Genomic DNA, 54706 nt, shown 5'->3' with positions numbered 1-54706 from the left:
GGGCTTGGCCTCGCTGATCTTCGCGGTGCCCAGGCGCTCCACTTCGTCGATGCGGATGATCGAATGCAGGGGCACGAAGCTGCGGATGACGCCGTCGAATTGCGCCTTGAGCTTCTCTTCGCTGGGGTCCACCACCACCTGGGTACGCTCGCCGAAGACGAACTCCTCGATCTCCAGGAAACCCCACAGATCGCTTTGGTAGATCTGCTTGGCATACATCTCGTACACCTGGCCCTGGTTGAGGAAGACCACCTTGTAGATCGGGTTCTCGCGCTTGCTCATGAACGAAGGATGACAGCTTTGCAAAAAGGGCACGCATCATAGCATAGACAGCCACCCCTCAAGTGCCGCCGCTGGTAGCGACCGGCGTCGAGGCTTATAATGCGCGGTCATTTTTTAACCAGCTCAAGACAGAGTCCATGGCCAAGAAACTTTTCATCCAGACCCACGGCTGCCAGATGAACGAGTACGACAGCTCGCGCATGGCCGATCTGCTGGGTGAACACCAGGCCCTGGAAATCACCGAGAGGGCCGAAGAGGCCGACGTCATCCTGCTCAACACCTGCTCGATCCGTGAAAAAGCCCAGGAGAAGGTGTTCTCCGAGCTGGGCGCCTGGCGCACGCTGAAGCAGCAGAACCCCAACCTGGTGATCGGCGTCGGCGGCTGCGTGGCCAGCCAGGAAGGCGCGGCGATCCGCGAGCGCGCGCCATACGTCGACGTGGTGTTCGGCCCACAGACCCTGCACCGCCTGCCGGAGATGATCGACGCCGCGCGCACCACCCGCAAACCACAGGTGGACGTGTCCTTCCCGGAAATCGAGAAGTTTGACCGCCTGCCCGAGCCGCGTGTCGACGGCCCTACCGCTTTCGTTTCGGTGATGGAGGGCTGCAGCAAGTACTGCACCTTCTGCGTGGTGCCCTACACCCGTGGCGAGGAAGTCAGCCGACCGTTCGACGACGTGCTGGCCGAAGTGATCCACCTGGCCGAGAACGGCGTGAAGGAAGTCACCCTGCTGGGCCAGAACGTCAACGGCTATCGCGGCCCGACCTTTGATGGCCGCGTCGCTGACTTCGCCGAGCTGATCCGCGTGGTGGCCGAGGTCGATGGCATCGAACGCATCCGCTACACCACCTCGCACCCGCTGGAATTCTCCGACTCGCTGATCGCGGCCCACGCCGAAGTGCCGCAACTGGTGAAGTTCGTCCACCTGCCGGTGCAGGCCGGCTCCGACCGTATCCTCGCGGCGATGAAGCGCAACCACACCGCACTGGAGTTCAAGTCGCGCATCCGAAAGCTGAGGGCGGCGGTGCCTGACATCTGCATCAGCTCGGACTTCATCATCGGCTTCCCCGGCGAGACCGAGAAGGATTTCGAGCAGACCCTGAAGCTGGTGGAAGACGTCGGCTTCGACTATTCCTTCTCTTTCATCTACAGCTCGCGCCCGGGCACCCCCGCCGCCGACCTCGCGGACGACACCCCGGACGAAGTGAAGAAGCAACGCCTGCTGACCCTCAACAGCCGCCTGAACCACCAGGGCTTCGAGATCAGCCGACGGATGGTTGGCACCGTCCAGCGCATCCTCGTCACCGACTACGCCAAGCGCGACCCCGGCCAGCTCCAGGGCCGCACCGAGAACAACCGCGTGGTCAATTTCCGCTGCGACAATCCGCGTCTGATCGGCCAGTTCGTCGACGTGGAAATCTACGAGGCGCTGCCCAATTCCCTGCGCGCCACGCTGGTGGAAGCACGTCACTGACAACCATCCGATGAACCCCCTATTGGCGACTGAACTTTCGTACTCGCTCGCCTGGGGTTATTCTTCGACCATCCCTTTTTGAGCACGGCGACTTAGACAACACCTTGAACGCCCCCCTGGATATCCATCGTTTCCTGCTCGAGCCCTTCGAGGCCCGCAGCTTCGCCAACCTGTGCGGCCAGTTCGATGAACACCTGCACCAGATCGAGAAGCGCCTCGGCATCGAGATCCGCAACCGCGGCAACCAGTTCGAACTGGTCGGTGAGCCCGAGCGCACCCAAGCGGCCGAAAACCTGCTGCAGCGCCTCTACCGTGAAGTGCAGAACGGCACCGAGCTGACTCCCGACATGGTCCACCTGTTCCTGCAGGAGTCCGGCCTGGAAGAACTGTTCGTCGAGCCCGTCGCCCCGCTGGTGACCCTCAAGACCCGCAAGGCGCACATCCGCCCGCGCGGCGCCAACCAGCAGCGCTATGTGAAGGCCATCCTCGACCACGACATCAACTTCGGCATTGGCCCGGCCGGTACCGGCAAGACCTACCTCGCCGTGGCCTGCGCGGTGGACGCCCTGGAGCGCGAGCAGATCCGCCGCATCCTGCTGGTGCGCCCAGCGGTGGAAGCGGGCGAGAAGCTCGGCTTCCTGCCCGGCGACCTGTCGCAGAAGATCGACCCGTACCTGCGCCCGCTGTACGACGCGCTGTATGAAATGCTCGGTTTCGAGACCGTGGCCAAGCTGATCGAGCGCCAGGTGATCGAAGTCGCGCCGCTGGCCTATATGCGCGGCCGCACGCTGAGCAACAGCTTCATCATCCTCGACGAAAGCCAGAACACCACGATGGAACAGATGAAGATGTTCCTCACCCGGATCGGCTTCGGCTCCACCGCGGTGATCACCGGCGACGTTACCCAGATCGACCTGCCCAAAGGCACCCGTTCGGGCCTGAAGCACGTGATGGAAGTGCTGCGCGACGTCCCCGGCATCAGCTTCACCCACTTCAAGTCCAAGGACGTGGTGCGCCACCCGCTGGTGCAGCGCATCGTCGATGCCTACGACCTCTACGAGAACCGTCTGCACGGCAACGCCGAAGGCCAGGACAACAAGCATGCTTGAACTGGACCTGCAGGTCGCTTGCGAAGCGATCGGCCTACCGAGCGAAGCGCAGTTCCGTCAATGGTGCGAACTGGCCCTGCGCCAGCGCCAGAATGATTCGGAACTGACCATCCGCCTGGTGGACGAAGCCGAAGGGCGCGAACTGAACCGCACCTGGCGACACAAGGACTACGCCACCAACGTACTGTCCTTCCCTGCCGATGTTCCCGATGAGTTGCTGGATATCCCGCTGCTCGGCGACCTGGTGATCTGCGCTGGCGTGGTCACCCGCGAGGCCGCCGAACAGGGCAAGTCCGCCGAGGCCCACTGGGCCCACCTGGTCATCCATGGCTGCCTCCACCTGCTCGGCTACGATCACATCGATGATGCCGAAGCCGAGGAGATGGAAAGCCTGGAACGGGAATTGCTGGCCGAACTGGGTCATCCGGACCCTTACGCGGCCGATGAAGAATGAAAGCCACTGAGCAGGAAAGATGAGCGAAGACCGATCGAGCAATGGGCACAAGTCGTGGTTGGACAAGATCACCCAGGCTTTTGCCCATGAGCCGAGAAACCGCCAGGAGCTGCTTGAGCTGCTGCGCGAAGCCCACGACAACAAGCTGCTGGACAGCGAAGCGTTGTCCATCGTCGAAGGCGCGATCCAGGTAGCCGACCTCCAGGTCCGCGACATCATGATCCCGCGTTCGCAGATGATCTCCATCAAGTCGACGCACAAACCCGCCGACTTCCTCCCGGCCATCATCGAAGCCGCGCACTCGCGCTACCCGGTGATCGGCGAGAGCCTGGACGACATCATGGGCGTCCTGCTGGCCAAGGATCTGCTGCCGCTGATCCTTCACGACCAGAACCACGCCTTCGACATCAAGGACCTGCTGCGCCCGGCCACCTTCGTGCCCGAGTCCAAGCGCCTGAACGTGCTGCTGCGCGAGTTCCGCGCCAACCGCAACCACATGGCCATCGTCATCGACGAATACGGCGGCGTGGCTGGCCTGGTGACCATCGAGGACGTGCTGGAGCAGATCGTCGGCGACATCGAGGACGAGCACGATGTCGAGGAAGACAGCTACATCAAGCCGCTGCCCAGCGGTGACTTCATCGTCAAGGCGCTGACCCCCGTGGAAGCCTTCAACGACTTCTTCGGTTCCGAATTCTCCGACGATGAGTTCGACACCGTCGGCGGCGTAGTAATGAGCGCCTTCGGCCACCTGCCCAAGCGCAACGAAACCACCGAACTGGGCGGCTTCCGCTTCCGCGTGCTCAACGCGGACAGCCGCCGGCTGCACCTGCTGCGCCTGACACCGCTACAGGACTAAAGGTAGATACCGGTAGGAGCGAGCTTGTGACCCACAGGGATGTGGGGAATGCCGTTATCCGTAGGGAACGGATTCGGCCTCGCGAACCAACTCCGCTGCGGCGGCCGTTCGCGAGCAAGCTCGCTCCTACAATCAACCCCGACCTTTCCTGCAGCATCCCGCCGCAGTCAGCTCATGGCTTTTGGCTTGCATCCCCATAGCCTACCGTTCGTCTCTCCATTACTCTTGCGCATCGCTTAACCGCAACAAGGATTCCCGATGCGCTGGATCACTCGCCCCGGCCTGCCAGGCCACTTGCTCGCCCTGGCCGCTGGCGCGCTCACTCCTCTGTTCCTGGCTCCGTTCGGCTACTGGCCGCTGGCAGTGCTATCCCTCGCCCTGTTCTACCTCGGCCTGCGTGGCACTACTCCGGGTTCGGCACTTTGGCGCGGCTGGTGGTACGGCTTCGGCGCCTTCATCGCCGGCACCAGCTGGATCTACTTCAGCATTCACAACTTCGGTGGCGCCTCCGGGCCGCTGGCCGGCTTCCTGGTGGCTGGCTTCAGTGCCGGCGTCGCCTTCTTCTTCGCCCTGCCTGCCTGGGTCTGGGCGCGCTTCTTCCGTCGCAACAACGCCCCGGTCAGCGATGCCCTGGCTTTCGCTGCACTGTGGATGGTGCTGGAACTGTTCCGCAGCTGGTTCCTTACCGGCTTCCCCTGGCTTTACGCCGGCTACAGCCAGCTGGAAGGCCCGCTGGCCGGCCTCGCCCCGCTGGGTGGCGTGTGGCTGGTGTCCTTCGCCATCGCCCTGAGCGGCGCGCTGATCATCAACATCCCCGCCCTGACCCAACGTCCTGCGCGCCTGGTCACCGGCCTGATCCTGCTCATCGCCCCCTGGGCCGTCGGCCTGGGCTACAAGGGCCACGCCTGGACCACCCCGGCCGGCGCACCGCTGAAAGTCGCAGCGCTGCAGGGCAACATCGCTCAGGAAATGAAGTGGGACCCCAAGGCCATCACCCACCAACTGGAGCTGTACCGCGACCTGACCGCCGAGCAGAACGGTTTCGACCTGATCGTGTGGCCGGAAACCGCCGTCCCGGTGCTCAAGGATCAGGCCACCGGCTACCTGGAGATGATCAACGGCGTGGCCACCGCCAAGAAAGCTGCGCTGATTACCGGCGTACCGATGCGCGAGAAGACCGCCGAGGGCATTCGCTACTACAACGGCATCACCGTGGTCGGCGAAGGCAGCGGCAACTACCTCAAGCAGAAGCTGGTGCCCTTCGGTGAATACGTCCCGCTGCAGGACCTGTTGCGCGGCCTGATCAGCTTCTTCGACCTGCCGATGTCCGACTTCGCCCGCGGTCCGGCCGACCAGCCGCTGCTCAAGGCCAAGGGCTACTCCGTGGCGCCGTACATCTGCTACGAAGTGGTCTACCCGGAATTCGCCGCCGAACTCGCGGCGCAAAGCCAGTTGCTGCTGACCATCAGCAACGACGCCTGGTTCGGCACCTCCATCGGCCCGCTGCAGCATCTGCAGATGGCGCAGATGCGTGCCCTGGAAGCTGGCCGCTGGATGGTCCGCGCCACCAACAACGGCGTGACCGCGTTGATCGACCCGTACGGCAAGCTGGCGGTGCAGATCCCGCAGTTCCAGCAAGGTGTGCTACACGGCGAAGTGGTGCCGATGCAGGGCCTCACGCCCTACCTGAAGTGGCGCGTCTGGCCGCTGGCAGTCCTCAGTGGCGTGCTACTGGTGTGGGCACTGGTACGCCGCCGTACGCACCCGGAAGAACGCCGACTGTTCGGCTGATCCCAACGAAAAGGGCCTCATTGCGAGGCCCTTTTCATGAGGAGAGTCGGGTTCGCAAGCAAGCTCGCTCCGACAAGAGTGGAACCTCGCCTGTAGGAGCGAGCTTGCTCGCGAACCGCATCACGCAGACCCTATCAGTAGAACAACCGATAACCGACCAACCCGATTGCCTCGTTCAGCAACTGCCCGCTCTGCCAGATCGCCCGCCCCTCCGGCAACCAACCCCCCATCGGCACGGCATCGTCCGTCCCGATGTACCCCGAAGGCGCCGGCACCACTTCCAGCCCAGCCTTCTCGAAGCTCCAGATCGAGCGCTGCATATGAATCGCGCTGGTCACCAACACCACTCGCTTGATACCCGCCTCGCGCAGCATGTCGGCGCTGAACCGCGCATTTTCCCAGGTCGTGCGGCTGCGCCCCTCTTCCCAGCGCACCGGCACGCCATAATCATCCTGCAGGCTCTGCGCCATGATCCGCGCCTCGGAAGGCGGCGTACCGTAATGCAACCCGCCAGAGGTCAGCACCGGCAAGCCACTGGCCTTCGCCAGGCGAGCGGCATAGCGAATGCGTTCACGGGCCATCAGGCCGGGCTGGTCCTCATCCCAGGCACGATCACCGCGCACCCGGCCAGCACCCAGTACCACGATGGCGTCGGCGCGTTGCGCAAGCCCCGCCCACTCTGCCTGCTTCAGCGGATCCTGCTGCTCCAGCTGGCGCGCGCCCCACTCCACGGTCACCGGCAGGCTCATCAGCAGCAGGCCGAGGAATCCGGAAAAGAAGCAGAAAACCGAGAAACGCGGATAGCGGCGGCGCAGCACGAAGCCCAGGAGCAGCAACAGAAGCAGCAGTCCCGGCGGCATGAAAATCTGTTTGAGGATGAAGCGGATCGGCATTGGCGACTCCTTGTCGAGGCGCCAAGCCTAACGGATCGAGGGGATATCAGCGTCCTTTCGCATTGCGGAACAACTGCGAACCGCAGGACGTGCAGGGCAGCACACCCTGATGGCGACTCCAGGCCACCGGCGAGCCGCACAGCGCGCATTGCAACTGCTGCGGGCGCGGCACCAGGCGCGGCCGACTGGGAGGTATGGGATGGCGGGCCGGCCGTGGCGCGCGGTTCGGTGCGCGCTCCAGCAGCGCAAGCTCCTCCGCCGCCGCATGCCAGCCGCGAAGCCAGTTCACATCCTGGTCGAGATAAGCCCTGATCAACTCCAACTCGGCACTACTCAGGCCGCGCAACTCCAGCTCCATGGGGCATTCGTCACGTAATCGCTCAGCAGTATCGGCCTCATCCAGGGCCAGTGCGAGCCGTTGCAACAACCGTTCATAGAGACCGGAACCCAAAGCACTTGCGCGATGCAACTCAGCCATCAGCCACCTCAAGACAGGCGGAAACCTCCCGCCCTCAGGCAAAGCTTAGCGGCCCACCCCGCGCCACACCGAGCGTGCGACAAACGGCGCGGGCTACCGGCTCGGGTGGGGGTCATGTATGCTACGAGGCTTTCTGTAGTCCCCCGGCCTGGGTCTTCCCAAGGGTCGGTGAAGCGGAGGGTCACTCGACCTCCTCGGCTGCACAATTCTTTTCCGTACAGGTTCAAATCGCGCCATGCACGAGCAATATCAGCCTCTCGAGATCGAATCCCAGGCCCAGAACTTCTGGAACGAACACAGCTCCTTCCGCGTCGACGAAGTCGCGACCAAGGAGAAGTTCTATTGCCTGTCGATGTTCCCGTATCCGAGCGGCAAGCTACACATGGGGCATGTGCGCAATTACACCATCGGTGACGTGATCAGCCGCTACCACCGCATGCAGGGCAAGAACGTCCTGCAGCCGATGGGCTGGGACGCCTTCGGCATGCCGGCGGAAAACGCCGCGATGAAGAACAATGTCGCGCCGGCGGCCTGGACCTACGACAACATCGCCTACATGAAATCCCAGCTCAACAGCCTGGGCCTGGCGATCGACTGGTCCCGCGAAGTCACCACCTGCAAGCCGGACTACTACCGCTGGGAACAGTGGCTGTTCACCCGCCTGTTCGAGAAGGGCGTGATCTACCGCAAGAACGGCACCGTGAACTGGGACCCGGCGGACCAGACCGTACTGGCCAACGAGCAGGTCATCGACGGCCGTGGCTGGCGTTCGGGCGCGCTGATCGAGAAGCGCGAAATCCCGATGTACTACTTCAAGATCACCGCTTACGCCGAAGAGCTGCTGTCCAGCCTCGACGACCTGCCGGGCTGGCCGGAACAGGTCAAGACCATGCAGCGCAACTGGATCGGTAAATCCCGCGGCATGGAAATCGCCTTCCCCTATGACCAGGCTTCCATCGGCGAAGCCGGCCAGATGAAGGTCTTCACCACCCGTCCGGACACCCTGATGGGCGCCACCTACGTCGCCGTGGCCGCCGAGCATCCGCTGGCCACCCTGGCCGCCGAGCGTGATTCGTCGCTGCAGGCGTTCATCGACGAGTGCAAGCGCGGCGGCGTGGCCGAAGCCGACATCGCCACCCAGGAGAAGAAAGGCGTTGCCACTTCCCTGTTCGTCGAGCACCCGCTGACCGGCGCCAAGTTGCCGGTGTGGATCGCCAACTACGTCCTGATGACCTACGGCGAAGGTGCCGTGATGGCCGTGCCGGGCCACGACGAGCGTGACTTCGAGTTCGCCAACAAGTACGCCCTGCCGATCCGGCAAGTGATCGCCCAGGCCAGTGCGGACAACGACTTCGAGCCCACCGTCTGGAAAGAGTGGTACGGCCTGAAGGATGACAGCGTCGTTACCGTCAATTCCGGCAAATACGATGGTCTGGGCTATCAGGCTGCGTTCGACGCCATCGGCGCCGACCTCGCCGCCAAGAGCCTCGGCCAGCAGCGCACCCAGTTCCGCCTGCGCGACTGGGGCATCAGCCGCCAGCGTTACTGGGGCTGCCCGATCCCGATCATCCACTGCGACACCTGTGGCGACGTGCCGGTCCCGGCCGACCAGCTGCCGGTGGTCCTGCCTGAAGACGTCGTGCCGGATGGCGCCGGTTCGCCGCTGGCCAAACTGCCGTCGTTCTACGAGTGCAAGTGCCCGAAATGCGGCCAGCCGGCCAAGCGCGAAACCGACACCATGGACACCTTCGTCGAGTCGTCCTGGTACTTCGCCCGCTACGCCTGCCCGCAGTTCGAAGACGGCATGCTGGACAAAAAGGCCGCCAACTACTGGCTGCCGGTCGACCAGTACATCGGCGGCATCGAGCACGCCATCCTCCATCTGCTCTACGCGCGCTTCTTCCACAAGCTGATGCGCGACGAAGGCCTGATCGACTCCGACGAGCCGTTCAAGAACCTGCTGACCCAGGGCATGGTGGTCGCCGAAACTTACTACCGCGTCGCCGCCAACGGTGGCAAGGAATGGTTCAACCCGGCGGACGTGGAAGTCGAGCGTGATGCCAAGGCCAAGGTCATCGGCGCACGCCTGAAGACCGACGGCCTGCCGGTGGAAATCGGCGGCACCGAGAAGATGTCCAAGTCCAAGAACAACGGCGTGGACCCACAGGCAATGATCGACGCCTACGGCGCCGACACCTGCCGCTTGTTCATGATGTTCGCCTCGCCGCCAGACATGAGCTGCGAATGGTCCGACTCCGGCATTGAAGGCGCCAACCGCTTCCTGCGCCGCGTCTGGCGTCTTGCCCAGACCCACGTCAACGCAGGCCCTGCCGCTGCCGTCGACAAATCCGCCCTGGACGATGCGCAGAAGACCATTCACCGCGCCATCCACCTGGCCATCCGCCAGGCCAGTCAGGACGTCGGCCAGCACCACAAATTCAACACCGCCATCGCCGCCGTGATGACCCTGATGAACGTGCTGGAAAAGGCCCCGACCGAATCCGCCTCCGACCGCGCCCTGCTGCAGGAAGGCCTGGAAACCGTCACCCTGCTGCTCGCCCCGATCACCCCGCACATCTGCCATGTGATCTGGCAGGAGCTGGGCAAGGACGGCGCCGTGATCGACGCCAGTTGGCCGCAGGTCGACGAAGCCGCCCTGGTGCAGGACAGCCTGCAACTGGTGGTACAGGTCAACGGCAAGCTGCGCGGCCACATCGAAATGCCCGCCAGCGCCAGCCGTGAAGACGTCGAAGCGGCAGCGCGCACCAACGAGAATGTGCTGCGCTTCACTGATGGCCTGACCATCCGCAAGGTCATCGTGGTGCCGGGCAAGCTGGTCAATATCGTCGCCAACTAAAGCAAAGCTGGAAAAGACCTATTCGCCCGTGGCACCTTCGCCACGGGCATATCGGATCAACAGGAGTGAGGGAAGCTTGATGAAACGTATCCTGACCAGCCTCGCGCTGATCGGCCTGGCCAGCGTGCTGAGCGCCTGCGGTTTCCAACTGCGCGGCCTGGGCGATACGAACTTTGCGCTCAAGGAAATCGACGTGAGCGCGCGCAACGCCTATGGCGACACCGTCACACAACTCAAGCAGGTGCTTGAAGGCAGTGGCGTGAAAGTCGTCTCCCGTGCGCCGTACCACCTGATTCTCGCTCGCGAAGACGTGACCAGCCGTACCGTCAGCTACACCAGCTCCGCACGCAGCGCGGAAAACGAGCTGACCAATACCCTCAGCTACGAGATCCGTGGTACCGATAACCTGCTGCTGGTTGCCAACCAGGTCCAGGTGCGCAAGGTCTATGTGCAGGACGAGAACAACCTGATCGGTTCCGACCAGGAAGCCCAGCAGATTCGCAGCGAAATGCGCCGTGACCTGGTCCAGCAGATGGTTACCCGCCTGCAGCTGATCACCCCGGTCCAGCTCGAGGAGCTGCAAGCCAAGGCGGAAGCCAAGGCCAAGGCCGAAGCGGATGCGATGAAGGCCGCGGACGAGGCTGCCAAGTCTCAGCCGCAGCAATCGCCGATCGAATTCCCGAAAGCGCAGTAAGCGACAAGGGGCCGGCCAACCGGCCCCTTCTTCATTATGAAGCTCAATCCCGGACAACTCGCCAAGCACCTGCAAGGCAATCTCGCGCCCGTCTACGTGGTCAGCGGCGACGAACCGTTGCTCTGCCAGGAAGCCTGCGACGCGATCCGTACCGCCTGCCGTCAGCGTGATTTCGGCGAGCGCCAGGTCTTCAACGCCGAAGCCAACTTCGACTGGGGCCAGCTGCTGGAAGCCGGTGCCAGCCTCTCGCTGTTCGCCGAAAAGCGCTTGATCGAGCTGCGTCTTCCTTCCGGCAAGCCCGGCGACAAGGGTGGCGCCATCCTTCAGGAATACCTGCAGCGTCCGCCGGAAGACACCGTCCTGCTGGTCAGCCTGCCCAAGCTCGACGGCAGCACGCAGAAGACCAAATGGGCCAAGGCACTGATTGACGGTGAAGCTGCGCAGTTCATCCAGATCTGGCCCATTGACGCACACCAGCTACCGCAATGGATTCGCCAGCGCCTGTCCCAGGCAGGCCTCGCTGCCAGCCAGGAAGCGGTGGACCTGATCGCCGCACGTGTCGAGGGCAACCTGCTGGCCGCCGCCCAGGAAATCGAGAAGCTCAAGCTGCTCGCCGATGGCCAGCAGATCGACGCCGACACCGTGCAGGCCGCCGTGGCCGACAGCGCTCGCTTTGATGTCTTCGGCCTGATCGACGCCGCCCTGAACGGCGAAGCCGCCCACTGCCTACGCATGCTGGAAGGCCTGCGTGGCGAAGGCGTAGAACCGCCGGTGATCCTCTGGGCCCTGGCCCGGGAGATCCGCGTGCTCGCCAGCCTCGCCCAGCAGTTCAGCCAGGGCGTACCGCTGGACAAGGCCTTCAGCCAGTGCCGCCCGCCGATCTGGGATAAGCGCCGCCCGCTGATGAGCAAAGCCCTGCAACGGCACACCGCGCCACGCTGGAACCAGATGCTGCAGGACGCCCAACTGATCGACGCCCAGATCAAGGGCCAGGCACCCGGCAACGTCTGGAACAGCCTCGCCCGCCTTGCTCTGCTGGTCGCTGGTCAGCGAATCAGCCTGCCCTCGGCCTGATCCCGCCGCGATACCCAGCGATGGGTATCGCTTTGCCCCATCCTACAAACGTTCGCCCCGCGATGGATTTCGGATGAATCCGCTACCGCTGGCACATTGCAGGCAGGCCACGTCCGCGATCACGCCCCTGTTAACGACACCTCCGCGCTATCGGCAGGAGCGAGCTTGCTCGCGAACCGCATACGGCCTCACTCCCACTCGCGCACCTGCCGCACCTCCACACCCCCCAGCCGCCCCGGCGGAATCTTCGCGGCGATACGCTCGGCTTCCTCCAGGCTCTGCGCCTCGATCAGGTAGAAGCCGCCCAGCTGCTCTCGTGTCTCGGCAAACGGCCCATCGGTAACGATGAGCTTTTCACCCTGCCCGCGCAGAGTACGCCCGGTCGGCGTCGGCAGCAGTGCATTGGCCGCAATGTAGTGGCCGCTGCGCCGCAGCTGCTCGCTGTATGTCATGCACTCGTCGACGATGCCGCGTAGCTCCGCCTCAGGCATTTCCGCCACCTTGCGTTCGTCGAAATAGATCATGCAGAGAAACTTCATCACCGTTTCCTCGTTCTTGTCTGTTATGCCAGAAAGGTCCGCCGCCCCAGATTAGCCCCGAATGACGCAGTGCGACCTTGGTCTGCCCGCCGGTGGCCAGCGGCATGGACAAGCGTGCCAGATAGGCGGAAGATGCCCGCGCCGGCACTGAGCCGGCGCTCGGGAAGCAAACCGCACGAGGAAAGACAGATGGCGAAGAAATCCAAACGGCCGAACAAGGCCAAGTCCCTGGTCGCACAACCGCTGTTCCGCAGCCGCCAGGAACAACCACTCAAAGGCAAAGGCAGCTACCGCCGCGAAGCCTCCCGAAATTGGGAGGCTTCTTCGCTTCTGGTGGCCTGAAAACCTCAGAAAACCTGAACCACCCCGCCCTCTCGCTTTCAACCGGACAGCCACGCACCTGGAGGTCCAACCATGAAAGCCGCGCTTATCATCGCCATACTCGCCCTCCCCTTCAGCCTGTCCGCCCATGCGTTCTGCTCCGAACAGGAAGCCGAAGCCAAGGGCAAGCAAGTCGCCGCCAAGGTCACCGAAGTCACTCGCAGCGATCCCCAGCGCGCCCAGAAGCTCAACGAAAAGCTCGCGAAAATGAACAAGGCCCGCTCCAGCGAACAGCGTCCGGACGACTGTGCCGCCTACGACGACATGCTCAAGGAGCTGGACCAGAACGCTCCCAAGGTCGATCAGGAAACCGCCAGCAAGCCCCGGCAATAGCCGCTGCACCAACCCACCTGCGAACATCCTGTGCTCGTTGGCGTAGGAGCGGACTCCGTCCGCGATGGCCCAGCCCCATCGCGACGGCTTCCCGGCGGATCGCGGATACATCCGCTCCTGCAAGGGCTATCCGGTGCACCGCCCGACAAGCGTCCCTTCACCATGGGAATTTTCACCCGCCCACGCCATCGAATCTCCACACCCGCCGCTTCTGCCCAACGCAGACGCGTCACAGTGGCCATGCTAAGGTGGCCCCTCGCCTGCCAGTTCCCGAGGAGAGCAATGCGCAAGCCTGTTTCATCTGTTGTCGGCCAACGCTGTCTGCTCGCCGCCGTTCTGTCCCTGGCCAGCTTTGGTCTGCTGACTTCCTGCACCGAGCCGCCGGCCAAAATCTCCGAAGCCGAACACGCGCAACCGGCGCAGAGCTTCGCCCAATGGCGTGACGGCTTCCGCACGCAGGCGCTCGCCGCTGGCATCAGCGCGCAGACGTTCGACCGGGCTTTCCAAGGGATCGAACCAGACGAGTCGGTGGTCACCGCCGACCGCAGCCAACCCGAGTTCAGCCGCCCCATCTGGCAGTATCTGGAGAGCGCCGTCTCCCCCGCGCGAGTGCACAACGGCCAAGGCCGGACGCTGGAAAACGCCGAAGTGCTGCAACGCATCGAAATCACCTATGGTGTCGACCGCGAAGCCGTGGTGGCGATCTGGGGCATGGAAAGCAACTTCGGCCAGCAGATGGGCAGCAAGAACGTCATCCGCTCCCTCGCTACCCTGGCCTACGAAGGCCGTCGCCCGGACTTTGGCCGCGACCAACTGCTCGCGGCGCTGCGAATCATTCAGCACGGCGACGTGCCAGCCAGCAACATGATCGGCTCCTGGGCCGGCGCCATGGGCCAGACCCAGTTCATCCCGACCACCTACAACCAATACGCCGTGGATTTCGACGGCGATGGCCGGCGCGACATCTGGGGTTCCTCCTCCGATGCCCTGGCCTCCACTGCCAACTACCTGAAGACTTCCGGCTGGCAACGTGGCCAGACCTGGGGTTTCGAGGTGCGCCTACCGCAGGGCTTCGACTACTCGCTCGCGGAGATGAGCATCCGCAAACCCATGGCCGAATGGCTGCGCCAAGGCGTACGGCCGGCCAGCGGCACCTTGCCCAGTGACCCACAGGCGAGTGTCTCCCTGGTTCTGCCGGCGGGCTACCGCGGCCCGGCGTTCCTGGTGACGGACAACTTCCGCGCCATCCTCAAGTACAACAACTCCACCTCCTACGCCCTGGCTGTGGGCCTGCTGGCCGACAGCTTCAAGGGCGGCGGCCAGTTGGCCGGACGCTGGCCAGTGCAAGACGCCCAGTTGAGCCGCAGTGAACGCATTGAGCTGCAACAGACCCTGACCGATCGCGGCCTTGCCCCCGGCGCGGTTGACGGCATCATCGGCGCCAATACGCGCAAGGCCATTCGCGCCTTCCAGCAGACCATCGACCAGCCAGCCGACGGATACCCCACCCCGGCACTGCTACGGCAATTGCGTAACGCGAACTGACGAAGAGAACGAAAAAGGCGCCCGAAGGACGCCTTTTTCTTTGCCGTACCCAGCGCCGAATGACGCGCCAGATGTTAACTGCCTATCACTGGTAATACAGGCTGATGTAACCGAAGGTGGAAATCTTGCCCGGCGTTACCGGGGCTACCTTCGCGTAGTACTGCGCGTAATACGGCAGATCCGCCGACGTGGTGGTTACCGCGATACCGGTGTCGTTGTTCATATTGATCGGCGTGAAGCTTCGGTCCAGTACCCGAATCTGCGCATTGGTGCCGCCGGCGACAGTGTTGATCAACGCGCCAGTGCTCTCATCGACGTTGGCGAACTTCTCCCAGACGACATTGACCGCACCGGGACAATCGGTCAGGGACACTACGAACTTGGTGTTCTGCGCCCAACTACCCACCGATGGCAATGCGCTGATGTTGATGCTGCTCAGCGGAACATCAATCGACACCGGCTCGGTGGTGGAGTTGTTGATCTTGCAGGATTCGGTGGTGACCTCTCCCCCAATGTTCACTTGAGCATCGTAGGCGAATGTTCCGGTCGCTAAACTGCATAAGATACCCGCTGCGAGTAGCATCTTCATTCATGAGATTCCTTTTTAAGTTATAACCCTGCAATTACCCATACCAACCTAGACAAACAAAGATTTGACTGACCGCTTATGAGTAGAAAGAACATAAACCCCTCATCGCGTTAAAAATATCGGATCAACGCAATTAACACAGGGAAACATCGCATTAAAAATTTGAAATTTCTGAAAGCTTACATACACAAAAATATAGAAAACAACCAAGCCAACCAAACACCAATGAGCGATACCTTTCCACCAAGGCATCGAAAACCATTTCACTCAAATAAAACTTATTGATAACAACTACTGATAGTCCATGGTGAGGACGAGAGCGCTGCTGAGCAACCCTGGAGAAGTTGTCGAGGATATTTTTCTGTACTGAGCACTGAACCCATAATTCGACGTGACATTTGCAACGGCAGCCCCCATAAGCACACGCTTCTGAAATGGCATATTTGAACCATCACCCCGCGTGATTTGTAGACCGAAACCTTTGGCACTACCCGCTTGCTGGGAAATCCCTATTACCCCGGTAGAAGGGTCTACAACGTTATACCCTGGGGCTGCATCCATAGTCATGCCAACCGTCGCGTTGTCGTCGCATTGCAAGCCAATATTGAATGGAGTTGAGCCTGCAACATCTCCGACACTCACAAAGTAAGCCAATCGCGTTTGTTTCAACGTAACCACTGCCGGCGCAGTGACTTTACAGGTAAGCGATCGGAACACGATATTCCCCGAAGCTGAAACACTACTACTCCCCGTAGAAATATTTCCGTTGTCGCTATTTAGAACCAAGCCTGTATTGTATACACCAAAGGCCCATTGTGTATTAGCTTTCGTCAAAGTCGCACCGGACGGAATAGCTCCTGACGTCCTGACCAGTTCGAGAGTTCCTGAAAAATTGTAGGAACCACCGGAGCCAATAGTGGAAATCCTAGAAGCGCAAGCCTGTGAGGTAGCATTAGAGATAGCATTGCCTGCACTATCGCGCGCACGCATCCCCACCCCCGTTACTCCAGTTGAGTATATTCCCGGGGATATCTCCGTGGAGCCGCCAGTCATAGTGCAGATTACGATATTACTTCCAATCTGAACAGTTAACGGGGCTCCAGGAGAATTCGCCCCTAACTTACAAACACCTGAAACTGAGAACGGCCGCTGCGTACCTGGTATCAGGTCACCATATTTCAATGTTGATGAAACGGCAACTGCCCCCGGATAAGAAATTATATTGGGCAACCCCGAATACGCGACACAACCATTGACAGCAAAGACTTTCATTGAAACTACAGAAAGCGCAATTATTAATATAAACCTACTCATCTTAACCCCCAAACCAAAACAAAAATCGACCGTACAAAGTCCAGAAGCCAAGTATCAATTTCAGAGAAATAATAGAAATTACTTTTCAATATACTTGTTACAGAAATATGGCATCAGCCCCTCAGCGGAGATATTCTGTAAATCACCTCAGAGCCACTGCAGGCTTTTCCAGGACTGCCCGGCACGTCGCATCGGCCTTTAGGAACGACGTGTCTTTGCTGCTGTTAAGCGGCAACTGGTAATCGATTTGGCAACGCTGCCCGGAGCCCTCCCCCCACTTCACCATCAACTCTCCCGCAGGCTCCAAGCCCCGCAGGAAGATGCGGCCGCCCTGCCCCACCATGGACAGGCTATTACCCTTGGCATCCAGCACCTCGGCTCCCAGAGGGATAACCTCACCGTCGTCTCGCTTCACGGTCATCAGCACCGCCACACCGCTCACGGTCGGGTACTTGAGCATGACGATGGAGCCGAAGCGCGGCGCCACACTCTGGGAAGTAACCTGCAGTTCGACATCCTTGGAGGTGCCTTTAGGGTCGATCTCGATATCGTTCTGGCGATATGGGGTCAGGCCGCCCACGACGGCATAGCCATTGCTGGCCACCTTGGCGCCGACGTTGGAGTTGATGGCCGCGCCTTCGGCACCCTTGGCCTCGAGGACGGCGAGGGTCTCACCCTGGTTCTGGCTGAAGTTGATACCGCCGGGGTGTACGACGATGGAGCCGCGCGCGCCCACGCCCGCTTGTTTGTAGCCATCGCCGCCACTGGCGTTGGCGTTGTAGACGGCGTATGGCGAGTTGTAGGTGACGCTACCGCCGCCGTTGTACTTGCGATCACCATCGGTCTTGTTGCCAGAGCCATACACGGAATAGCTGAGCTGGCGTTGTTCCCCCGTGGTGCCACTGAGCGTGGTCTGGACCGCGTTGTTCTTGTTGTCTGTGGCGTTGACGTTGGTCGTCAACGACAGGGGGTTGCCACTGTCCGTGCCAATTGGAACGTTGACACTGAGCATGTAGGTATTCTGGTAGTCACCGCTGTTCAGGTTGTCATTCTGGTCATTTCTGCCGTTGCTGACCGAACGGCCAACGCTGGTCCGCGACGCACTCAGGTTGACTGTTCCCCAGCTGAAACCAGTGCTGTAGCCGGCCTGGAAACTGGTGTCGGTATCGCTGCGGTTCCAGTAGTTCTGCTTGGAGCCGCTGAAATACAAGGAACTGCGCTCGCCCACTGGCTGGTTGAGGGTCAGTTGGTAGCGGTTGCGCTGTCGATCGAACTCATACCGCTCGCTCAAGCGGCCCCACACCTGGGCGTAATCCTGCAAGCTCAAGTAGTTCTCACTGTTGAAGCGATAGGCCGCGATGGTCATGTTGGTGGAGGTGGCCTCCAGCAACTTGCTGTAGGTCAGCCGGTAGCTCTGGCCACTCATGTCGGGCTTGATGCCGTAGCGCTCGGTAGGCAGATCGGTCGCATGTGACTGGGTAACGTCTGCCGCTAAAGCCCCCAACGGGGTACTGAAGGCGAGGCCACCCTGGGCGGCCTGGTAGGAGTTGGCAACGATGCCGCCGGTGTACGCCGTCATGAAGTTGTTGAGGCCGTATTGGTAAGTGCCCTGGCCGAAGTTCGGCTCACGGTCGAGGGTCTTGTCGTGGTATTGGCCGGCTGTCGCGCTATAGCGGGACACGCCCGGGCGGACCAGTTGCCCAATGGAGGCATAGGGCACCAGGAAGGACTTCACGCGACCGTCAGCTTCAGTGATCTCTACCGTCAGGTCGCCGGCGTAGCCAGTGTTGAACAGGTCGTTGATCTCGAATGGGCCGGGCGCCACGGTGGTTTCGTAGATGACGTTCTCACCCTGCTTGATCCGCACCCGCGCATTGGTTTCGGCTACACCGCGAATATCTGGCGCGAAGCCGCGCTGGGAGTCCGGGAGCATTCGGTCGTCGCTGGCCAGCTGGACGCCGGTGAAAGGCACCGAATCGAACAAGTCGCTGGGAGTGTAATACTGGCCCGCGGTGAACTGAGACTTCAGGCTGGTGATGTCGCGCTGGGCATAAGTGCTGATGGACTGGTAGCTGCTCTGCGTTGGGCTACCGTCGGTCTTGCCATGGTTGTAGGTGCCGTTGTAGCGCAGGCGCCAGTCGGACAGGTTCATGCCGGCGTTGATGCCGGCATAGCTCTGGGTGGAATTGGAGCCGTGGCTGTCGGTGCGATACAGGTTGGTGTCGTAGTTGAGGAAACCGGCAGTTACTCCGCCGTCCCATTGCGACGGGTCCACGTAGCCACGGACCTGACGGCCAACGTAGAGCTGCGGAATGGACACACGGGCCGTCAGTTCGGAGAGGTCGACGTCGATCTTGCCGTCCGGGACGACGGCGGCGAAGTCAACGCAGTCACCGGTGATGAGTTTCTGGTTCTCTGCTGGCAGCTTGCTGACAGCGACGCCCAGCTCGGGGAATTGCGCCGCCTTGACACAATATCGGGAGGTCGCATCCTTGCCGCTGCCATTGGCTACGGCAGTTATCGGCATGCGACCGATCCAGGAATCATTGACGTAGACGTCCAGCCGGTAGGTGCCCGGCTCCACCGGCGTGCCATTCTCGAAGCGCGAGACATCCACGCTGGGGCTGCTGCCGCCATTGTCGAAGAAGTTGGGGTTGAACGCGGCGAAGGAGGGTGAATCATGGAGAGTGCTGGGGGACGTACCCTTATCGGCAGTATCTGCCGCCAGGGCAGAGCCACTTCCGAGCATCAGCAAGGCGCTCACCACCAGGCCGCAGCCAACGGCGACCGGCGAGGACGCATGGTCTGCGATTGCGGCAGCCAGTGATGACCGCCTGAACTGCAGGAAGTATGTGCCGTGCTTCAGATCCATGGTTTTTCTCCAGTAGTCCGTCTTTCTCGGGACGAACAAATCCTTACCGCGCGGAATGCCAGGCGGCGGAACCTTGTCAGGTTGAATGCAACTGGCCGGACTCAATCCGGCCATGCTCAGGTAGCGGGTATCAGAGGGCGCTCTCGTGCTGGCTCAATGCGCCGTAGTCCGTTACCCATTGATAGTCGACCTTCGCACCGGCGCCCGGTTGGCCCGTGAGGCTCGGCAGAGGGAAATCCATGCTGCTTCCCGGAGCGACCATCTTCACGTCGTCCTTGCGCACGTCGTAACTTCTGCCGCCAGCGACAAGCTGAACACTGGCAAGCGAGACGTGGAATGCACCGTTGTTGCGGGCGCGGATGACGTAACCAGTGCCGTTCTGGACGACCGACCAGTTCAAGTTTTCAGCGGCCTGGTTTGGGTTGCCCTCCAAACCGTCCGGGCGATAGAAGATCTTCATCCGCGAACGCACAGCGACCTGCAGGAAGTTGGATTCCTGATCCTTGGGCATGGGCGGAACGTCCAGTACGTTCAGCCAGAATACGGTTTCCTGCTTTCTGGAGGCTGCATCATCGCCGGTGTAGACCAGACGCAGGGTTTGCCCCTTCTTGGCTTCGACACGGGTGATGGGAGGCGTGATCAGGAAGGGACCATCGGCCTTGTCGGCGGGAAGCTTTTCGTTGCCCTTGTCGACCCAGGCCTGAACCAGGGACGGCTGTTCACCGATGTTGGTCATCTTGATGGAGACTTCCCGGTCCTTGGCGGGATAGACGACACGCGACCCCTGAATCACGATGCCGGCTTGCGCCAGGCCAGCCCAGAACACGGTCGCGGCCAGGCCGCCGGCCAACCACAGGGATTTGGAAATCAGACTTGCCATTACACGATCACCCTTGAGATCCGGGAGAGGAGCGAGGTGGCAGCTCCCCTCCCGGGTATTGCGAACTACTAACGCCGGAATCGACGAAGACCGATCAGTAGGTCAGGGTCCAGTAACCAACGGTCTGCAGCTTGCCCGCGGTGGCGGAGCCGGCCTTGGAGTAGTACTGGGCCAGATACTTCAGGGAGTAACTGCCATCGGCGGCCGGAGTGAACTTGTAGCCGGTGTCGGTGTTGATGTTGATGGCGGCGCCGGTCGGGTCGAGCAGGCGAACGGTCGCGTTGGTGCCCGCCACGGTGTTGGCCAGCGTGCCGGCACTGTCGACTTGGCCGGTGATTTCCCACTTGGCGGTCGTGGCGGAAACCGGGCAGTTGGTCAGGTTGAAGTTGACGGGCGTGTTGCCAGCCCAGCTTTCAGCACCGGCCAGGGCGCTCTTGTTGACGGTCGGCAGGGTCACGTCGACCACGGCGGCGCCTTGCTTGCCGTTCACTTCGCAGGTCTGGTCCAGGACTTGGCCAGTGAAATTGACCTGGGCGTCGTAGGCGAAAGCGCCGACGGATGCGGAGGAGAGAATTGCGGCTACCAGCAGCTTTTTCATGTTGTTCACTCAGCAGTGTGATCGGGATGCAGGGGGACTCGCTCCCGATCGATTCAGGCCACAACAGTGTTCCCCGTGGCATTTCGCGCTGCCTAGAACGCTGGCAAGCGACCGGGTGAATTCTGCGGGCGCCAACATATTTACGCTGTCAGCCGGGGCGCTAATACCATCCGGAATAGTCCGAACGAAAAAGAGGAATTCCTACACACTAGGAGCGACTGGTGATGACGCGGAACTACGGCGCACAGAAACAAAAAAGGCCGCCTCTCTTGCGAGAGACAGCCTTTTCTTCGGGCAGCTACCGGGCAGCAATGGCCCGGCGGGTGATCAACCGATCTTGTTGCCGTGAGCCTGTTGGTCAGCGTGGTACGAGGAGCGCACCAGCGGCCCGGAGGCGACGTTCTTGAAGCCCATCTTCTCGCCTTGCTCGGCAAACCAGGCGAAGGTGTCCGGGTGAACGAAGCGCTGCACCGGCAGGTGGTTACGCGAGGGCTGCAGATACTGACCGAGGGTCAGCATATCGATGTCGTGCTCGCGCATGCGCTGCATGACTTCGATAACTTCCTCGTCGGTTTCGCCCAGGCCAAGCATCAGGCCGGACTTGGTCGGTACGTGCGGGACCATCTGCTTGAACTTCTGCAGCAGGTCGAGCGACCACTCGAAATCGGAACCCGGGCGGGAGGATTTGTACAGGCGCGGGGCGGTTTCCAGGTTGTGGTTGAACACATCCGGCGGCTCCTGGGCGGTAATTTCCAGGGCGATGTCCATGCGGCCGCGGTAATCCGGGACCAGGGTTTCCAACTGCACACCAGGGGACAGCTTGCGGATCTCGCGCAGGCAGTCGGCAAAGTGCTGGGCGCCGCCGTCACGCAGGTCGTCGCGGTCCACCGAGGTGATCACCACGTATTTAAGACGCAGGTCGGCGATGGCGATGGCGAGGTTGGTCGGCTCGTCGACGTCCAGCGGCTTGGGACGGCCGTGGCCGACGTCGCAGAACGGGCAACGACGGGTGCAGATGTCGCCCATGATCATGAAGGTGGCGGTGCCGCCGGAGAAGCATTCGCCCAGGTTCGGGCAAGAGGCCTCTTCGCAGACACTGTGCAGCTTGTGCTTGCGCAGCAGCTGCTTGATGCGGTCGACCTCGGGGGAGACAGGGATGCGCACGCGAATCCAGTCGGGCTTCTTCGGCAGTTCGTCGGTGGGGATGATCTTCACCGGAATGCGCGCGACTTTCTCTGCGCCGCGCAGCTTGACGCCGACTTCCACCTTGCCCGGCTTGGCGGCCGGGGCAGCCTGGCCGGAGTTCTCCACAACAGTGCTCATCTAGGTTAGATCCCGCCCGTTAGGGTCTTCTGTGCCGCGTAGCCAAGGCGTTCGACGAGTTCGCCACGCAGGCGCTCGCGCACATCGGCCAATGCGATGGGGCCAGCCAGCTGACTGAGCTGGGTCATGGCCATGCCTGCGTAACCGCAGGGATTGATGCGTCGAAAGGGTTCCAGGTCCATGTCCACGTTGAGGGCCAGGCCATGGAAGGAGCGGCCGTTGCGGATGCGCAGGCCGAGGGACGCGATCTTCGCGCCGTCTACATAGACGCCCGGAGCATCGGGTTTGGACACGGCTTTGACGCCATAACTGTCCAGCAGTCCGATGAGGCTCTGCTCGATGCGCGAAACCAGTTCGCGCACGCCGATGCCGGAGCGGCGCACGTCGAGCATCAGGTAGGCCACCAACTGGCCGGGACCGTGGTAGGTCACCTGACCGCCGCGGTCGACCTGAACGACCGGAATATCGCCGGGAAACAGCACGTGTTCGGCCTTGCCGGCCTGGCCCTGTGTGAACACTCGCTCGTGTTCGAGCAGCCAGACTTCATCGGGCGTGACCGGTTCGCGCTCGGCGGTGAAGCGCTGCATGGCGTGCCAGGTCGGCTCATAGGGGCGAACGCCCAACTCACGAAAGTGAAGAATACCCAGCTCGCCGCCCAGCGTGTCGCCCATCAGAGCACCATGTGGACGCGACCGGTGGCGCGCAGGTCTTTATGGATACTCTGCAGTTGGTCGACGCCGGTGGCGGTGATCAGCACCTGCACGGACAGGAAGCGGCCGTTGCGGCTGTCACGGGTGACCAGGGTGGTGATATCGAGGTCCGGCGCGTGGCGCTGGATGACTTCGATGACCAGATCGGAGAAGCCTTCACCGGCATCGCCGATGACCTTGATCGGGTAGCGTTCGCAAGGGAACTCGATCTTCGGTGCGGGCTGATCATTCTCGGTATTGAGAGGATCGACAGAATCAGGGGTATCAGTCATGGCTCTCGCGGGCGGGTGGCCCGCCTCCGCATGAGCGCCCTGGATGGGAGCGCTCCGGGTGGATCGGACGGCGGCTGCCGGGCCACGGGGGGACCGTGCAGTCGCAGGCGGGCATTTTACCCGAGTTTGCGACTGCGCGGGCGGGTCAATCCCGACCTTGTATACAAAAGTGCAAGGCCAGGACAGGCGGTCAGTTGAACAGACCGAAGAAGAACAGGCGGATGCTGTCCCAGATGCGGCGGAAGAAGCCGCCTTCTTCCACGGCGTTCAGGGCGACCAGGTCGGCGGTGCGGACGACCTTGTCATTCAGCTTGACCTCGACCTTGCCGATGACCTGGCCCTGCTGGATCGGCGCCATCAGGTTCGGTTCGACGACCATGTTGGCCTGCAGCTGCTTGAGCTGGCCGCGCGGCACGGTCATGGTCAGGTCTTCGGACAGGCCGGCTTTGACTTCGTGCTCGGAACCTTTCCAGACCATGGCCTTGGTCAGCTCGGCGCCCTTCTTGTAGAAGGTCTGGGTTTCGAAGAAGCGGAAGCCGTAGGTCAGCAGCTTCTGGGTCTCGGCGGCGCGAGCCTGCTCGCTGTTGGTGCCGAACACCACGGAGATCATGCGCTGGCCGTCACGCACGGCGGAGGCTACCAGGCAATAGCCAGCTTCGTCGGTGTGACCGGTCTTCAGGCCGTCGACGGTCTTGTCGCGCCACAGCAGCAGGTTGCGGTTGGGCTGCTTGATGTTGTTCCAGAAGAATTCTTTCTGCGCGTAGATGGCGTAGTGGGTCGGCTCACCGTAGATGATGGCGCGGGCCAGGGTCGCCATGTCCTTGGCGGACGAGTAGTGGTCCGGGTTGGGCAGGCCGGTGGCGTCCATGAAGTGGGAGTTGCTCATGCCCAGCTTCTGCGCGGTGGTGTTCATCATGTCGGCGAAGGCATCTTCGCTGCCGGCGATGTGCTCGGCCAGGGCGACCGAGGCGTCGTTGCCGGACTGGATGATGATGCCGTGCAGCAGGTCGCTGACCGATACCTGGGAGCCGAGCTTGAGGAACATGCGCGAACCGCCGGTGCGCCAGGCGTGCTCGCTGACGGTGACCAGATCGGATTCGGCGATACGGCCGCCTTCGATTTCCTGGGTGGCGATGTAGGCGGTCATCAGCTTGGTCAGGCTGGCGGGCGGCAGGCGCTCGTCACCGGCGTTTTCGACCAGGATGTTGCCGCTGGCGCCGTCCATCAGCACCCAGGCCTTGGCCGCGAGTTGCGGGGCGGCGGGAACGACTTCCGCTGCCCAGCTGGCCACGGGGGCGCTGAACAACACGAGCAAGGACAGGCGTTTGGCGAAGTTGAAGATATTCATCCGTCTCTCTGGGGTTCACTAAGGGTCAAACAATCCCCGGGAGGGGAACTCGATGCCAGGGCCTCTGCGGGCCGCGGCGGCGCGTGCGGTGGAATCTCAGTCCAGGCGCACGAGCTTGGGTTGGCCAAGGTTGGCCACGCGGATGCTGTCCTGCATCCGGCTTGCTTCATCCTGCGTTCCGATCGGCCCCAGGCGCACCCGGTACAAGGTCTGCTGGTTGACCACGACCGAGCTGATAAAGGATTTCGCCCCCGTCAGGCCGCCGACCTTCTCCTTGAGAAGCTCCGCAGCGTCCGGGTTGGCGAAGGCACCCACCTGGAGATACAGGCCATCGGCTGGTAATGAAGCGTTTTTTTTTGAGTCAATCTGGACCGGTGCCACGGGCACGGCGTGCTGTGCCGGCGGCGGGGTGTAGGTTTCGATGGGCTGGGCCATGGCGACCGCCTGCGGCTGCGCGGCGGCAGGCTGCGAGGCCATCTTCGGCAGGGCCATGATCATCGGCGGCTGCTTACCCTGCGACGCCCACCAGCGGTCAGGGTCGATGCCCTCGACCTTGACGTGGGCGGTGCCGGTCTCGGCGTAACCCAGCTTCTTGGCAGCGGCGAAGGACAGGTCGATCACCCGGTCGGAGTAGAACGGGCCACGGTCGTTGACACGCACGATGACGCTCTTGCCGTTGTCCAGGTTGGTGACGCGCACGTAGCTGGGCAGCGGCAGGGTCTTGTGTGCGGCGGTCATGCCGTAAAGGTCGTACTGCTCGCCGTTGGCGGTGGCTTGCCCGTGGAACTTGGTGCCATACCAGGAGGCCGTGCCGGTCACGCTGTAGGCACTGGCGTTATTGAGCGGGTAGTAGGTCTTGCCCAGCACGGTATAGGGGTTGTTCTTGAACGGACCGTTGTGCGGCATCGGCACGGCATCGGGGATGCGCGATACGTCCACGTCCCACCAGGGCGCGCCGTCACGGTGCGGGCGGTTGTAATCATAAGGGCCGGAAATACCGCTGCTGGCGACCGGTTGCTGCTGCGGCGCGCGGTTACCGGTACAGCTGGCGAGGAACACGGTGCTCAGGCCAACGCAGGCGGCCAGCGACCAGAGGCCGGGACTTGCGATTCGCTTGCTCAATGGACACCTCGCGCCTTGGCGATTTCGCCGGCCAGCTGATGGACCGCCATGGCATACATGGCGCTGCGATTGTAGCGGGTGATCACGTAGAAGTTCGGCAGGCCGACCCAGTATTCGGTGCCTTGCGCGCCTTCCAGGCGCATGGCGGTGACCATCAGGTCGTCACGAATCACGTCATGGGTACGCCAGCCCTGGGAGCGTAGCTGACCAAGGTTCATCTGCGGATCCAGGCCCTGGGTGAGCGCGTCTTCGGCGGATGAAGTGCCGATGTCCGCCTGCGATACCACCGGCTCACCGGTGTGCCAGCCGTGCTGCTTGAAGTAGTTGGCGACGCTGCCGATGGCATCGGTGGGGTCGCTCCAGATATTGATATGGCCATCACCGTCGAAGTCCACGGCATAGGCACGGAAGCTGCTCGGCATGAACTGCGGCAGGCCCATGGCGCCGGCGTAGGAGCCGGTCAGGCTGAGCGGGTCGACCTGTTGTTCACGGGCCAGGAGCAGGAACTGCTTGAGCTCCTTGCGGAAGAAGTCGGCGCGTGGCGGGTAATCGAAGCCCAGGGTGGACAGCGCGTCCATCACCTTGAAGTTGCCGGTGTTGCGGCCAAAGAAGGTCTCGACGCCGATGATCGAGACGATGTACTGGGCCGGCACGCCGTATTCCTGCTCGGCGCGGGCCAGCGCCTCGGCGTGCTGGTTCCAGAAGTCCACGCCGCGGTTGACGCGCGCGTCGGTAACGAAGATCGGCCGGTATTCCTTCCAGGTCTTCACCCGTTCAGCGGGACGGGAGATGGCATCGAGGATCGATTGCTTGCGTTCCACGTCATGAAAAAGGCCCATGAGCTGCTCGCCGGCGAAGCCGTAGTCACGGGTCATCTCGCTGACGAACTCGGCAACCTGGGGCGAACCATCGTAGTCGCCCGCGCCAGCGACACCGGACATACCGATCGCCCCCGCGATTCCGACCCAATGCACCCCCCTGGCAGCCCAGGCGCGCAGTACTTGCATTCCTTTTTTCACTCTTGTCATCAAACCTGGGCGATCCACTTGCGATGGGTGTGGATCGACATCAAAACACCGAACCCTGACATCAGGGTCACCAGCGAAGTTCCGCCGTAACTAATGAAGGGCAGCGGCACCCCCACCACTGGCAACAACCCGCTGACCATACCAATGTTGACGAACACATACACGAAGAAGGTCATGGTAATGCTGCCCGCGAGCAGCTTGCCGAACAGCGTCTGCGCCTGCGCCGTGATCACCAGCCCCCGGTAGATCACCAGCAGGTACAGCACCAGCAGGAGGCAGACCCCGACCAGGCCGAACTCTTCGCCGAGCACGGCAATGATAAAGTCCGTGTGGCTTTCGGGCAAAAAATCCAGATGGGATTGCGTACCCAGCAGCCAGCCCTTGCCGAAGACGCCACCCGAACCGATGGCCGCTTTGGACTGGATGATGTTCCAGCCACTGCCCAGCGGGTCGCTTTCCGGGTCGAGGAAGGTCAGCACGCGCTGCTTCTGGTAGTCGTGCATGACGAAGTACCACATACCCACGGCCACCGGCACCGCAGCCGACACGGCCATGATGATCCAGCGCCAGCGCAGGCCGCCGACGAACAGCACGAAGGCGCCGGAGGCGAGTACCAGCATCGCGGTGCCCAGGTCCGGCTGTTTGAGGATCAGCACGAAGGGCACCACGATCAGCGCCAGGCCCACCACACTGTGCTTGAAGCCGGGCGGCAGCGAACGCTTGGAGAGGTACCAGGCGATGGTCATGGGCATCAGCAGCTTCATGAATTCCGCCGGCTGGAAGCGGATCACCCCGGGAATGTTGATCCAGCGGGTCGCGCCCATGGCGTTGTGGCCCATCACGTCCACTACCACCAGCAGCGCCACACCGATCAGATAGCCCAGCGGCACCCAGCGGGCGAGGAAGCGCGGTTCGATCTGCGCCAGCACGAACATCGCGCCCAGGCCCATGCCGAAGGACGAGGCCTGCTTGATCAGCAGGTCCCAGCTCTTGCCGCTGGCGGAGTAGAGGACGAACAGGCCGACCGAGCCGAGGGTCAACAGCAGCAGGAGCAGCAGGCCGTCGATATGCAGGCGCTGCAGCAGGCTGGAGCGGCGCTTCATCACGTCTTCGCTGGACAGCGTGCGGTCGAAATTACCGTTCTTGGTCATGGTTTGGGCGCCTCCGCCGTGGTCTGCGGTGCGTATTCGGGTTTGAGCTTGCCGCTTTCGTCGAGCAGCCAGGCGTCGGTGACTGCCTTGAGCACGGGAGCGGCGACGCCGGAGCCGGACTCGCCGTTCTCCACCATCACCGCCACGGCGATCTGCGGGTTATCCGCCGGGGCGAAGCCGACGAACAAGGCGTGGTCGCGGTGACGTTCGAGCACCTTGGAGCGATCGTATTTCTCGCCCTGCTTGATCGCGACCACCTGGGCCGTACCGGATTTACCAGCGAGGCGGTAGACAGCGGTAGCACCGACCTTGCGTGCCGTGCCGCGAGGGTTGTGGACCACCTGCTGCATGCCGTTGTCGACCAGATTCCAGTTGTTCGGGTCCTTGAGCACGATGTCAGGCATCGGCTCGGGGTCGACCGGCGGTTTACCGTCGATGGTCATGGCCAGGTGCGGGCGGATCCACTTGCCCTTGTTCGCCAGCAACGCCGTCATCTGCGCCAGTTGCAGCGGCGTGGACTGCATGTAGCCCTGGCCGATGCCGAGAATCAGGGTTTCGCCGGGGAACCAGGCTTGTCGACGCATTGCACGTTTCCACTGGCGCGAGGGCATCAGGCCTTCCGCCTCGCCGTACATATCCAGGGAAACGCGCTGGCCGAAACCGAACTCACTCATGTAGTCGTGCAGACGATCGATGCCCAGCTTGTGGGCCAGATCGTAGAAGTAGGTGTCGTTGGAACGCATGATCGCGGTTTCCAGGCTCACCCAACCGTCGCCGGAGCGGTTCCAGTTACGGTACTTGTGGTCGTAGTTGGGTAGTTGGTAGTAGCCGGGGTCGAACACGCGGCTGGAGGGCGTCACCACCCCCGCATCGAGGCCGGCAATGGCCACCGCCGGCTTCACCGTCGAGCCCGGCGGATACAGACCACGCAGCACGCGGTTGTACAACGGGCGGTCCTCGGAATCGCGCAGCACCGCGTAATCCTTGAAGCTGATGCCGGTGACGAACAGGTTGGGGTCGTAGCTCGGCTGGCTGACCATGGCCAGTACGTCGCCGGTGGACGGCTGGATCGCCACGATGGCGCCTCGGCGGCCGGCCAGTGCGGTTTCGGCGGCGGCCTGCAGCTTGCTGTCGATGCTCAGGACGATATCGCGACCGGAGATCGGTTCGGTACGCTTGAGCACCCGCAGTACGCGGCCACGGGCGTTGGTCTCGACTTCCTCGTAGCCCACGGTGCCGTGCAGCGCGTCCTCGTAGAACTTCTCCACGCCGGTCTTGCCGATGTGGTGGGTGCCGGAATAGGCCACCGGGTCGAGCCGCTTCAATTCCGCCTCGTTGATCCGCCCGACATAGCCGACCGAGTGGGCAAAGTGCTCGCCCAGCGGGTAATGGCGAACGAACTGCGCGGCCACGTCGACGCCATTGAGGCGGTACTGGTTCACCGCGATGCGGGCGATCTGCTCTTCGGACAACTCGAACATGATCGGCACCGGCTCGAAAGGCCGGCGCCCCTGCTTCATGCGCTTCTCGAAGATGGCCTTGTCTTCCTCGGTGAGGCCGAGGATTTCCACCAGAGTCTTCAGCGTTTCCTGCAGGTTCTCGGTGCGCTCACGGGTGATGGTCAGGCTGAAGCTGGGGCGGTTGTCGGCGATGATCACCCCGTTGCGGTCGAAGATCAGCCCGCGGTTGGGCGGAATCGGCTGCACGTGGACGCGGTTGTTCTCCGACAGCGTCGAGTGATAGTCGTACTGCGTCACCTGCAGGTGGTACATGCGCGCCACCAACACCAGGGCGAGCAGGAAGATCGCTACCCCGCCGACCATGACGCGGGCGCGGACCAGGCGGGCGTCCTTCTCGTGGTCCTTGAGCTGTATCGGCTGCGGCATCGAAAACGGCTACGACTACTTGTGGTAGGGGTGCCCGGACAGAACCGTCCAGGCGCGGTAGATCTGTTCGCCAACCAGAATGCGCACCAGCGGGTGCGGCAGGGTCAACGGCGACAGCGACCAGCGCTGCTCGCTGCGCGCGCAAACCTCCGGCGCCAGGCCTTCCGGCCCGCCGACCATGAGGTTCACAGTGCGCGCGTCCAGGCGCCAGCGGTCGAGCTCCTGCGCCAACTGCGGGGTGCTCCAGGGCTTGCCTTCGACTTCCAGGGTGACGATGCGCTCCCCAGGCTGGACCTTGCTCAGCATGGCCTCGCCTTCCTGGCGGATCAGCCGCGCCACGTCGGCATTCTTGCCACGCGTGTTCAGCGGGATTTCCACCAGTTCCAGGGACAGCTCCGAGGGCAGGCGCTTGACGTACTCTGCCCAGCCCTCTTCCACCCAGCGCGGCATGCGCGAGCCAACCGCGATCAGACGCAGACGCACGACAGGATTACTCGGCGCTGTGGTGCGCGCGGCTCTGCTCGGCGCCTTGCCACAGGCGTTCCAGGTCGTAGAACTGGCGGGTAGCCGGCTGCATGACGTGGACCACGACGTTGGCGAGGTCGATCAGCACCCATTCGCCGCCTTCCTGGCCTTCGCTGCCGATTGGGCGCACGCCCTGTTCCTTGACCTTTTCCAGCACGTTATCGGCCAGGGACTTGACCTGACGGCTGGATGCGCCGGTGGCGATGACCATGACGTCAGTGATGCTGGTCTTCTCGCGCACGTCGATGACGGTGATGTCCTGCGCCTTGAGATCTTCCAGGGCGGCGATGGTCAGTTCGACCAGTTGTTCGGTTTGCATGTATGACTCTCTAACTTGATCAGTGGGGCGCCTGGTACAGGCCGTGCGCCTCGATGTAGTTCAATACCGCATCCGGCACCAGGTAGCGCACCGAGCGCCCCTGCGACAGGAGTTGGCGGATCTGGGTGGCGGATACTGCCAGTGGCGTCTGCCAGACGAAAGTGATCTGCCCGGCGGGGCCGGTCATCGCCTTCGGGTCGGCAACACTGCGCGCCGCCAGCAGGTCGCGCAGGTCTTCCGGCGGCTCGCTGTCGGCATCCGGGCGCTGCAGCACGACGATATGACTGTGCTCCAGCAACTCTTCCCAGCGATGCCAGGTCGGCAGGCCGCAAAACGCGTCCCAGCCAACCAGCAGGAACAACTGGTCCTGCTCATCCAGCTCCCCACGCAGCGACTCCAGGGTGTCGATGGTGTAGGAGGGTTTGTCACGCTTCAGCTCGCGGTCATCGACCACCAGCGGGGCCACACCGGCTACCGCCAGTTCGACCATCGCCAGCCGCTGCTCCGGTTTCACCTGGGGGGTGTCGCGGTGCGGCGGGCGGAAGTTGGGGATCAGGCGCAACTCGTCGAATTCGAACTGCTCGGCCATCTCCAGCGCACTGCGCAGGTGACCGATGTGCACCGGGTCGAAGGTGCCGCCGAACAGACCGACACGACGGGAACGCGCCTTGTTCATCAGGTACGCACGTGTCCGTCGCCGAACACCACGTATTTCTCGCTGGTCAGGCCTTCCAGGCCGACCGGGCCACGGGCATGCAGCTTGTCGGTGGAAATGCCGATCTCCGCGCCCAGGCCGTACTCGAAACCATCGGCGAAGCGGGTCGAAGCGTTCACCATGACCGAGGCCGAGTCCACTTCGGTGAGGAAGCGCCGGGCGTCGGTGAAGTTCTCGGTGATGATCGCGTCGGTGTGCTGCGAACCGTAGGTGTTGATGTGCTCGATGGCCGCGCCGAGGCCGTCGACGATGCGGATCGACAGGATCGGTGCGTTGTACTCGGTACGCCAGTCTTCCTCGGTGGCTTCCAGTACATCGGTTCCCAACAGTGCGCGGGTGGCGGCGTCGCCACGCAGCTCCACGCCCTTGTCGCGATAGATGGCGGCCAGCGGCGGCAGCACGCGGGCGGCGATGCCGGCGTGAACCAACAGCGTCTCCATGGTGTTGCACGGCGCGTAGCGCTGGGTCTTCGAGTTGTCGGCAACGCGGATGGCCTTGTCCAGGTCAGCGGCGATGTCGATGTAGACGTGGCAGATGCCGTCCAGGTGCTTGATGACCGGCACCTTGGCGTCACGGCTGATACGTTCGATCAGGCCCTTGCCACCGCGCGGGACGATGACGTCGACGTACTCGGGCATGGTGATCAGAGCGCCGACGGCGGCACGGTCGGTGGTTTCCACCACCTGCACGGCGCTGGCCGGCAGGCCGGCCCGGGCCAGGCCGGTCTGGATACACGCGGCGATCGCCTGGTTGGAGTGGATCGCCTCGGAGCCGCCGCGCAGGATGGTCGCGTTGCCCGACTTCAGGCACAGGCTGGCGGCGTCGATGGTCACGTTCGGGCGGGATTCGTAGATGATCCCCACCACGCCCAGGGGCACGCGCATCTTGCCCAGCTGGATGCCGGACGGCACATAGCGCATGTCGCGGATCTCGCCGATGGGGTCCGGCAGCGAAGCGACCTGGCGCAGGCCCTCGATCATGTCGTCTATGCGTGCCGGAGTCAGGGCCAGACGGTCGAGCATGGCCGGCTCCAGACCGTTGGCACGGCCATTGGCCAGATCCTGTTCGTTGGCTTCGATCAGCTGGGCGCGAGCGGCGTCCAGGGCATCGGCGGCGGCCAGCAGGGCTTGGTTCTTCTGCGCGGTCGTGGCGCGCGCGACAACGCGCGACGCTTCACGGGCGGCGCGGCCCAGGCGGCTCATATAGTCGAGAACGGACTCGGTCATGATCAAACGCGTCTGCGTGAGGGAAATGCGCAAGTATAGCGGGAGCGCACCCTCAGCGGCCAGCCACAGCAGCCGGCCGGTCAGCGACGCGCTTCGCGTAACGCCAGCACCCGCCATCCCCTGCCCACCGGTTACATCCGACACTCCCCGTCCCTCCCCGCCGCCCGAAGGTTGGGTAAACAAATTCGTATCCGCTGTTTACCTTGCTCGGGGGCCGTTGCCACTTTTCCTTGGCCATGAATAAAGGGCAACGGACCACGCGGCTAGTTGCCCCCGCCGTGCTCGCATGCCAGGGAATCAGGCCAGGGAAGAACAACAAGAGGCGGCCCACCGCCGGAGAACTGCCATGCGCTATCGCACCGATTACAGCGCCCAGTCCCTGACCGCCGCCCCGGCGGTGCTGGAACTGGACGGTTGGCAACTGCACTACCAGGCCTTTTCTTCGCAGGAGGATGACACCCGCCCCCCCGTCCTGCTGCTGGGCGGCGCGTTCCAGAGCTTCCGTTCCTTCGCCAGCGAGGTCTCGGAGCTGCTCGCCGGGCACCCGGTGATCCTGCTCGACCTGCCCAGCCAGGGCGGCAACCTGCAACTGGCGCCACAGCTGAGCCTGGAGGACCTGGCCGACCTGATCGCCGCCTTTGCCGAAACCCTGCAACTGCCGCCGCTGATGCCCATCGGCCTGTCCTACGGCTCGGCCCTGGCCGCGCTGTTCGCCGCCCGCCATCCGGCGCGCTGCGGTCGTCTGCTGCTGGCCGGCATCACCGCCTTTGGCCGCCCCGGCGCCCGAGCCCTGCTGGTGGAGGCCCTGGCGCGCCTGGAGCTGGGCGAGCAGACGCCTTTCGCCCACGGCGTGCTGACCGGTCTGATCAACCCGCTGCGCCTGGCCGATACCGGCGTTTCCCCGGTATTCCGCAAGGCCCTGCTGCGCCAGTTGCAGCGCCTGACCCCGGCGGAGATAGAACGCTACCGGCAGAACAGCCAGCGCCTGCTGGCCTTCGGCGGCTTCGACCGCCACCCGCAATGCCCGACCCTGGTGCTGGCCGGCGAGTACGACCACTTCACCCAGCCCTGGGAGCACGCCGAATTCGCCCACGCCTGCGCGGACGCCGAGTTCGCGCTGATCCACAACGCCGACCACCTGGCGCAGTTCGAGCGGCGCGATGCCTGCGCGCGGCTGTACAACCCCTTCCTGCGTGGCGAAGCGCTGCCGCGCAGCGCCGCTGGAAGCACGCGCTTCCAGCACCAGCAGCTGTTGCACCTGGAACGTCGCTTCGAGCCACGCCTGGCGCCGGCCGACTGCCGAGCCGTACTGCGCAACGGTGAAGGCGGCGAATGGTGCTGCGAGTTGACGGAACTGGGGTATTTCGGTGGGCTGATCCGCGTCGAACTGCCGATGGATCGCCCGTCGCGCGGCTGGAAGCTGGCCGCCGCCGGACTGCCGGAGCTGGATATCCTGCCGCTGCGCTACAGCGGCGAAGGTCTGGCCTTCATCTTCGCCCACGGCGACCCGCAGGCCAGCGCGGCGCTGGCGGCGATGGTGGTGCCGATGCAGCAGGGGGCTTGTGCGGCTTGATAGCCTGGTTGCCAAGACGCTCCTGAGTTCGGGCTGATTCCCTCTCCCTAGCCCTGGCTGCGCGTAGCCAGGGCTAGGGAGAGGGAAGCTAGTGGCACTGGCGTCACACGCAGGCATGAAGCCCGACTATTCGCGAGCAAGCTCGCTCCTACAGGTCGCGGATACGCTGCAGCTGCTTTTTGGTAGGAGCGAGCTTGCTCGCGAACGGCCCAGCTCAGAACCTAAACCCGCGCCTCGATCACCCGCACCAGGCTCGGCATTCGCCCTTTAGCCAAGCCCAGCCCCGCGCCATCCACCTGCGGATCGAGCACATCCACCCGGCCGAACCCGCACCCCATGAACGCCTCCTCAATCTCGGCAGCGCTGCGGTAATGCAGTGGATAGCCGCCACGGGTCAGCCGGCCGATCAGCCCGACGCCCCAGCGAATCTGCCGGTAGCGCGGGTGTTCGCGCAGGTCGGGGTAGAGTTCGGTCAGATAGGTCGCTTCCGGGAATACCCTCAGGGCGGCCGCCAGGCGGCGCCAGAAACCCTCGATCACCGGGCGCTGGAAGTAATTCACCAGCCCCTCGGTGATCACCGCCACCGGGCGATCCGGGTCCAGTTCGGAGAACAGCGCCGCCAGGCTCTGCTCTCCCTGTTCGGCGAGGATATCCACAGCCCGCACGCGGTGCTTGCCGTCCAGCCAGCCCTGTTCCTGCAGCAGCGCGGACTTGCGCGCCGCCATGGGCGGAAGGTCGGCTTCGAGGTAGGTCAGCTGCGGATAGCGTTCACGGAAGCGCCGCCCTCGGGGCGAAAGCCCGCAGGCGATTTCCACCACCTGGGAAACACCGCGCAGTTCGATGGCCTGGGTCAGCCGGGCATCGATCAGCAGGTGACGTTGCAACAGGAAGTCTTCGATATTCAGCCCGAAGCCGATCCGCGCGCCCCAGTTGATCGGCGCCACACAGCCATGCACCCAGCGGCCGAACGCCGTGGCGAAGGCCGGGTCGGCAAGCTGGTGGCGATACCAGACGTAACCGGTGTAATGCGCGCTGGGGGTGATGTGGGCGCTGTCGGCCCGGATCCGTTCAGCCATGCTTAAGAATCTTGTTGTTATGATCCCCCAGCCTAAGACCGGCCCGAGAACCTCGACAATCCGATGCCCGCCGAACCCAACCTAAGTTTGCCCTGGCCCGGCGCCAAGCCACTGCCGGACACCTTCTTCAACCGCGATGCGCTGACCGTCGCCCGCGAGCTGCTGGGCAAGGTGATTCGCCACCGGGTCGGCGAGCTCTGGCTGTCGGCGCGGATCATCGAGACCGAGGCCTACTATCTTGCCGAAAAAGGCAGCCACGCCTCGCTGGGCTACACCGAGAAGCGCAAGGCGTTGTTCCTTGATGGCGGCCACATCTACATGTATTACGCACGCGGCGGCGACTCGTTGAACTTCAGCGCCGGCGGCGCGGGCAATGCGGTACTGATCAAGTCCGGCCACCCCTGGCTCGATCGCATCTCTGGCGATGCCGCCCTGGCCTGCATGCGCCAGCTCAACCCTGCCGCCGATGGCAGCGAGCGCCCGCTGGGCAAACTGTGCTCCGGCCAGACCCTGCTCTGCCGCTCGATGGGGCTGAAGGTGCCAGACTGGGACGCCCAGCGCTTCGACCCGCAGCGCCTGTTCGCCGACGACATCGGCGAGCGCCCCTCGCAAGTCATCCAGGCCGCGCGCCTGGGAATCCCCCACGGCCGCGACGAGCACCTGCCATACCGCTTCGTCGATGCCGCCTTCGCCCCCTTCTGCACGCGCAACCCACTGCGCCGCGGACAGGTCGAAGGCCACGACTACCACCTGCTCGGAACCCAGGACGCAACCTTCCGATGATCGATCTCGCTGCCTTCAACGCCTGGATGGCCACCCATCCGCAATGGCTCGCCCTGGTCCTGTTCCTGGTCGCCTTCCTCGAATGCGCCGCCATCGTCGGCATCCTCCTGCCCGGCGTGGTGATGCTCTTCGCCATTGCCGTGCTGGCCGGCAGCGGCATCCTGGGCCTGGGGGAAACCCTGGCGCTGGCGTTCTTCGGCGGCCTGCTGGGCGATATCTCGTCCTACTGGATCGGCCGCCACTTCCACCAGGACATCCGCCGCCTGCCGGTGCTGCGTCACCATCCGGAATGGATGGCCGCCGCCGAAGGCTTCTTCCACCGCTACGGCGTCGCCAGCCTGCTGGTGGGCCGTTTCATCGGCGCGCTGCGGCCCTTCCTGCCGATGATCGCCGGCATGCTCGACATGCCCTTCGGGCGCTTCCTGGCAGTCTCCATCGTGGCCGCCGCCGGCTGGTCGATCGCCTACCTGGTGCCCGGCTGGGCCACTGGCGCGGCCATGCGCCTGCCGCTGCCGGAGGGCTTCTGGCCGGAGGCCGGGGTGGTCGCGGTGTGTATCGCGGTGGTGTTCACGCTGATCATCCACGCCGAGCTGCGCAAAGAGCGCAACGCCGCGCTGATCGGCGCCATCGGCTGTTTTGCCCTGTTGATCGGCATGCTGATCGGCTGGCCGCACCTGGATGCCCTGGACAAGGGCCTGATGGCGCTGGTGCAGGAACACCGCCGCGCCTGGCTGGACGATGTGATGGTGGCCGTTACCCGTATCGGCGATTTCCGCACCCAGTTCATTGCCGGCGCGCTGCTGGCGGTGCTGCTGGCCGCGCTGCGACTGTGGCGCCACGCCTTCTTCGCCGCCGGCACCATGGTCGGCACCGCGCTGCTCAACACCGCACTCAAGCATCTGTTCAACCGCGCCCGCCCGGAAGTGATCGCCGACCCGCTGTCCACCTTCAGCATGCCCAGCGGGCACGCCTCGGCGTCCTTCGCCTTCTTCCTGGTGCTCGGCGTATTGGCCAGCCGGGAGAAGTCCCCACGCGTGCGCCTGACCTGGATGTTGCTGGCGGTCATCCCCGCCGCCAGCATCGCGCTGTCCCGCGTGTACCTGGGCGCCCATTGGCCCAGCGATATCATCGCCGGCGCCCTGCTCGGCGCTTCGGTGTGCGCTGCCAGCCTGTGGATAAGCCAGCGCCGCAGCGAGCTGCCGGCCCTGGCGCCGCGTATCTGGTGGAGCCTGCTGCCGACCGCCATGGTGCTACTGGCGGTGGCCAGCGCCTGGGGCCTGTCGGCGGCGATCCACCGCTACACGCCGCTCTGAGTCAGCTCCAGGGGCGCTCGCGCATCAGCTCCGCGCAGCGCAACTGGACGAACTCGCGCAACTGGGCCACCGCCTGGCTGAGCTGGGCGCGATGGGTACAGAACAGGTTCATCGGCGTGGCTTCACCCAGGTAGTCCGCCAGCGCCACCTCCAGGCGACCGGCGCGCACGTCGGCCGCTACGTCCAGCCAGGACTTGTACACCAGCCCCTGCCCCGCCACGGCCCAGCGCCGCACCACGTCGGCATCGTCGCAAAGGCGGTCGCCGCGTACCGTCACCTCGTGCTGCTTGCGGCTGTCGCTGAAGCGCCAGCGCTCGTGGGCGCGCCCTCCCAGCATGTACAGCAGGCAGTTGTGCCGCTGCAGTTCGTCCGGGTGCTGCGGCTTGCCGTGACGGGCGAAATACTCCGGCGCGGCGCAGAGCACGCGGCGGTTGTCCGGCGCCAGCGGTAGCGCCACCAGGTTCGAATCACCGGGCAGGCCGAGGCGGAAGGCCACATCCACCGGCTGCCGGTAGAGATCGGCCTGGCGGTCGCTGATCAGCAGGCGCAAGTTCATCCGCGGGTGCAGCGCCTGGAATTCGTCGAGCCAGGGCAACAGCACGTTGCGGCCGAAGTCCGACGGTGCCGAGACCTGGAAGTTGCCGGCAATCTCGCTCTTGCCGCCGGCCAGCAGTTGGCGGCCGTCATCGAGGCTCTGCAAGGCAGCGCGGGCGTGGGCCAAGTACAGCTCGCCCTCGGCGGTCAGGCGCAGGCTGCGGGTGGAGCGGGCGAACAGGCGAACATCCAGCTCGCTTTCCAGGCGCTTGAGCGCCGCGCTGGCCACTGCCGGCGACAGTTCCAGCTCACGGGCGGCGGCGGAGAGGCTGCCGCGCTCGGCGGTGCGGACGAATATCTGCAGGTCGTCGAAACGCAGCATTTTCAAAATTCCTTTGAAAGAGACTCTCTACTTACGCGGTTTTTCTTCCAGGCGAAAGAGAGCAGCATGCCTTCACCCTCCCCGCCCCTACTGGAGATATCCGGATGAGCCTGACCCTGATCGCCATCATTCGCGCCAAGCCCGGCCGCGCCGACAGCCTGCAGCAGCACCTGCACGGCATGCTCGCGCCCTCCCGCGCCGAGGCCGGCTGCCTGCAATACGACCTGCACCGCGATATCAAGGACGCCGAGCTGATCTACATGATCGAGCAATGGCAGAGCGAGGAAGCGCTGGCCGAGCATGAGGCCAGCCCGCATTTCCAGGCCTTCGTGAAGGCTGCCGAACCCGACCTGGCGGAACTCGACATCCGCCTGATGAACCGCATCGATTGATCAAGGAATACCCATGAAAGCCATCGGCTACACCCAGAACCTGCCCAGCAGCGATGCCAACTCCCTGCTCGACATCCAGCTGCCCGACCCCGTTCCCGGCCCGCGCGACCTGCTGGTCGAAGTGCGCGCCATCTCCGTCAACCCGGTGGACACCAAGGTGCGCCAGCGCGCCCAGCCCGCCGAAGGCCAGCACAAGGTGCTCGGCTGGGACGCCGCCGGCGTGGTTCGCGCGGTGGGTAACGAAGTCAGCCTGTTCAAGCCGGGCGACAAGGTCTGGTACGCCGGCGACCTGACCCGCCCCGGCAGCAACGCCGAGCTGCAACTGGTGGACGAGCGCATCGTCGGGCCGATGCCGCAGAGCCTGGACTTCGCCCACGCCGCCGCATTGCCGCTGACCACCATCACCGCCTGGGAACTGCTGTTCGACCGTCTGCAGGTGGCCGAGGGCAACGCCAGCGCCGGCCAGAGCCTGCTGATCGTCGGCGCCGCCGGCGGTGTCGGCTCGATCCTCACCCAGCTGGCGCGCCAGCTCACTGGCCTGACCGTGATCGGCACCGCGTCGCGCCCGGAAACCCAGGAATGGGTGCGCAACCTCGGCGCGCACCACGTGATCGACCACCGCCAGCCGCTGAGCGAGGAACTCAAGCGCATTGGCGTCGGCGAAGTCACCCACGTGGCCAGCCTGAACCAGACCGAGCAGCACCTGCCGGAAATCGTCGCCAGCCTGCGCCCGCAAGGCCGCCTGGCGCTGATCGACGACCCGGAGAACCTCGACGTGCGCCTGCTCAAGCAGAAGAGCCTGTCGCTGCACTGGGAGTTCATGTACACCCGCTCGATGTTCCAGACCGACGACATGATCGAGCAGCACAAGCTGCTGCAGCGCGTGGCCGGGCTGATTGACAGCGGTGTGCTGAAAACCACCCTGGGCGAACACTTCGGCAGGATCGACGCCGCCAACCTGCGCCGCGCCCACGCGCTGCTGGAAAGCAACACGGCCAAGGGCAAGATCGTGCTGGAAGGGTTCTGATCCGAGGCTTCCATTTTGGCGTAGGGCGCATAACGCCTGGGGCGTTATCCGCCGCAGTGGCGGATAACCCATGCCGGGTTATGCGCCCCACGGGGGTTTGGCGTTCGGGAAAAGTACCAGTGTGCGGTGGTTCGCGAGCAAGCTCGCTCCTACGAAAAGCCACTCCGATGCGTCCGGCAACCTGTAGGAGCGAGCTTGCTCGCGAAGCCCATCCGGCTCAGTCGGCGCCCTTCGCGCCGGCCAGCAACCGGCAGAGCTTTTCGGTGGCGCCGAGCATCGCAAAACTCGGTTTCTCCAGGTTGCGGTCCGGCACCACCCAGAGCTGCTTGAGCCGCGTGGCGCTGAGCTGTTGCATGCCGGCCCAGCCGCGCAGTTGCTCTTCGCTGGCCGCCAGGATTACCTGCGGATCGCGGGCCAATACGGCCTCCTGGCCAACCTGCGGCGCCGGCAAATCGAGATCGGCGAACAAGTTGCGGCCGCCGCAGACCTCCAGCGCCTCGCTGATGATCTGCCGCCCGCCCACGGTGTAGAGCGGGCGATCCCACACCTGGTAGAACACCCTGAGCGGCGGTTCGCGCCGGTACTGCGCACGGAGCTTCGCCATGCGTGTATCAAACGCTTCCGCCAGCTCACGCCCCTTCTCCGCCCGCCCCAGGCGCTCGCCCAGTTCACGGAACTGCCGGGAGATATCGTCCAGGCGATGCGGGTCGGCCACATAGACCGGGATGCCCACGGCCTTCAGGCGTTGTAGCTGCGCTTCGGGCACGGCGCCGGGCCAGACCAGCAGCAGGTCGGGCTGCAGGGCAAGAATCTGTTCGAGGTTGACCTGGCCATAACGCCCGACGGACGGCAAGCCTCTCAGCTCCTCCGCACGCGGCCCGCCATCGAGCAGGCCGGCCAGTCGGTCGGCGGCGCCCAGTTCGAGGACCATGTCGGTGAGCGAGGGCGCCAGGCTGACCACCCGCTCCGCCGCCACCGCGGGCAAACCGGCGAGCAGCAGGAGCAGACAGAAGAAGTGGCGCATCAGGCCAGTTGGCGTGGCAGGCGATAGAGCCAGAGGATGACCAGGCTGGCGAAGCCCAGCAGCAGAACCGGCACGCCGTGCAGGTCGACCAGCACCGCCAGGGCGCCGATCCAGGCCGGCAGGCTGCCAACCAGCGCGCCACGGCGCTGCACAGCGCCCAGCGCCTGCCAGGCGGCAGGTTCATCCGCGCTGTCACGGGCCTTGCCGGTGGCGATCAGCGCGTGCTTGTAGCGACGGAACAGCGGCAGGGTGAGGAACATCGACAGCAGGCCGACAACGAACACCGGCGTGGCCAGCGTGTCGGACCAGGGCGCATCGCCCACCAGCGCCAGCATCAGGTGCTGCGGCGCCAGCGCAAGCGCCAGCAGCAGCCACCAGATCAGATTCAGCCGGCGCCGGGCAGCGGCGCGGTTCACGAAGCGGATGCCTCGGCCTCGGCTTCGCCCTGATGCATGTTGCCCAGCATATGGCCCAGCTTGCCTGCCTTGGTCTGCAGGTAACGCTTGTTGTGCGGGTTCAGGCCCTTCTGCAGCGGCACGCGCTCGGCGACGGTCAGGCCGTAGCCTTCCAGCGCCTTCACCTTGCGCGGGTTGTTGGTCATCAGCCTCAGCGAGCAGACGCCCAGGTGCTTGAGCATTGGCAGGCACATGGCGTAGTCACGCTGGTCGGCGCCGAACCCCAGGGCCAGGTTGGCCTCCACGGTATCGGCTCCCTCGTCCTGCAGGGCGTAGGCGCGGATCTTGTTGATCAGGCCAATGCCACGGCCCTCCTGACGCAGGTACAGCAGGACGCCGCGACCTTCCTTGGCGATGGCCGAAAGCGCGCCCTCGAGCTGGAAACCGCAGTCGCAGCGCAGGCTGAACAGCGCATCGCCAGTGAGGCACTCGGAATGCAGACGCCCCAGCACTGGCTGGCCGTCATCGAGCTTGCCCATGGTCAGCGCAACATGTTCCTTGCCGGTTTCCTCATCGAGGAAGCCATGCATGGTGAACTCGCCGAAGGGGGTGGGCAGCTTGGAGGCGGCGACGAAAACGACAGACACCGGAAACTCCTGAAAGATTTATCTAAGGAAGGAGGACCGGCATTGTAACAGCAGCGCCGGCCGCACCGTCATTGCGAATTCTGCAAGATAAGCATCGATGCTTTTGATAGAAGCCACGAGCTCAGTGCTTGGCCTGGATGTACATCATGCCCTGGTCTTCGCGCCAGCCAACGCGGTTGAGGTAGCTCATGCCGAGCAGGATCTCGGTGGGGAACTCACCTTCGAGCACCACGGCCTCGACTCCCAGCACCTCGACACCGCCGAGCTTCACGCTGTTGAGGGTGACCCGCCAGCCCTTGGCGGTGCCGCTGGCGGTGGACGCCATCATCGGCGTACCGCCAACGCGGTAATCGATGCCCAGGCGCCGGGCCTGGCCCTCGTTCATCGCCACCGAGGTAGCGCCGGTGTCCACCAGGAACTGCGCGCTCTGGTTGTTGATGGTGCCGGCCACCCAGTAATGGCCGCCGTTGCCACGGGCAATGCCCATTTCGGTACGAGCCGAAGGAGCGGCATAGCCGGCACCGCTGTATTCGCGGGAGAGTTCATAGGTCTGCTCGACCCCGTCCACGCGCAGCACGGCCTTGTGGCTGTCCGCGCTGACCACCTGGACGCCTCCCGGGCCGGTCTGGCCGACCTTCACCAGCTTGCGCTGGCCATCGATGCTGAGCACTGCGGCGCCGGGGAACAAACCGACCACCCGCACCTGAGGAGCCGCCATGGCAGCGAGGGAGCAGAGGGACAGGCAGATCAGGGCAGACAGGCGCATGACGATCACTCCTTGGGCGGCAGCAGCGGTTTCAGCGGGGCGTAGGGCCAGTGCCAGCGGGCGAAGAGGCGTTCCAGCTCGCCGCTGCGGTAGAGCTCCTGCATGCGCGAATCATAGAGTTTCGCCAGCGCCCGCCCACGCTCATTGTTGGCGAAGCCAAGATACAGCGGAATCGAGCCGACATCGGTGATGCGGTAGACGCTGGCGTCGACGCCCCTGGCCGCGATCATCTCCTCCAGCTCCGGGCGGGCATCGATGAAATAGTCGATGCGATGGCCGTCGAGCATCGGCAGCGCCGAACTGCGCCGCTGCAGTTCATTGCGCTGCTTGAGCTGGTCGAGATAGCGGTCGAAGGCGTAACCGCGCATCCACGCCAGGCGGTAGCGGTCCAGCGTGGCCAATGTCGGTTGCGGCGATGTCTTCAGGCCCAGCACGCCGATCGGATCGACGTCATAAGGCCAGTGCGGGTAGATGATGTTGTCGATTTCATGGCGATAAGAGCCGACCCATGCATCGGCCTCGCCGCGCTGCACCAGGCCCACCGAGCGCACGTAAGGCTCGCTGCGCAGACTCAGGCGGACGCCTTGCGGCTCGTAGATCGCTCGCAGCAGGTCCCAGGCCAGGCCTCGGCCGTCGGCCTGCGTGTAATTGACCCAGACCTCGCTGACGACACGGATCTCGCCTGGAGTACCGACGGCCCTTTCAGACGCCCAGGCCGACAGGGAGCACAGGCAGAGGAGCAGGCACAGCAGTCGGCGCATCGATCTTCCTCAGATCAGCCAGTGGGCCCAACCCCATGTCAGGCCTTGCATCACCAGCCAGGCGAATACACCGGCCAGCACGTCATCCAGCATGATGCCCACGCCACCGTGGACGTTGCGGTCAATCCAGCTGATCGGCCAGGGCTTGGCAATGTCGATGACACGGAACACCAGGAAACCGACCAGCAGCCACCACCAGCCTTCGGGCACCAGCCAGAGGGTGATCCACATGCCGACCATCTCGTCCCAGACGATCCCCTCGTGGTCATGCACGCGCAGATCATCGGCCACCTTGCCGCACAGCCAGAAGCCGAACAGCATGGTGATGCCCAGCATCAGCCAGTAACCCCAATCCGGCAGCATCTGCCAGAGTGGTATGAAGGGTAGCGCAACCAGCGAACCCCAGGTGCCCGGGGCCTTGGGCAGGGTGCCCGAGCCGAAGCCGAAGGCCAGGAAATGCCAGGGATTGCGCCATACCGAATGCGGCACGGGTTGGGCCGGGGCCTGGTTGGGGTGTTCTGTCACGGTCACTCCATGAAATGCAGATAGCCGCCCTGACGCGGCGTGATGTCGGCGCCGGCGCCATCGAGCACGCGGACGCCCGAACCGGCTTCCACCCTACCGACCACGCGCAGGGCCGGCCAGTTCGCCGCAAGTGCCGGCAAGTGCTGCGGTGGCAGCGTAAAGGCCAGCACATAGTCGTCGCCGGCACCCAGCTTGAGCTGCAGCGCGCGCTCGGCGCCCAGCAGTGCTTCCAGCGCAGGACTGGCGGGTAGTTTGTCGGCTTCGACGATAAGCGCCACACCCGAGGCGCGGGCGATGTGCCCACAGTCGGCGAGCAGCCCGTCGGAAATATCCAGCGCCGCCGTGGCCTTGCCGCGCAGCGCCTGACCGAAATCCAGCTGCGGTTGCGGCGACCAATAGCGCGCCAGCAGCGGCTCGGCGACAGCCGGCTCGGCGGTCACTTCGCCCAACACCAGCGGCAACGCCCCGCCGGCCTCGCCCAGCGGACCGCCGACGCAGAGCAGGTCACCCGGTCGCGCACCGCCGCGAGTCAGCGCCTGCCCGGCAGGCACGCCGCCGAACACAGTGACGGTCATCGCCAGCGGGCCACGGGTGGTATCGCCACCGATCAGCGCCAGCGCGCATTCCTGCGCCTTCTGGTTCAAACCACGGGCGAAACCCTCCAGCCAGGCCGGGTCGGCCTCGGGCAGGGTCAGGGCGAGGGTGAAACCGATGGGCGCTGCGCCCATGGCCGCCAGGTCGCTGGCAGAGACCGCCAGGGCCCGCTGGCCAAGCAGGAAGGGATCGCAGACGGCCGGGAAATGCACGCCAACGACCAGGGTATCGGTGGAAATCGCCAGCTGTTCGCCGGGTTTGGAAGCAAGAAGCGCGCAGTCATCGCCGATCCCCAGGACCACTGCCTCGCCGCCGGCCGCACAGGCGGCCGAGGCGAAGTAGCGACGGATCAGCTCGAACTCACCCATGCCTCAGCGCTTGGCGCCACGCAGTTCGGCGGCGCGCAGGCGCGGAGCGAGCTTGTCCAGCACGCCGTTGACGAACTTGTGCCCGTCGGTGGCGCCGAAGGTCTTGGCCAGCTCGATACCTTCGTTGATGACGACCTTGTACGGCACGTCCAGGCGGTTGCGCATCTCGTAGGTGGACAGGCGCAGGATCGCCAGTTCCACCGGGTCGATCTCTTCCAGCGGGCGGTCCAGGCAAGGAGTGAACTCCTGGTCCAGGTCGCTTTTCAGGCGCGGCACGCCGTGCAGGATCTCGTGGAAGTAGGCGCCGTCGACATCGCTGAAATCGTTGTCGGTACGGAAGGTCGCCTCGATCTCGTTGAGCGGCTGACCCGCCATCTGCCAGGAATACAGGGCCTGCACCGCGAGGCTGCGGGCCTTGCGACGCATGGCGATCTTGTTCGGCTTGGCGGGCTTTGCGGGCTTGTTGTCCGGAGTGTTGTTGCCGTCCTGGGTGCTCACTTGGCCTCCAGCTGCGACAGCAGGCTCACCATTTCCAGGGCGGACAGGGCAGCTTCAGCGCCTTTGTTGCCGGCCTTGGTGCCGGAGCGCTCGATGGCTTGTTCGATGGAGTCGACCGTCAGCACGCCGAAGGCAACCGGCACGCCGAACTGCAGGGAAACCTGAGCCAGGCCCTTGGTGCACTCACCCGCTACGTATTCGAAGTGCGGGGTGCCGCCACGGATCACCGCGCCGAGGGCGATGATGGCGTCGAACTCACCACGCTGGGCGACTTTCTGCGCCACCAGCGGGATTTCGAAGGCGCCCGGAGCGCGGATCACGGTGATGTCGCTCTGGGCGACGCCGTGGCGCACCAGCGCGTCGATGGCGCCTTCCACCAGGCTTTCCACCACGAAGCTGTTGAAGCGGCCAACCACCAGGGCGAAGCGGCCTTTGGGGGCGATGAAGGTACCTTCGATGGTCTTCAGGGTCATGGACAAGTCTCACTGTTAAAGAGCCGGAGCGTCACTGTGGCGCTCCGCAAATAGGGTAGAAGAACGGCACCGCCGTGCCAGGGCACGGCGGCGAGGTTCATTCAGCGGGCAGGTATTCTACAACTTCCAGGTCGAAACCGGATATCGCGTTGAAGCGCATCGGTGCCGACATCAGGCGCATCTTGCGCACCCCCAGGTCGCGCAGAATCTGCGAACCGGCACCCACGGTGCTGTAGGTGGTGGTCGGTTTCTGTACCGGCGCGGCAGTGTTGGTGATCTCGCGGACGTGTGCCAGCAGGTCATCGCCGCCGACCTGGTGGCCCAGCAACAGGACCACACCGGTACCGGCCTCGGCCACCTTGGCCATGGCCGCACGCAGGCTCCAGCGGCCAGCCTGGTTGACCATCAGCAGGTCGCGCAGCGGGTCGGGGTTATGCACGCGCACCAGGGTCGGCTCGTCCGGGCAGACGTTGCCCAGGGTCAGCGCCAGGTGCACGTCGCCCTCCACGGAATCGCGGTAGGTGATCAGCTTGAACTGGCCCAGTTCGGTGTCCAGCGGCTGCTCGGCGAGGCGCTCGACGGTGCGCTCGTGGATCAGGCGGTAGTGGATCAGGTCGGCGATAGTGCCGATCTTGATGCCGTGTTGCTGGGCGAACTCTTCCAGTTCCGGACGACGGGCCATGGTGCCGTCGTCGTTCATGATCTCGCAGATCACGCCGGACGGCTCGAAACCGGCCATGCGCGCCAGGTCGCAGGCCGCTTCGGTGTGACCGGCGCGAGCCAGTACGCCACCGGGCTGCGACATCAGCGGGAAGATGTGGCCCGGGCTGACGATGTCGGCGGCGACCGCGTTCTTCGCGGCCGCAGCCTGCACGGTGCGGGCGCGGTCAGCGGCGGAGATGCCGGTGGTGACGCCTTCGGCGGCCTCGATGGAAACGGTGAACTTGGTGCCGAAGCCGGAACCGTTGCGCTGCACCATCAGCGGGATGCCGAGGCGCTCGCAGCGCTCGCGGGTCATCGGCATGCAGATCAGGCCGCGGGCGAAGCGCGCCATGAAGTTGATGTCTTCGGTGCGGACACACTCGGAGGCGATGATCAGGTCGCCTTCGTTCTCGCGGTCCTCGTCATCCATGAGGATGACCATCTTGCCCTGACGCATGTCGTCGAGCAGTTCTTCAATGCTGTTGAGTGCCATACGGGGACGCGCCTTTTCAGTGTTTGAGGAAGCCGTTTTCGGCCAGGAATGCTTCGCTGATGCCACCCGCGCCAGCAGCGGGTTCCGCCGCCTTGTCGCCGAGCAGCAGGCGCTCCAGGTAACGCGCCAGCAGGTCGACTTCGAGGTTGACCAGGCGACCACCGCGGTAGTCGGCCATGATCGTCTCCTGCACGGTGTGCGGGACGATGGTCAGCTCGAACTCGGCGCCGTTGACCGCGTTCACCGTCAGGCTGGTGCCGTCCACGGTGATCGAGCCCTTGAGCGCGATGTACTTGGCCAGCTCGCGCGGTGCGCGCACGGTGAACTGGATGGCGCGGGCGTTCTCCTCGCGCTTGACGATCTCGCCGACGCCGTCGACGTGGCCGCTGACCAGGTGGCCGCCCAGGCGGGTGGTCGGGGTCAGGGCTTTTTCCAGGTTCACCCGGCTGCCAATCTTGAGTTGTGCGAAGGCGGTGCGCGCCAGGGTCTCGCGGCTGACGTCGGCCCAGAAGCCGTCGCCGGGCAGTTCCACCGCAGTCAGGCAGATGCCGTTGACCGCGATGCTGTCGCCGAGCTTGACGTCGGCGAGGTCGAGCTTGCCGGTCTTCACGTACAGGCGCACGTCACCGCCTTTCGGGGTGATGGCGGCAATGCTGCCGATGGATTCGATTATGCCGGTGAACATGAGGCCTCCCGCACGGCAAAGGCCGGCGAAGCCAACGGGGAAAGATGATGCATGGTGCGAACTCCTGTTTTGGTTAAAAAACAGGGCGTCTCGATCGAAGGGATTTCTCGGGTGCGCGCAGGCACGCCCCAATGGCTCATCCCGTTCTCTCTTCATCCGGACTATGACCGTCGGCCCCGGAATCACACCGGGTCTGCTGACCCTGACCATCCGGCGAACCGGTCTGGACAGGCGCTCGCGGGCTAGACGCATTGCGCGTCATTACCGCCGGTGGGGACTTGCACCCCGCCCTGAGAACGTCAATCGCGGTCGTTACAGCATCGACCGCGTGTGGCGTTTTACCACAGCCGGGAGCAAGTCGGAAGCTTCCTATTGATCCTCCCGGCCCGCCGGCATGACCGGTTTTGCCGCAATCGGCGCGCCGTTACAGCGGGCGCGCGGTGACCAGCCAGTCGTCACCCACGGCGCGGATGTCGACGATCTTCAGCTCGCGGGATTCGCTCATGCGCTCCAGCGGCAGTTCCAGCAGCGGGCGCGCGGCGGAGCCGAGCAGCTTGGGCGCCATGAAGATGCTGTACTCGTCCACCAGCCCGAGGCGGGCAAACGCGCCGGCCAGACGCGGGCCGGCTTCCACCAGCACCTCGTTGACGCCGCGGCGGCCGAGTTCGGCCAGCAGCGCCAGCAGGTCAACCTGGCCGTCGAGGCCGGCAAGGTTCAACAGCTCGTGGCCGACCACACCGTAGTTCGGGTCGTCGCAGGTACTCACCACCAGCGCCGGCCCAGCCTGGAAGAAAGTGGCTGTCAGCGGTACGCGCAGGCGGCCATCGATCAGCACGCGCAGCGGCTGGCGCTGCGCGGCGAGTTCGGTCTGTTCGGTATCCAGGCCCAGCTCGTCCGGACGCACGGTCAGGCGCGCGTCATCGGTCAGCACGGTATCGGCGCCGGAGAGCACCACACTGGATTGCGCGCGCAGACGTTGCACGGCGCGGCGCGCAGCGGGGCCGGTGATCCACTGGCTTTCGCCGCTGGCCATGGCGGTGCGACCGTCCAGGCTCATCGCCAGCTTCACGCGGACGAACGGCAGGCCGGTTTCCATGCGTTTGAGAAAGCCGACGTTGAGTGCGCGGGATTCGTTTTCCAGCACACCGGAACGCACTTCGATGCCGGCGTCGGCAATGCGCTGCATACCGCTGCCGGCGACCTGCGGGTTCGGGTCCTGCATCGCCGCGACCACGCGAGCGAGGCCGGCGCCGATCAGTGCGTCGGCGCAGGGCGGCGTGCGGCCGAAGTGGCTGCAGGGTTCCAGGGTGACGTAGGCGGTGGCGCCACGGGCCTTGTCGCCGGCCTGGCGCAGGGCGTGGACTTCGGCGTGGGGCTCGCCGGCGCGCACGTGCCAGCCTTCACCGACCACCTCGCCGTCGCGGACGATGACGCAGCCAACGCGGGGATTGGGATGGGTCGAGTACCAGCCCTTGCGCGCCAGCTCGATGGCACGGGCCATCCAGACCTCGTCCACGGCATTCATTCTTTCGCCGGCTCGCGGGCCAGGCGCTCGATTTCCTCGCGGAATTCGTTGAGATCCTGGAAGCGCCGATACACCGAGGCGAAGCGGATGTAGGCGACTTCATCGAGTTTCTGCAGCTCGGCCATCACCAGTTCACCCAGCACCCGCGACTTCAGCTCGCGCTCGCCGGTGGCGCGCAACTTGTGCTTGATGTGCGCCATTGCCTCCTCCAGCCGCTCGATGCTCACCGGGCGCTTTTCCAGCGCGCGCTGCATGCCGGCGCGCAGCTTGTCCTCGTCGAAGGGCTGGCGGCTGCCGTCCTGTTTGATCAGGCGCGGCATGACCAGTTCGGCGGTCTCGAAGGTGGTGAAACGCTCGCCGCAAGCCAGGCACTCGCGGCGCCGGCGGACCTGGTCGCCCTCGGCGACCAGGCGCGAATCGATGACTTTGGTGTCGTGGGCGCCGCAGAAAGGACAGTGCATGGCGTGTCTTGGGCAGTCAGAAAGGTAAGGGGCTCATGGTAGCGCATCGTCTGACCGAATAAACCCCGCTCCCCGCAGACAAGCTGCAGGCATTAGGCTATATAGGCGCCCGCCTGGAATTTGCCGCGATGGAGCCCGCCATGTTCGCCCGCCTGCTCTGCCTGTCCCTCACCGTGCTGCTGGCCGCCTGCGCCAGCGAGAAACCCGCGCCGGTTGCCCAACCGGTTGCCGTCTCGAAGAAAACCACTTCCGCGCTGGACGAACCCGTGCCGGCGCACCTGCGCGCCCTCACTGGCCAGCTCAGCAGCTCCCAGGGCTTCCTGCCGGCCGGTAGCGAAGTGGAGCTGGCGCTGCTGGTGATCGACCAGCGCGACCGCCCGCAGCAGTTGCTCTCCAGCGAGAAGATGATCGCCACCGGCCAGGCCCTGCCGTTCCGCGTGGTGTTCAACCCGCAGGCCTTTCCGGCTGGCGCCCGCGTCGAACTGCACGGCCGCGTCTCGCAGTCTGGCCAGTTGGCCTGGCGCCTGCAGCCGGTACGTATCACCCAGCCGGAAACCCGCGCCCTTGGCGAACTACGCCTGGAACGCGCGCCGTGACGCCGCCACTGTCCCTGCAGACAGCGCTCGGTGAACTGCTCGGCGACGCGCGCCTGTCCGCCGAAACCTTGCCCGGCACCGACATCCGCCTCTGGCTGATCGACGCGCAGAACATGGACCGCGAATTCAGCCCCGACGAAACCCGGCGCATCCTTGAAGAACCGCCCTACTGGTGCTTCTGCTGGGCCAGCGGCCTGGTGCTGGCGCACTGGCTGGCCCAGAGGCCCGAGTGGGTGCGCGGCAAGCGCGTGCTGGATTTTGGCGCGGGCTCCGGCATCGCCGCCATCGCCGCCGCCAAGGCCGGCGCCGCAGAGGTGGTGGCCTGCGACCTCGACCCGCTGGCACTGGACGCCTGCCGTGCCAACGCCGAACTGAACGGTGTGGAGCTGAGCTACTCGGCGGACTTCTTCCAGGAGGAAGACCGCTACGACCTGATCATCGTCGCCGACGTACTCTACGACCGCGCCAACCTGCCGCTGCTGGACGAGTTCCTGAGCCGTGGCCGCGAGGCCCTGGTGGCCGACTCGCGGGTGCGCGACTTCAGCCATCCGCAGTACCAGCGCCTGGGGATTCTCGACGGCTGCACCTGGCCGGACCTGGCCGAGCCGGCCGAATTCCGCCACGTCAGCCTGTATCACGCGCGCCGCGGGTGACATCGGCGCATTGGGTGGGGCGATCGCGGACGGAGTCCGCTCCTACGCTCGTTCTTGCGCCGCGCTCACCGGTTACGTAGGAGCGGACTCCGTCCGCGATAGCTTTCCGGCCACACCACAGCCTGGCCGGGCCGGGTTGTTTCCGTTCCAGAGCGCCCCCACTTATAGTGGCAACCACCTTCATCGCCCCACTCGATTCGAGACTCCCCATGAGCGATACGCCCTACATCTTCGACGCCAGCATCGCCAACTTCGATCAGGTCGTCATCGAGAACTCCTTCCACAAACCGGTCCTGGTGGACTTCTGGGCCGACTGGTGCGCCCCGTGCAAGGCGCTGATGCCGCTGCTGGCGCAGATCACCGAGTCGTACCAGGGCGAGCTGCTGCTGGCCAAGGTCAACTGCGACGTCGAGCAGGACATCGTGATGCGCTTCGGCATCCGCAGCCTGCCCACCGTGGTGCTGTTCAAGGACGGCCAGCCGGTGGACGGCTTCGCCGGCGCGCAGCCCGAATCGGCGATCCGCCAGATGCTCGAACAGCACGTACAGCCCCCCGCCCCGGCCGCCGACAACCCGCTGGAGCTGGCGCAGACCGCCTTCAACGAAGGCCGCTTCGCCGAAGCCGAGGCACAACTCAAAGCACTGCTGGGCGAGGACAACAGCAACGCCGCCGCGCTGATCCTCTACGCCCGCTGCCTCGCCGAGCGCGGCGAGCTGGGTGAGGCCGAAACCGTGCTCGGTGCGGTAACCGGTGACGATCACAAGCAGGCACTGGCCGCCGCCAAGGCTCAGCTGACCTTCCTGCGCCAGGCCGAAGGCCTTCCCGACGCCGCCACGCTGAAGACCCGCCTGGCCGCCGACGCCAATGACGACGAGGCCACCTACCAACTGGCGGTGCAGCAACTCGCTCGCCAGCAATACGAAGCCGCGCTGGACGCCCTGCTCAAGCTGTTCGTGCGCAACCGCAGCTACGGCGAGGACCTGCCGCGCAAGACGCTGGTGCAGGTGTTCGACCTGCTGGGCAACGACCATCCGCTGGTGCTCGCCTACCGCCGCAGGCTGGCGAACGTGTTGTACTGATCGCTCCGCCGCCGCGCCTGCGGCGGCAGGATCGACCTTGTAGGAGCGAGTGGGACGCCATCGTTATTGCTCGCGAACCAACCCCCGCAGCGGGGCTGTTCGCGAGCAAGCTCGCTCCTACGGAAAAGCCGTTATTCCCCTTCGACCCAGTTGAAGACCTGCACCCCCTCGCGCACCTCGATCTTCACCTTCGGGCTGTGCCGCAGGCGCACCAGCAGTCCCTTCGCCGCCCCTGAACTCCCCGCCAGCGCCGCCAGCTCATCCAGCAGTTGCGGCCCTTCGCTGCTGCCGCTGCGGCGCAGCAGGTCCTGCGCCGCCAGCCAAAGCTGATCCACCGGTGCGCCCGCTGCCGGCGCCGGCGCCGGCGCCGCAGAAGCCGCAGGAGTCACGGCCGCAACCGGCAGGTTCTGCGCCAGCCGCGCCCAGTCGGCGTCATCCATCTCCACGGTGAGGTCCACCGGCCAGTCGCCGATGGTGCCCTTGATTCTCAGCATCGCCCTTCTCCTCGCAACCTTTCGCGCATGCTCCCACGGCGCGGCCGTCGCGCCAAACCAACGCTAAGCTGGCGTTAATAATTAATCTGTTATAACGTAACAAAATCATTCACCGATTGGAGTTTCCCATGCGCCCCCTGCTCCTCGCTGTCGCCCTGCTGCCGCTGGCCGCCCAAGCCCACGACGAACATGAACACGGTAGCCTCGGCAAGCATGAGCATGGCGTTGCCCAGCTCAACGTCGCCCTCGACGGCAAGACCCTGGAGCTGGAGATGGACAGCCCGGCGATGAACTTCGTCGGCTTCGAGCATGCCGCCAGCAGCGACGCCGACAAGGCCACCGTCGCTCGCGTGCAGGCCCAGCTCAAGCAGCCGCTGCAACTGCTCAATTTGCCTGCCTCGGCCCAGTGCAGCGTGCAGTCGGTGGAGCTCTCCAGCCCGCTGTTCGGCGATGCGCCCAAAGCGGAAGACCACGATCATGAGCACGCCGACGGCGACCACGACGAACACGAAGGCCACCAGCACGCCGACATCGACGCCCACTACCAGTTGACCTGCGCCCAGCCACAGGAGCTGGCCTCGCTTGATTTCGCGCCGCTGTTCAAGCGATTCCCGGCGACCCAGAAGATTCAGGTACAACTGATCGGCCCGAGCGGCCAGCAAGGTGCAGAATTGACCGTCGCCAACCCATCCCTGACATTCTGAATCGCTGAAATGACCGCACTGCTCGAACTCGACAACCTCGGTTTCGCCTGGCCCGGCCAGGCGGAACTGCTGGATATCCCCGCCTTCGCGCTGGCCCATGGCGAAACCCTGTTCCTCAAGGGCCCCTCCGGCAGCGGCAAGACCACCCTGCTCGGCCTGCTCGGCGGCGTGCAGCGCCCCCAGCGCGGCAGCGTGAAGCTGCTCGGCGAGGACATCGCGCAGATGAAGTCGGCACGCCGTGATCATTTCCGCGTCGACCACACCGGCTACATTTTCCAGCAGTTCAACCTGCTGCCGTTCCTTTCGGTGCGGGAGAACGTCGAGCTGCCCTGTCATTTCTCCCACAGCCGCGCCGAACGCGCGGCCCTGCGCCATGGCAGCGTGGCCCAGGCCGCCGAGGCGCTGCTCACGCACCTCGGCCTGGGCGATGCGACGCTGATCGAACGCCGTGCCGACAGCCTGTCCATCGGCCAGCAGCAGCGGGTCGCCGCCGCCCGCGCGCTGATCGGCCAGCCGGAGCTGGTGATTGCCGACGAGCCGACCTCGGCGCTGGATGCCGACGCCCGCGAGGCCTTCCTTCGACTGCTGTTCGCCGAATGTCGCGAGGCCGGCGCCAGCCTGCTGTTCGTCAGCCATGACCAGAGCCTGGCGCCGCTGTTCGACCGCAGCCTGTCACTGACCGACCTCAACCGCGCCGCCCGCGCTCCGGGAATCTGAGCATGTACCTGTTGCGCCTGGCGCTCGCCAGCCTGTCCAACCGCCGTTTTACCGCGCTGCTGACGATCTTCGCCATCGCCCTCTCCGCCTGCCTGCTGCTGGCTGTCGAGCGCGTGCGCACCGAAGCCAAGGCCAGCTTCGCCAACACCATTTCCGGCACCGACCTGATCGTCGGTGCGCGCTCGGGCTCGGTGAACCTGCTGCTCTACTCGGTGTTCCGCATTGGCAACGCCACCAACAACATTCGCTGGGAAAGCTACGAGACCGTCACCCACAGCCCGCTGGTGAAGTGGGCGATCCCGATTTCCCTGGGCGACTCTCACCGCGGCTACCGCGTCATGGGTACCGACAACGGCTACTTCGAGCACTATCGCTTCGGCCGCGGGCAGACGCTGGAACTGGCCGAGGGCCGGCCGTTCGGCCAGGACCTGTTCGACGTAGTGCTCGGCGCGGAAGTCGCGCAGGCGCTGCACTACAAGCTCGGCGACAAGGTCGTCCTCGCCCACGGCGTCAGCACCATCAGCCTGGTGCAGCACGACGACAAACCCTTCACCGTGGTCGGTATCCTCAAGCGCACCGGCACGCCGGTGGACCGCACCCTGCACATCTCGCTGCAGGGCATGGAGGCGCTGCACGTCGACTGGAAAAACGGCGTCCCCGCACGCGGTGCCGACCGCATAAGCGAGGACCAGGCGCGCGGCATGGATCTGCAGCCCAGGGCGATCACCGCTTTCCTGCTGGGCCTGAAGAGCAAGGTGGCGACCTTCACCCTGCAACGGCAGATCAACGAATACGATGGCGAGCCGCTGATGGCGATCCTCCCA

The 54706-nt window shown here is 64.4% G+C and carries 59 protein-coding genes and 1 riboswitch (2 of these 60 cut by a window edge); of the genes, 22 read left to right on the top strand and 37 right to left on the bottom strand.

Annotated features, from left to right (window positions below):
- Positions 1 to 282, bottom strand: the 5' portion of a protein-coding gene (locus tag CTR55_RS13095; RefSeq protein ID WP_081517167.1) for a DUF1820 family protein. The gene continues 48 nt to the left of window position 1, outside the view; the window shows 282 of its 330 coding nt (coding positions 1–282); it begins with the start codon at positions 280 to 282; the stop codon falls past the left edge of the window.
- Between the two features lie 137 nt (positions 283 to 419).
- Here CTR55_RS13095 and miaB point away from each other — a divergent pair, with 137 nt between their 5' ends.
- The 5 genes from miaB (at position 420) to lnt (ending at position 5970) form a co-directional block, all read left to right on the top strand.
- On the top strand, positions 420 to 1757 hold the full coding sequence (miaB, locus tag CTR55_RS13090) for a tRNA (N6-isopentenyl adenosine(37)-C2)-methylthiotransferase MiaB (protein ID WP_296286767.1): 1338 nt from the start codon (positions 420 to 422) through the stop codon (positions 1755 to 1757).
- Between the two features lie 104 nt (positions 1758 to 1861).
- A complete protein-coding gene (locus CTR55_RS13085) occupies positions 1862 to 2866 on the top strand; it encodes a PhoH family protein (RefSeq protein ID WP_296286765.1) in 1005 nt (334 codons plus the stop codon).
- Positions 2859 to 3320 carry an rRNA maturation RNase YbeY gene (ybeY, locus tag CTR55_RS13080; protein WP_296286763.1) on the top strand — a complete coding sequence of 154 codons (462 nt, stop codon included), beginning with the start codon at positions 2859 to 2861 and terminating at the stop codon, positions 3318 to 3320. The genes CTR55_RS13085 and ybeY overlap by 8 nt, the downstream gene beginning before the upstream one ends.
- Before the next feature lie 19 nt (positions 3321 to 3339).
- Positions 3340 to 4179 (top strand): HlyC/CorC family transporter, encoded by an 840-nt coding sequence (locus CTR55_RS13075; protein WP_296286761.1) that lies wholly within the window; start codon positions 3340 to 3342, stop codon positions 4177 to 4179.
- A gap of 258 nt (positions 4180 to 4437) precedes the next feature.
- Complete coding sequence (gene lnt, locus CTR55_RS13070; RefSeq protein ID WP_296286760.1) at positions 4438 to 5970, top strand: apolipoprotein N-acyltransferase; 1533 nt, start codon at positions 4438 to 4440, stop codon at positions 5968 to 5970.
- 134 nt (positions 5971 to 6104) lie between these two features.
- Here lnt and CTR55_RS13065 read toward each other — a convergent pair whose 3' ends face one another.
- Positions 6105 to 6863, bottom strand: coding sequence for a YdcF family protein (locus CTR55_RS13065; RefSeq protein ID WP_296286758.1), 759 nt, complete (start codon positions 6861 to 6863; stop codon positions 6105 to 6107).
- Positions 6864 to 6909: 46 nt separating this feature from the next.
- On the bottom strand, positions 6910 to 7341 hold the full coding sequence (locus CTR55_RS13060; protein ID WP_296286757.1) for a hypothetical protein: 432 nt from the start codon (positions 7339 to 7341) through the stop codon (positions 6910 to 6912).
- Between the two features lie 235 nt (positions 7342 to 7576).
- Here CTR55_RS13060 and leuS point away from each other — a divergent pair, with 235 nt between their 5' ends.
- The 3 genes from leuS (at position 7577) to holA (ending at position 11966) form a co-directional block, all read left to right on the top strand.
- The gene (gene leuS, locus CTR55_RS13055) at positions 7577 to 10198 is read left to right on the top strand and encodes a leucine--tRNA ligase (RefSeq protein WP_296286755.1); all 2622 of its coding nucleotides are present in this window, start codon (positions 7577 to 7579) and stop codon (positions 10196 to 10198) included.
- A gap of 79 nt (positions 10199 to 10277) precedes the next feature.
- Positions 10278 to 10892, top strand: a complete 615-nt coding sequence (gene lptE / locus CTR55_RS13050) for an LPS assembly lipoprotein LptE (protein ID WP_296286754.1) — start codon at positions 10278 to 10280, stop codon at positions 10890 to 10892.
- A gap of 36 nt (positions 10893 to 10928) precedes the next feature.
- Positions 10929 to 11966: a DNA polymerase III subunit delta gene (gene holA, locus CTR55_RS13045; RefSeq protein ID WP_296286753.1), complete on the top strand. Its 1038-nt coding sequence runs from the start codon at positions 10929 to 10931 to the stop codon at positions 11964 to 11966.
- A gap of 188 nt (positions 11967 to 12154) precedes the next feature.
- Here the strand turns inward: holA and CTR55_RS13040 are convergent, their stop codons facing one another.
- Positions 12155 to 12505 carry a YciI family protein gene (locus CTR55_RS13040; RefSeq protein WP_296286751.1) on the bottom strand — a complete coding sequence of 117 codons (351 nt, stop codon included), beginning with the start codon at positions 12503 to 12505 and terminating at the stop codon, positions 12155 to 12157.
- 189 nt (positions 12506 to 12694) lie between these two features.
- Here CTR55_RS13040 and arfA point away from each other — a divergent pair, with 189 nt between their 5' ends.
- From arfA to CTR55_RS13025, 3 genes are all read left to right on the top strand, one after another.
- Positions 12695 to 12847 (top strand): alternative ribosome rescue factor ArfA, encoded by a 153-nt coding sequence (arfA, locus tag CTR55_RS13035; protein WP_296286750.1) that lies wholly within the window; start codon positions 12695 to 12697, stop codon positions 12845 to 12847.
- A gap of 72 nt (positions 12848 to 12919) precedes the next feature.
- On the top strand, positions 12920 to 13219 hold the full coding sequence (locus CTR55_RS13030; RefSeq protein WP_296286749.1) for a hypothetical protein: 300 nt from the start codon (positions 12920 to 12922) through the stop codon (positions 13217 to 13219).
- A 282-nt stretch (positions 13220 to 13501) separates the two neighbouring features.
- Entirely contained in the window at positions 13502 to 14764 is a 1263-nt protein-coding gene (locus CTR55_RS13025) for a lytic murein transglycosylase (protein ID WP_296286747.1), read from the top strand.
- A gap of 85 nt (positions 14765 to 14849) precedes the next feature.
- Here the strand turns inward: CTR55_RS13025 and CTR55_RS13020 are convergent, their stop codons facing one another.
- The 17 genes from CTR55_RS13020 to CTR55_RS12940 form a co-directional block, all read right to left on the bottom strand.
- Complete coding sequence (locus tag CTR55_RS13020; protein ID WP_296286746.1) at positions 14850 to 15353, bottom strand: fimbrial protein; 504 nt, start codon at positions 15351 to 15353, stop codon at positions 14850 to 14852.
- Positions 15354 to 15644: 291 nt separating this feature from the next.
- Positions 15645 to 16718: a fimbrial protein gene (locus CTR55_RS13015; protein WP_296286745.1), complete on the bottom strand. Its 1074-nt coding sequence runs from the start codon at positions 16716 to 16718 to the stop codon at positions 15645 to 15647.
- Between the two features lie 91 nt (positions 16719 to 16809).
- Entirely contained in the window at positions 16810 to 19539 is a 2730-nt protein-coding gene (locus CTR55_RS13010; protein ID WP_296286744.1) for a fimbria/pilus outer membrane usher protein, read from the bottom strand.
- A gap of 130 nt (positions 19540 to 19669) precedes the next feature.
- On the bottom strand, positions 19670 to 20419 hold the full coding sequence (locus tag CTR55_RS13005; protein WP_296286743.1) for a fimbria/pilus periplasmic chaperone: 750 nt from the start codon (positions 20417 to 20419) through the stop codon (positions 19670 to 19672).
- A gap of 94 nt (positions 20420 to 20513) precedes the next feature.
- On the bottom strand, positions 20514 to 21017 hold the full coding sequence (locus CTR55_RS13000; RefSeq protein ID WP_296286741.1) for a fimbrial protein: 504 nt from the start codon (positions 21015 to 21017) through the stop codon (positions 20514 to 20516).
- Positions 21018 to 21344: 327 nt separating this feature from the next.
- Positions 21345 to 22340 carry a lipoyl synthase gene (gene lipA, locus CTR55_RS12995; RefSeq protein ID WP_296286739.1) on the bottom strand — a complete coding sequence of 332 codons (996 nt, stop codon included), beginning with the start codon at positions 22338 to 22340 and terminating at the stop codon, positions 21345 to 21347.
- A gap of 5 nt (positions 22341 to 22345) precedes the next feature.
- Positions 22346 to 22999 carry a lipoyl(octanoyl) transferase LipB gene (gene lipB / locus CTR55_RS12990; protein WP_296287125.1) on the bottom strand — a complete coding sequence of 218 codons (654 nt, stop codon included), beginning with the start codon at positions 22997 to 22999 and terminating at the stop codon, positions 22346 to 22348.
- Positions 23000 to 23010: 11 nt separating this feature from the next.
- Entirely contained in the window at positions 23011 to 23322 is a 312-nt protein-coding gene (locus CTR55_RS12985; RefSeq protein WP_296286737.1) for a DUF493 domain-containing protein, read from the bottom strand.
- A gap of 190 nt (positions 23323 to 23512) precedes the next feature.
- On the bottom strand, positions 23513 to 24670 hold the full coding sequence (locus CTR55_RS12980; protein ID WP_296286736.1) for a D-alanyl-D-alanine carboxypeptidase family protein: 1158 nt from the start codon (positions 24668 to 24670) through the stop codon (positions 23513 to 23515).
- Between the two features lie 96 nt (positions 24671 to 24766).
- Positions 24767 to 25792: a septal ring lytic transglycosylase RlpA family protein gene (locus CTR55_RS12975; RefSeq protein ID WP_296286735.1), complete on the bottom strand. Its 1026-nt coding sequence runs from the start codon at positions 25790 to 25792 to the stop codon at positions 24767 to 24769.
- The gene (gene mltB, locus CTR55_RS12970) at positions 25789 to 26811 is read right to left on the bottom strand and encodes a lytic murein transglycosylase B (RefSeq protein WP_296286734.1); all 1023 of its coding nucleotides are present in this window, start codon (positions 26809 to 26811) and stop codon (positions 25789 to 25791) included. Before mltB ends, CTR55_RS12975 begins: the two co-directional genes overlap by 4 nt.
- 8 nt (positions 26812 to 26819) lie before the next feature.
- Entirely contained in the window at positions 26820 to 27923 is a 1104-nt protein-coding gene (gene rodA / locus CTR55_RS12965) for a rod shape-determining protein RodA (protein WP_184594157.1), read from the bottom strand.
- Positions 27924 to 27967: 44 nt separating this feature from the next.
- Positions 27968 to 29857: a penicillin-binding protein 2 gene (mrdA, locus tag CTR55_RS12960; protein WP_296286733.1), complete on the bottom strand. Its 1890-nt coding sequence runs from the start codon at positions 29855 to 29857 to the stop codon at positions 27968 to 27970.
- A 15-nt stretch (positions 29858 to 29872) separates the two neighbouring features.
- On the bottom strand, positions 29873 to 30340 hold the full coding sequence (gene rlmH, locus CTR55_RS12955) for a 23S rRNA (pseudouridine(1915)-N(3))-methyltransferase RlmH (RefSeq protein ID WP_015475414.1): 468 nt from the start codon (positions 30338 to 30340) through the stop codon (positions 29873 to 29875).
- 7 nt (positions 30341 to 30347) lie between these two features.
- Positions 30348 to 30701 (bottom strand): ribosome silencing factor, encoded by a 354-nt coding sequence (rsfS, locus tag CTR55_RS12950; RefSeq protein ID WP_045215138.1) that lies wholly within the window; start codon positions 30699 to 30701, stop codon positions 30348 to 30350.
- A 19-nt stretch (positions 30702 to 30720) separates the two neighbouring features.
- Entirely contained in the window at positions 30721 to 31377 is a 657-nt protein-coding gene (nadD, locus tag CTR55_RS12945; protein ID WP_296286731.1) for a nicotinate-nucleotide adenylyltransferase, read from the bottom strand.
- Positions 31377 to 32642 carry a glutamate-5-semialdehyde dehydrogenase gene (locus CTR55_RS12940; protein ID WP_296286729.1) on the bottom strand — a complete coding sequence of 422 codons (1266 nt, stop codon included), beginning with the start codon at positions 32640 to 32642 and terminating at the stop codon, positions 31377 to 31379. The genes nadD and CTR55_RS12940 overlap by 1 nt, the downstream gene beginning before the upstream one ends.
- A 346-nt stretch (positions 32643 to 32988) precedes the next feature.
- Here CTR55_RS12940 and CTR55_RS12935 point away from each other — a divergent pair, with 346 nt between their 5' ends.
- Entirely contained in the window at positions 32989 to 34215 is a 1227-nt protein-coding gene (locus CTR55_RS12935; RefSeq protein ID WP_296286728.1) for an alpha/beta hydrolase, read from the top strand.
- Positions 34216 to 34436: 221 nt separating this feature from the next.
- On the opposite strand, the gene CTR55_RS12930 is transcribed toward CTR55_RS12935, so the two are convergent.
- The gene (locus tag CTR55_RS12930; protein ID WP_296286727.1) at positions 34437 to 35291 is read right to left on the bottom strand and encodes a class I SAM-dependent methyltransferase; all 855 of its coding nucleotides are present in this window, start codon (positions 35289 to 35291) and stop codon (positions 34437 to 34439) included.
- A gap of 63 nt (positions 35292 to 35354) precedes the next feature.
- On the opposite strand from CTR55_RS12930, the gene CTR55_RS12925 reads away from it, so the two are divergent.
- Together CTR55_RS12925 and CTR55_RS12920 are read left to right on the top strand one after the other, a co-directional pair.
- The gene (locus tag CTR55_RS12925; protein ID WP_296286726.1) at positions 35355 to 36074 is read left to right on the top strand and encodes a DNA-3-methyladenine glycosylase; all 720 of its coding nucleotides are present in this window, start codon (positions 35355 to 35357) and stop codon (positions 36072 to 36074) included.
- A complete protein-coding gene (locus tag CTR55_RS12920; protein ID WP_296286725.1) occupies positions 36071 to 37387 on the top strand; it encodes a bifunctional DedA family/phosphatase PAP2 family protein in 1317 nt (438 codons plus the stop codon). The genes CTR55_RS12925 and CTR55_RS12920 overlap by 4 nt, the downstream gene beginning before the upstream one ends.
- Before the next feature lies 1 nt (position 37388).
- Here the strand turns inward: CTR55_RS12920 and CTR55_RS12915 are convergent, their stop codons facing one another.
- A complete protein-coding gene (locus CTR55_RS12915; protein ID WP_296286724.1) occupies positions 37389 to 38303 on the bottom strand; it encodes a LysR family transcriptional regulator in 915 nt (304 codons plus the stop codon).
- A 104-nt stretch (positions 38304 to 38407) separates the two neighbouring features.
- Between CTR55_RS12915 and CTR55_RS12910 the strand changes: the two genes are divergently transcribed.
- Complete coding sequence (locus tag CTR55_RS12910) at positions 38408 to 38695, top strand: putative quinol monooxygenase (protein ID WP_296286723.1); 288 nt, start codon at positions 38408 to 38410, stop codon at positions 38693 to 38695.
- A 13-nt stretch (positions 38696 to 38708) separates the two neighbouring features.
- Positions 38709 to 39722 (top strand): zinc-binding alcohol dehydrogenase family protein, encoded by a 1014-nt coding sequence (locus CTR55_RS12905; protein ID WP_296286722.1) that lies wholly within the window; start codon positions 38709 to 38711, stop codon positions 39720 to 39722.
- A gap of 217 nt (positions 39723 to 39939) precedes the next feature.
- Here CTR55_RS12905 and CTR55_RS12900 read toward each other — a convergent pair whose 3' ends face one another.
- From CTR55_RS12900 to nrdR, 13 genes are all read right to left on the bottom strand, one after another.
- A complete protein-coding gene (locus CTR55_RS12900) occupies positions 39940 to 40746 on the bottom strand; it encodes a cobalamin-binding protein (RefSeq protein ID WP_296286721.1) in 807 nt (268 codons plus the stop codon).
- Positions 40746 to 41162, bottom strand: a complete 417-nt coding sequence (locus tag CTR55_RS12895) for an MFS transporter (protein WP_296286720.1) — start codon at positions 41160 to 41162, stop codon at positions 40746 to 40748. The genes CTR55_RS12900 and CTR55_RS12895 overlap by 1 nt, the downstream gene beginning before the upstream one ends.
- Positions 41159 to 41788, bottom strand: a complete 630-nt coding sequence (ribA, locus tag CTR55_RS12890) for a GTP cyclohydrolase II (protein WP_296286718.1) — start codon at positions 41786 to 41788, stop codon at positions 41159 to 41161. Before ribA ends, CTR55_RS12895 begins: the two co-directional genes overlap by 4 nt.
- 121 nt (positions 41789 to 41909) lie before the next feature.
- Positions 41910 to 42554: a TIGR02281 family clan AA aspartic protease gene (locus CTR55_RS12885; RefSeq protein WP_296286716.1), complete on the bottom strand. Its 645-nt coding sequence runs from the start codon at positions 42552 to 42554 to the stop codon at positions 41910 to 41912.
- Between the two features lie 5 nt (positions 42555 to 42559).
- The gene (locus CTR55_RS12880) at positions 42560 to 43315 is read right to left on the bottom strand and encodes a transporter substrate-binding domain-containing protein (protein WP_296286715.1); all 756 of its coding nucleotides are present in this window, start codon (positions 43313 to 43315) and stop codon (positions 42560 to 42562) included.
- A 9-nt stretch (positions 43316 to 43324) separates the two neighbouring features.
- On the bottom strand, positions 43325 to 43840 hold the full coding sequence (locus tag CTR55_RS12875; protein WP_296286714.1) for a phosphatidylglycerophosphatase A: 516 nt from the start codon (positions 43838 to 43840) through the stop codon (positions 43325 to 43327).
- A gap of 2 nt (positions 43841 to 43842) precedes the next feature.
- Positions 43843 to 44802 carry a thiamine-phosphate kinase gene (gene thiL, locus CTR55_RS12870; protein ID WP_296286713.1) on the bottom strand — a complete coding sequence of 320 codons (960 nt, stop codon included), beginning with the start codon at positions 44800 to 44802 and terminating at the stop codon, positions 43843 to 43845.
- Positions 44803 to 44805: 3 nt separating this feature from the next.
- Positions 44806 to 45228, bottom strand: coding sequence for a transcription antitermination factor NusB (nusB, locus tag CTR55_RS12865; RefSeq protein ID WP_296287121.1), 423 nt, complete (start codon positions 45226 to 45228; stop codon positions 44806 to 44808).
- Between the two features lie 68 nt (positions 45229 to 45296).
- Positions 45297 to 45773 (bottom strand): 6,7-dimethyl-8-ribityllumazine synthase, encoded by a 477-nt coding sequence (gene ribE, locus CTR55_RS12860; protein ID WP_015475395.1) that lies wholly within the window; start codon positions 45771 to 45773, stop codon positions 45297 to 45299.
- A 97-nt stretch (positions 45774 to 45870) separates the two neighbouring features.
- A complete protein-coding gene (gene ribBA / locus CTR55_RS12855) occupies positions 45871 to 46968 on the bottom strand; it encodes a bifunctional 3,4-dihydroxy-2-butanone-4-phosphate synthase/GTP cyclohydrolase II (protein ID WP_296286712.1) in 1098 nt (365 codons plus the stop codon).
- A gap of 16 nt (positions 46969 to 46984) precedes the next feature.
- Entirely contained in the window at positions 46985 to 47653 is a 669-nt protein-coding gene (locus CTR55_RS12850; RefSeq protein WP_296286711.1) for a riboflavin synthase, read from the bottom strand.
- Between the two features lie 139 nt (positions 47654 to 47792).
- Positions 47793 to 47955: riboswitch (FMN riboswitch) on the bottom strand.
- Between the two features lie 122 nt (positions 47956 to 48077).
- Positions 48078 to 49178, bottom strand: coding sequence for a bifunctional diaminohydroxyphosphoribosylaminopyrimidine deaminase/5-amino-6-(5-phosphoribosylamino)uracil reductase RibD (gene ribD / locus CTR55_RS12845; RefSeq protein WP_296286710.1), 1101 nt, complete (start codon positions 49176 to 49178; stop codon positions 48078 to 48080).
- Positions 49175 to 49639 carry a transcriptional regulator NrdR gene (gene nrdR / locus CTR55_RS12840; protein ID WP_296286709.1) on the bottom strand — a complete coding sequence of 155 codons (465 nt, stop codon included), beginning with the start codon at positions 49637 to 49639 and terminating at the stop codon, positions 49175 to 49177. The genes ribD and nrdR overlap by 4 nt, the downstream gene beginning before the upstream one ends.
- A 128-nt stretch (positions 49640 to 49767) precedes the next feature.
- On the opposite strand from nrdR, the gene CTR55_RS12835 reads away from it, so the two are divergent.
- The 3 genes from CTR55_RS12835 to trxA all read left to right on the top strand — a co-directional run bounded on the left by CTR55_RS12835 (position 49768) and on the right by trxA (position 51967).
- Positions 49768 to 50235, top strand: a complete 468-nt coding sequence (locus CTR55_RS12835) for a YbaY family lipoprotein (protein WP_296286708.1) — start codon at positions 49768 to 49770, stop codon at positions 50233 to 50235.
- Complete coding sequence (locus CTR55_RS12830) at positions 50232 to 50888, top strand: 50S ribosomal protein L11 methyltransferase (RefSeq protein WP_296286707.1); 657 nt, start codon at positions 50232 to 50234, stop codon at positions 50886 to 50888. Before CTR55_RS12835 ends, CTR55_RS12830 begins: the two co-directional genes overlap by 4 nt.
- A gap of 209 nt (positions 50889 to 51097) precedes the next feature.
- A complete protein-coding gene (gene trxA / locus CTR55_RS12825; RefSeq protein ID WP_296286706.1) occupies positions 51098 to 51967 on the top strand; it encodes a thioredoxin in 870 nt (289 codons plus the stop codon).
- A 131-nt stretch (positions 51968 to 52098) separates the two neighbouring features.
- Here the strand turns inward: trxA and CTR55_RS12820 are convergent, their stop codons facing one another.
- Positions 52099 to 52461, bottom strand: coding sequence for a hypothetical protein (locus CTR55_RS12820; protein ID WP_296286705.1), 363 nt, complete (start codon positions 52459 to 52461; stop codon positions 52099 to 52101).
- Positions 52462 to 52589: 128 nt separating this feature from the next.
- Here CTR55_RS12820 and CTR55_RS12815 point away from each other — a divergent pair, with 128 nt between their 5' ends.
- The 3 genes in view from CTR55_RS12815 to CTR55_RS12805 are tightly spaced (at most 9 nt apart) and all read left to right on the top strand, a layout consistent with a single transcriptional unit that may run on beyond the window.
- Complete coding sequence (locus CTR55_RS12815) at positions 52590 to 53165, top strand: DUF2796 domain-containing protein (protein ID WP_296286704.1); 576 nt, start codon at positions 52590 to 52592, stop codon at positions 53163 to 53165.
- A gap of 9 nt (positions 53166 to 53174) precedes the next feature.
- A complete protein-coding gene (locus CTR55_RS12810) occupies positions 53175 to 53882 on the top strand; it encodes an ABC transporter ATP-binding protein (RefSeq protein WP_296286703.1) in 708 nt (235 codons plus the stop codon).
- Positions 53883 to 53884: 2 nt separating this feature from the next.
- Positions 53885 to 54706, top strand: the 5' portion of a protein-coding gene (locus CTR55_RS12805; RefSeq protein WP_296286702.1) for an ABC transporter permease. Its footprint extends 444 nt past the window's final position; only the first 822 of its 1266 coding nucleotides appear in the window; its start codon is at positions 53885 to 53887; the stop codon falls past the right edge of the window.

The sequence above is a fragment of the Pseudomonas sp. genome (assembly GCF_002796985.1).
Lineage (GTDB): Bacteria > Pseudomonadota > Gammaproteobacteria > Pseudomonadales > Pseudomonadaceae > Pseudomonas.
This window is presented reverse-complemented; position numbering and strand designations above follow the sequence as displayed.

What these genes read in the sequence shown, in the direction of transcription:
- miaB (WP_296286767.1), top strand. Translation starts at nt 420, where the DNA reads ATGGCCAAGAAACTTTTCATCCAGACCCACGGCTGCCAGATGAACGAG.
- ybeY (WP_296286763.1), top strand. Translation starts at nt 2,859, where the DNA reads ATGCTTGAACTGGACCTGCAGGTCGCTTGCGAAGCGATCGGCCTACCG.
- CTR55_RS13075 (WP_296286761.1), top strand. Translation starts at nt 3,340, where the DNA reads ATGAGCGAAGACCGATCGAGCAATGGGCACAAGTCGTGGTTGGACAAG.
- lnt (WP_296286760.1), top strand. Translation starts at nt 4,438, where the DNA reads ATGCGCTGGATCACTCGCCCCGGCCTGCCAGGCCACTTGCTCGCCCTG.
- CTR55_RS13065 (WP_296286758.1), bottom strand. Translation starts at nt 6,863, where the DNA reads ATGCCGATCCGCTTCATCCTCAAACAGATTTTCATGCCGCCGGGACTG.
- CTR55_RS13060 (WP_296286757.1), bottom strand. Translation starts at nt 7,341, where the DNA reads ATGGCTGAGTTGCATCGCGCAAGTGCTTTGGGTTCCGGTCTCTATGAA.
- leuS (WP_296286755.1), top strand. Translation starts at nt 7,577, where the DNA reads ATGCACGAGCAATATCAGCCTCTCGAGATCGAATCCCAGGCCCAGAAC.
- lptE (WP_296286754.1), top strand. Translation starts at nt 10,278, where the DNA reads ATGAAACGTATCCTGACCAGCCTCGCGCTGATCGGCCTGGCCAGCGTG.
- holA (WP_296286753.1), top strand. Translation starts at nt 10,929, where the DNA reads ATGAAGCTCAATCCCGGACAACTCGCCAAGCACCTGCAAGGCAATCTC.
- CTR55_RS13040 (WP_296286751.1), bottom strand. Translation starts at nt 12,505, where the DNA reads ATGAAGTTTCTCTGCATGATCTATTTCGACGAACGCAAGGTGGCGGAA.
- arfA (WP_296286750.1), top strand. Translation starts at nt 12,695, where the DNA reads ATGGCGAAGAAATCCAAACGGCCGAACAAGGCCAAGTCCCTGGTCGCA.
- CTR55_RS13030 (WP_296286749.1), top strand. Translation starts at nt 12,920, where the DNA reads ATGAAAGCCGCGCTTATCATCGCCATACTCGCCCTCCCCTTCAGCCTG.
- CTR55_RS13025 (WP_296286747.1), top strand. Translation starts at nt 13,502, where the DNA reads ATGCGCAAGCCTGTTTCATCTGTTGTCGGCCAACGCTGTCTGCTCGCC.
- CTR55_RS13020 (WP_296286746.1), bottom strand. Translation starts at nt 15,353, where the DNA reads ATGAAGATGCTACTCGCAGCGGGTATCTTATGCAGTTTAGCGACCGGA.
- CTR55_RS13010 (WP_296286744.1), bottom strand. Translation starts at nt 19,539, where the DNA reads ATGGATCTGAAGCACGGCACATACTTCCTGCAGTTCAGGCGGTCATCA.
- CTR55_RS13005 (WP_296286743.1), bottom strand. Translation starts at nt 20,419, where the DNA reads ATGGCAAGTCTGATTTCCAAATCCCTGTGGTTGGCCGGCGGCCTGGCC.
- CTR55_RS13000 (WP_296286741.1), bottom strand. Translation starts at nt 21,017, where the DNA reads ATGAAAAAGCTGCTGGTAGCCGCAATTCTCTCCTCCGCATCCGTCGGC.
- lipA (WP_296286739.1), bottom strand. Translation starts at nt 22,340, where the DNA reads ATGAGCACTGTTGTGGAGAACTCCGGCCAGGCTGCCCCGGCCGCCAAG.
- CTR55_RS12985 (WP_296286737.1), bottom strand. Translation starts at nt 23,322, where the DNA reads ATGACTGATACCCCTGATTCTGTCGATCCTCTCAATACCGAGAATGAT.
- CTR55_RS12980 (WP_296286736.1), bottom strand. Translation starts at nt 24,670, where the DNA reads ATGAATATCTTCAACTTCGCCAAACGCCTGTCCTTGCTCGTGTTGTTC.
- rodA (WP_184594157.1), bottom strand. Translation starts at nt 27,923, where the DNA reads ATGAAGCGCCGCTCCAGCCTGCTGCAGCGCCTGCATATCGACGGCCTG.
- mrdA (WP_296286733.1), bottom strand. Translation starts at nt 29,857, where the DNA reads ATGCCGCAGCCGATACAGCTCAAGGACCACGAGAAGGACGCCCGCCTG.
- rsfS (WP_045215138.1), bottom strand. Translation starts at nt 30,701, where the DNA reads ATGCAAACCGAACAACTGGTCGAACTGACCATCGCCGCCCTGGAAGAT.
- nadD (WP_296286731.1), bottom strand. Translation starts at nt 31,377, where the DNA reads ATGAACAAGGCGCGTTCCCGTCGTGTCGGTCTGTTCGGCGGCACCTTC.
- CTR55_RS12940 (WP_296286729.1), bottom strand. Translation starts at nt 32,642, where the DNA reads ATGACCGAGTCCGTTCTCGACTATATGAGCCGCCTGGGCCGCGCCGCC.
- CTR55_RS12935 (WP_296286728.1), top strand. Translation starts at nt 32,989, where the DNA reads ATGCGCTATCGCACCGATTACAGCGCCCAGTCCCTGACCGCCGCCCCG.
- CTR55_RS12930 (WP_296286727.1), bottom strand. Translation starts at nt 35,291, where the DNA reads ATGGCTGAACGGATCCGGGCCGACAGCGCCCACATCACCCCCAGCGCG.
- CTR55_RS12925 (WP_296286726.1), top strand. Translation starts at nt 35,355, where the DNA reads ATGCCCGCCGAACCCAACCTAAGTTTGCCCTGGCCCGGCGCCAAGCCA.
- CTR55_RS12920 (WP_296286725.1), top strand. Translation starts at nt 36,071, where the DNA reads ATGATCGATCTCGCTGCCTTCAACGCCTGGATGGCCACCCATCCGCAA.
- CTR55_RS12915 (WP_296286724.1), bottom strand. Translation starts at nt 38,303, where the DNA reads ATGCTGCGTTTCGACGACCTGCAGATATTCGTCCGCACCGCCGAGCGC.
- CTR55_RS12910 (WP_296286723.1), top strand. Translation starts at nt 38,408, where the DNA reads ATGAGCCTGACCCTGATCGCCATCATTCGCGCCAAGCCCGGCCGCGCC.
- CTR55_RS12905 (WP_296286722.1), top strand. Translation starts at nt 38,709, where the DNA reads ATGAAAGCCATCGGCTACACCCAGAACCTGCCCAGCAGCGATGCCAAC.
- CTR55_RS12900 (WP_296286721.1), bottom strand. Translation starts at nt 40,746, where the DNA reads ATGCGCCACTTCTTCTGTCTGCTCCTGCTGCTCGCCGGTTTGCCCGCG.
- CTR55_RS12885 (WP_296286716.1), bottom strand. Translation starts at nt 42,554, where the DNA reads ATGCGCCTGTCTGCCCTGATCTGCCTGTCCCTCTGCTCCCTCGCTGCC.
- CTR55_RS12880 (WP_296286715.1), bottom strand. Translation starts at nt 43,315, where the DNA reads ATGCGCCGACTGCTGTGCCTGCTCCTCTGCCTGTGCTCCCTGTCGGCC.
- thiL (WP_296286713.1), bottom strand. Translation starts at nt 44,802, where the DNA reads ATGGGTGAGTTCGAGCTGATCCGTCGCTACTTCGCCTCGGCCGCCTGT.
- nusB (WP_296287121.1), bottom strand. Translation starts at nt 45,228, where the DNA reads ATGCGTCGCAAGGCCCGCAGCCTCGCGGTGCAGGCCCTGTATTCCTGG.
- ribE (WP_015475395.1), bottom strand. Translation starts at nt 45,773, where the DNA reads ATGACCCTGAAGACCATCGAAGGTACCTTCATCGCCCCCAAAGGCCGC.
- ribBA (WP_296286712.1), bottom strand. Translation starts at nt 46,968, where the DNA reads ATGGCACTCAACAGCATTGAAGAACTGCTCGACGACATGCGTCAGGGC.
- CTR55_RS12850 (WP_296286711.1), bottom strand. Translation starts at nt 47,653, where the DNA reads ATGTTCACCGGCATAATCGAATCCATCGGCAGCATTGCCGCCATCACC.
- ribD (WP_296286710.1), bottom strand. Translation starts at nt 49,178, where the DNA reads ATGAATGCCGTGGACGAGGTCTGGATGGCCCGTGCCATCGAGCTGGCG.
- nrdR (WP_296286709.1), bottom strand. Translation starts at nt 49,639, where the DNA reads ATGCACTGTCCTTTCTGCGGCGCCCACGACACCAAAGTCATCGATTCG.
- CTR55_RS12835 (WP_296286708.1), top strand. Translation starts at nt 49,768, where the DNA reads ATGGAGCCCGCCATGTTCGCCCGCCTGCTCTGCCTGTCCCTCACCGTG.
- trxA (WP_296286706.1), top strand. Translation starts at nt 51,098, where the DNA reads ATGAGCGATACGCCCTACATCTTCGACGCCAGCATCGCCAACTTCGAT.
- CTR55_RS12820 (WP_296286705.1), bottom strand. Translation starts at nt 52,461, where the DNA reads ATGCTGAGAATCAAGGGCACCATCGGCGACTGGCCGGTGGACCTCACC.
- CTR55_RS12815 (WP_296286704.1), top strand. Translation starts at nt 52,590, where the DNA reads ATGCGCCCCCTGCTCCTCGCTGTCGCCCTGCTGCCGCTGGCCGCCCAA.
- CTR55_RS12810 (WP_296286703.1), top strand. Translation starts at nt 53,175, where the DNA reads ATGACCGCACTGCTCGAACTCGACAACCTCGGTTTCGCCTGGCCCGGC.